Genomic DNA, 57,671 nt, shown 5'->3' on the forward strand with positions numbered 1-57,671 from the left:
AATCACGAACAATTTCCGCATCGGCTGAGTTGTATAGCCACAACTCCTGGTTGTTACCCTGCTCAATAAAGCGATGAACAACGCCACGTTGATTTAACAAGCTGTCTAGCTCATGAAGGCGCGTATCCAGTGGAAACTCGGCAATTTTGTACCAACTCATTTAATGCATTTACTCCGTTAATCTACTCATTTCTCTGGGGTAACTTTTGCTTGGCCGTTTTGCTTGCCCTTCTATTCGCTAGTCGCGTCACTAACTTTCAAGTTGAGGGTTTAGTACTCATAGGCACTAACTAAAATGTAGAGCCTAGTTGTCTGGCTCTACATTTACCCAAACAAACTTACTGTTATCGAGAATCTGTTCGCCATCAAACCGATAACATACCAACTTACCGTATTTGACCGCGCTGTAGTCCAAACAAGCTAGGTTTGGCTTCAATGGCTTAGGGTTTCCTTGTAGCCAATAGTGGCCAACAAACACAGGTTTTTCACTATCGTGATAAGACAGTAAAGCGGCCTTCTGCTGGCGGCTGAGCTGCTTGTGATTTAGGTCGTCGGGTAAAGGGTCTGGCTGAAAAACAACGTCTTTGTAGGTTTCGGGTTCGTCCGCCCAAAATTTAGTACGGAAAAAACTGCGCTCGAGACCATCCCTCCCGGTGATTTTTCGGCCGTCGGGCAAGGAGATATCAGTACCGCGGGTCAGCCGGTCGAGCAGTTTGAACTCTAAGCTTTCTAAATTGAGTGTTTGGTGAACAAAAGCTGTGTCGATACAGCGGCTACGGTAGCGTTGCTCAAACTCCGCAATAAGTTGTGTATCCCAGCAGGCGTGCACAACTCTAAAGAGGGGAAACTCCAAGTACAGGGGTAAGGTTTTGAACCACTCTAGAAACTCACGCCACTCTTCGGGGTAACTGGCAAACTGACTTAAAGTTTCGGCAATTAGCCGGTTGTGCCTGCTGTTGTGGGCCCGTACGTACTCTTCCGGTTTGTTGGGAACAGTGGTGGTATAGGCTATAGCGTTGTACTCGTGATTACCCAAAATACATTGAGCGGACCCTTCGTCGACCATGTTTTTTACGAGGTGTAGCGCTTCGCGAATACGCGGGCCACGATCTACTATATCGCCAACAAAGATCACCGAGCGATCGGAGTGAGCGTAAACAGGCCAGCCATTGCGCTGTCCAAGGCTGGAGTAGCCGAGCTTTAGCAACAGCTTTTCTAAGGTGTTGGCACAACCGTGAACGTCACCAATAAGATCAAAGCTAGATTGCTTCATGGCGTTACTCGTGGCGCGGCGTTAATAACACCGCCGGCCCTGTTGTTCGCTAATTCTTGCACGGTATAAGTCTTATCATCCTAGGTGTCGAACAAGTGTTCGAAGATTAGTAGAGTTCGCTTAAGAGATACTTAAGGAGTCATCTTTAACCAATTTAATCGTCACTTTATTTATGTAGAAACTGACGTCGCACTATACATACGATATCACCAAAAGCACTTTCTAAAGTTTAAGCGAGCCGTCTAACTCATAAGTACCTTCTCAAGCAAATAGCGTTTTAAGTAAGTACCGTCTCTAATTAAAAAGTTCTCAATTTAGATTTTCAAAGCCTGCATTATGCGTTGCCCAGCCTAGTTTCGTGCGGCAGGTTTCATAAAAGTTGTGATCTTCTGGGTGGATTAGGCTAATACGCCGCTCCGACTTGGTAATTTGCACCTCGTCTCCAGGCAGGCAATCGGTTTGCAGCTGACCATCACAAGTCACCAGCGGGTGAAGGTTGTTCTCTTCGCTCACAATCAATTTAATATGGCTATCGCCCGCAACTACAATTGGCCGACTACTTAGCGTGTGTGGGTAAAGAGGCACTAGCACCATGGCATCAAGGTTAGGATGCATTATTGGCCCGCCGCCACTTAAGGCGTAAGCGGTTGACCCTGTAGGTGAAGAAATAATCAAACCGTCGGAACGCTGCCGGCAAACAAACTGACTATCAATATAAAGTTCAAACTCAATCATCCGAATTAACCGGCCAGGGTGGATCACCACGTCATTCAGAGCTAACCCCGTGGCGCGAGTCTCACCATTGCGCATAATCGCGGAATGCAGCAAGAAACGCTCTTCGGTGATGTAGCGGCCCTCGAGCACCTCGCCAACCTTATGTTCAATCTCTTCGGGGCTGATATCGGTTAAGAAGCCCAAGCGCCCCCGGTTGATACCCAATATCTTAACCGTGTGGCCAGCAAACGCGCGTGCAGCAGACAGCAAGCTACCATCGCCGCCAACCACAATTATAAGGTCACACTCTAGTGCCAAACGTGATCTAGCGGCAATTTCCAAGCCCGCCCGAGGAAGTGCGGCCGAGGTTTCTTCGTCTAACAACACTCGTAGATTGTGTTTGGCAAGAAAGCTGACTAAACGCTTTAGGGAGTAGCGGGTACTATCACTATCGAGGCGGCCAATCAGACCAACACAGTTAAAGGCTTGCATAGTTGTCTCTAGGGGTTATTAATGAGTCTTGAAGCGTTAAAATGACAACACAGTTTACCGCAGCCGCACTGGGAGAAGCGAACCATCGACAAACAATTGAACACATATAGTGGGAATAATTCTGTGAGCGACCGCTTAATCAATGGCACAACAGGAAACGACACAGCAGAAAGCAGCATAAACCCAAAACACCAAGCTAAGGTTAGAGCCAATACGGCAGCCTTGCGCAAGGCCCTTCAGTTGGCACTATTGCAGTCTGAACCGCAGTCGTCAAACAGTAAGGAACCACCAAGTGATCAGGGATTCAGCACTTTCGCCGACGACGTTTCAACCGCATGGGTCTCTGACGAAAATCCAACCATCAGAGACCTAGCATGGCTTTTATCCAAACCCTCTTTATTCGTGCCCGAAACACTAGACTACTCTGCGTTTGAATGGCCAGCCTTTGAACGGCTTGCGAGCCTTACCCAAACTCCAGCTACCCAAACTCCAGCTACCCAACGACTGACAGCAACGCGTTTAGACTTGCTTACTGCCACTGTAGCTGCAACAAACGATATACCGTCGCGATCAGACACCAATCGCCTGGGCCAATATTACGAAGCACTAATTGCCTTCTTGCAGCATCACTTCTACCCGCACTACCAATGTTTTCAAAATGTGCAACTTATTGCCGACAAACAGACCCTCGGTGAGGCGGATTTTATTGTCGAAATGGAGCCAGAAAAATGGTGCCACCTCGAGGTAGCAATCAAGTTTTTTCTGCTGCGGGACGACGCCGACGCCGACCCACAAAATCTTAGCCATTGGGTTGGCCCCAACAGCCGTGATCGACTCGATAAAAAACTTCGCCACATGAACCAACAACAGTTAGCACTGCTACAAAATACAGCGAATCTTGCATTGCTGAATCAAACCTTAAGCGAGCGAGGATTAGAAAAGCCCATAGATAAAATCGAGGCTAAACACCTTTTACAAGGTGCGCTTTTTACTCACCTATACACCGTAACGGATAAGAGCAGCGTAACGAACAAGAGCGAAACGATTAACACAAACACCTCGCTGAACAACTCAAAAGCAGCTCACCATCTACCGCTGCCGTTCAACACTGGGGCGCACGCCGGTTATTGGATACGTTACAACGAACTTTGCATACTATTGGATGAAATAGACAATTTAGAGCAGGGCGAATTACGCTGGGTATTACTAAAGAAAACGGAATGGCTCGGTGGGCTCCACCAACTTGAATGGCAAGACCGCGCGATCAGCAACGCAGAATTAATTGCAACGCTCAAGGGTATAAGTTTGCCGCGCTTGGTTTTGTGTCTGTCGCCATCAGGCGGCGAGAATTTGCGCTGGAATGAATTTAAACTAATGATTACAACAGACTACTGGCCGGATACAAGAATACCATCGCGCAATATATAGCTAGAGTCCGTCACCAGCTGGTCGGAGACGCCAGCGCCATGAAAACCGCCTTTAAGCGCGACAACATTGTAGCCCTGCTTCCCCATCAAATAAGCCGCTGCTCGACTACGGCGACCCGTATCACAGTAAAAAACATAGCGTTTTTCCTGCCCCAGCAAACGTTTTTTTATACTTAGCAATCCCAGAGGAATGTTACCGGAATAGGCCAAATGACCGAGGCTATATTCATCGTCAGAGCGAACATCGATTAAAATAGACGCCTCGTAGCCCGCGTCAATCTCGGCCATAGTAATTTCTTCGATCTGTGACTCTTTAAGCAACAACATAAAGTCGTTCTTTTCTAGACGCATAAGTACGCCATCGGTCACCATGGTGATGGTGGCATTACGGGGTGCTTCAAACACAAGTGCGTCTTCGCCAAAACATCGCCCGGGGCCAATATCTGCAACCTTGCGTGCTAGCTTTACGTTATCCTCGTGTAAGGTAACGACGGCATCGCCCTCTTTGATAAAATAACAGCAATCTCCTAACTCTCCCTGGCGAATAATCACATCACCGGTTTCAACAACCATCGGCGTGAGACGGGAGAAAATTTGTTCTGCATTGACCGGCGGCACTTTAAAAAACAGGTTTGAGTTTAAAATGGTTTGCATCCATTCCACGTCCTCATCGAGGTCACGCTCCATGGAAATTTCGGCGAGTAGATACTCGGCGATTTGACTCCAACTTAAAATGCGATCCAGCTCGGCACTATCGATCCGCATTACCACACCGTCAGATTTCGCCACTGCACGACAGGGCCGAGGTTGTTGATGGGCAAGTGGCAACTGCATTTCTCCGCCGGTTACTATTTCGCGGTAACCCGAGTCGTACTGTAATTCCACTTCGCCGTGCTGTAGGTAAATATGCTGATTGTCGTAACCTTTACTTTGAAACAGAACGTCACCGCTAAATATCGCTTGGATTTCGGCACCACTAAATAGCTGCTGCAAATAATTTTTTTTCAGCGCTTTTAACGGCACCAAAGTATCGGCCGTCGCAAACGCCTGTTTCACCAGAGCACCCGCTAACTCATCAATTCCTTGAGAGTCGGACTCACTGTAACTTGAGCTAATTTGCTGCGAAAGTAGCGATGCGTCTGCTTGACTGTAAGCCATTCTTGAATCCATAAAAATAATTGTAAACATCGCGCGTAACCACGCGAGACTCTGTATCGTCTATCCGACGCTAGGCACATCTAAACTATAGCCGCGTCGACCTTGTAACCCGCCAGAATGCAAGGCCAGTACGCCAGTGCCTGGCGGCCAATATCCACGCTCGGCGAGCTTAACTAGGCCCCATAGCAGCTTGGCGGTATAAACTGGATCCGATGGTACACCGGTTTCGGCTTCGAACTCAGCGACAAATTCCCGTAACTCTGGAGGAAATCGCGCATAACCACCGCAGTGGAACTCACCACAGACACGCCAATCGGGCAATTCTTTGGGATCAGTCAATCCAGCGCGGGCCAAACTAGTCTGAACCGTCTGATGAAGTTCGCTCTCGATACCCTTTAGCACCGCAATCGCCACTGCACTCAAATTGCTATCTAAGCCGGCAACAATCCCTGCGAAGGTTGTTGCGGTTCCAGCTGCAACCGCAACACACTGAATATTTAAGCCCGAATCATTTATCTGACTACTGATAACCTCGCCGAGTACACGACACCCCGCTTCGCCAGCAATGCCACTACCACCTTCTGGCACCCAAAACACCTCGCCACAAGAATCGGATACGTCGAGCTGTTGCTGAAGCTGGGACCGCAGAGTAAATGTATCGCGCTGCTGGTAATTTGCTCTTGATATAAAGTGTAGCCGCATTCCCATTTCACGCACGTCTTTCAGCGTAGCGCTGAGTTGTTTTGGCGCCTCTCCGCGAACAATTCCAATGGTGGGGATACCCAGCTCCCGGCCCACAGCCGCCAATGCATAGAGGTGGTTCGACCAGGCACCGCCGAAGCTGGCAATAGGAACCCTTTTCCCATCTTGGCCAGTGCCATACTGTTTTCGGTAATCCGTAATATGGCCCCAGAGCTTATAGAATTTATTGCCGCCCCAGTGTGGGTTTAGCTGATCTTCTCGCTTGATATATAGCTCGACCCCCAGCTGCTGCAGACGCGCGAAAGGCACGAGCTGTAGCGTTGCTCGATTACAGATGTTTTGGGGAGTTTCTTGACTAAAGGCGCTCGCCAGCTCAGTTGCCGAAATAGGCTTAACCGCTGACGAGTTTAAGGCTTTGTGCACCACCGATCTCTTTGTGTGACTCGCAGCGGTCTTCATCGCCCGCATGGAAGTCGGTAGGGTTTTCAATACGAGGAAGATTTTCGCCGCACAAACTACCTTGTTCATCCGTGTGATGACAAACCGGTGTTTGATAATGTTCCAGCCACGCCTTGTAGTGGGATTCAGTTACCCCACACTGGGCCGCAGAATACGCCAGTGGGTTCTCCATGTAGCTGTATGTATCGGCCAAGGGAATAGTAATGTGACCCGCGCCGGGCTGATAGGTTACAAAACTCACACCCTTTTCGGTGAGACGATTCAACAACTGCTCACCACTATTGGAAAGTAATTGCTGGTTCTCTTTACGCAAGCGTGTAATCTCATCGCGCAACTGAGATTCCTGCTCGTTGCGATAAAGTAGCTCCATCTCTCGCATCTGCAACATGTCTTTTAGTTCAGTTGTAGCCGCTTCGATTTTCGCTTCCGACTCAAGCTGAAAATTATCTTTTAGCGCAGAGATATTTTCGATGCCCACACCTTCGGCTTGCTCGATTTTATGTTCAAAATATTCGCGCAAACCTTCTATTTTTTTAGCCTGCCCGTCAATCGTATCTTTTAACTGCTGATTGCGTTCACGTTCGTCAGCCAGAGCGCGATTTTTTTCTTCGATAATGACGCGGTATTCTTCTATACGATGATTATGCTCTAGCTTAAGCGTCGATATTGCCCGCTTACCGTCATTGGCAACAGTCGCGGTTCGCAGGCGCTGATCTTTTAACATTTGCGCCATTTGATCGCGAAATTCTTTGGCGTACTCGCTCCGCAACTCGGTCGAAATCTGCTTTTCCATTCTTTCAGCCGAGGCTGCAGCCTTGACGGCATTTAACTCAGACTCCGGCGCATCTTTAAACTGAATGCCGAGTCGATTGCGCGCCACCAGCTTTTTCAATAGACCCAGTTGATTACTACCGGCACGTAAGTTTGGATCCCAAAGCATCGATTTAAAGTATTGAATTGGACATTGGCTAGCACAGGCTAAGCGGATAGGCCCGGCCCCCAAGTCTGGGCCGCGCATGGCACTGCCGGCGATTTTATCGAGCGGCAGATTCCAGTTGGGGTCGATCAACCCCTGGCGGGTAAAGCCGATTAAAAAGAACACCAAACTACGAATTCGCAACTGGTTATCGATAGAAAGATAAACGACACGGGCCTGCTTTCCCGACCATTCCGGCGTAGGCACATAGTTATCCAGAATCGCTTCGAACTCCGAATAATGCATCTCTCGAGCGACCAACCCATCGTTGCCAAAAAATACAACGGCGGTGGCCAGTTCGTCATGGTCAAATATCATGCAAGCTCTACAACTCTTTGTAAGGAATAAGGATGTCCGAAACAAGCAAAGTTACTTAATAACGCCAACTAGCTCCGTGGATTATGATTATTCATTATCGACCAGCACCTCCAGAGGCGCTGTGACCTGCTCTTCAATATCCATACTAAAGACTAGCTCACCACAGCTAAATACTGGGTATACGAGGCCTTTGTTGTTAAAGCTTGATCAGGTTCGCAAATTTAGACGCCAGTATACGCGGGGCAATTAGGTTATTAATAGCTGGGAGCAATAGTTACTTTCGACACAAAAGCATTACCAACGCCCAAATTTTAAACGCTTAGAACATCTGACAAAACTAGGCAATTTTAAACTGGCACGAGAAAATCACGGCCGCCAACGAAGGCAATAGAGGTTTCCAAACGAAGTTGACGCAGGTCGATGCAAGTCGAAAAAGATCAATTAAGCGAAGCTAGGTGAATATACAGGCAGGATAGAAAAGGTAGGAGTCACGCACGAAGCAAGCAGCAATCTTTCTAAAGATCGCTGCATTCATCTAACATTTCATCGTCATAAAAATCATCGATGATATCACCATCAAAATCGGGCTCTAAAAACCAGCCCCTGGCTACAACGGCTTCTGACACCGTTAAAAGTTCTTCAATATAAAAATCCATAATGGATACTCCTTTCACTCTAAATACTAAGCGCAATAAACTAAGCGCAAATAAATTAAAAACAAACAACATTAAGTTGCCGACACTGAGACCTCATGCCCCTATCGACTGTTCCATTGGACACCAGAAACATGACAATGGTTTGACAATATAGTGCAGAAAACGACGTTTAGAGATTATTCTGATGCTATTTTGTGCTGCTGTTCGCTAAACCACCTCGAAACGCACCAAGACAGGGCCAAAATAAACCTACTGCACAAGCTCCATCACTGAGTTTCGCCAGAACCCCGTCGCTTTTGTCTCTATACAGGTTATAGCAAACCTTGTACCATATATGGAAATTCGCATATACAGATATAAAAGCTACTACGCAATCCAGCCAATCAGCACCAGCTAGAGGCCGAAACACCGTGGACACTATTCAACTATTTAAGTGCCTGTCGGATGAAACCCGACTAACCTCCACCCTTCTTATACAGCTCGAAGGTGAACTTTGCGTTTGTGAACTCATAGTCGCACTGGAGCTAAGCCAACCTAAAATCTCTCGCCACTTGGCTCAGCTGCGGAACTGCGGCTTACTAACAGACCAGCGTCGCGGCCAATGGGTTTACTATTCGCTGCATCCGGACCTGCCCAACTGGGCGGTATCTCTTGTACGCGACACAGCTGATTCGGATCACCAGCGACTCAAACTACCGCTGCAACGTCTTCAGTCAATGAAAGATCGCCCCAATTTTTGCTCCTCGGCGAACTGCAATTAGATCAGCGACTAACCAAGGGATAGGTGACAACCCAAGTAAACGTAATCAAGACAACTGCAGCCAGAGGCTCTCCCCCAACCCTCCATACCTTAGCGAGTACACCATGCAAAACACACCCTTAAAGATATTGTTTATTTGTACCCACAATCGCTGTCGCAGCATCTTAAGCGAAGCCTTAACCAATCATCTGGCAAGCAATGACTTTACAGCCTATAGCGCCGGCAGCGCCCCAGCGGGCGAGGTGCACCCACTGTCACTCCGCTATCTCGCTGAACGGAATATCCCCATCGAAGAACTTCGCAGTCAGTCTTGGGACGAGTTCGAACAGATAGCGCCAGACATAGTCATCACCGTTTGCGACAGTGCAGCAAAGGAAACCTGCCCAGTCTGGTTCGGCAACACGACTCAACTGCACTGGGGCCTACCTGACCCATCCAAACTGCAGGGCTCTGACGCTGAAATAAAAGCGGCTTTTTATAGTGTAATGGCAACGATCGAAGCACGTATTCGCGCTATGCAAGCACTAAATCTACACGATTTAACCCCGCGTGAACGCGTCGAAAAATTACATAATTTAATCGCTAAGGAGATCTAACCATGGGCTTATTCGAACGCTACTTATCGGTCTGGGTGGGCTTGTGTATTGTTGGAGGTGTATTGCTTGGCAACCTCTCACCAGCTTTATTTAATTTTTTCGCGCAGCTGGAAATCGCACGGGTCAACCTACCTGTAGCAATCTTTATTTGGGTAATGATCTACCCAATGATGATTCAAGTGGATTTTGGATCCATTAAAGATATTGGCAAAAAGCCAAAGGGGTTATTGCTAACGCTAGTCATAAACTGGCTGATCAAGCCTTTTACCATGGCGGCATTAGGCTGGCTTTTTTTCCGCGTTATTTTCGCCGACCTGGTTGACCCACAAACCGCCAGTGAATATATCGCGGGTATGATTTTACTTGGTGTGGCCCCGTGCACTGCCATGGTATTTGTCTGGAGCCAACTAACCAAGGGAGATGCCAACTACACCTTGGTGCAGGTATCCGTTAACGACATCATAATGATTTTTGCATTCGCACCGCTTGCAGGATTACTACTGGGTGTTAACGACGTATCTGTACCCTGGGGAACGCTATTACTGTCTGTCGTGCTCTATGTGCTTATTCCTCTGGGCGCAGGTTTTATAACCCGAAAATGGTTAAACCAAAACGGCAGCCAACAGCGCTTAGAAACATTTATAGGCACGCTAAAGCCCTACTCTATTGCCGGATTACTCGCCACCGTTGTATTACTATTTGGATTTCAGGCGGAAACGATAATTAGCAAACCCATTGCGATCGTCTTAATTGCAATACCGTTATTAATTCAAACCTACGGTATTTTTGCGCTGGCCTACGGTGCTGCTAAGGTAATGAAGTTACCACACAATATCGCTGCGCCAGCTTGTATGATCGGTACGTCAAATTTCTTTGAGTTAGCCGTCGCTGTCGCTATATCGCTGTTCGGTCTGCAGTCTGGGGCCGCTTTGGCTACAGTTGTTGGTGTACTTGTCGAAGTACCGGTGATGTTATCGCTGGTGGCTTTTGCCAACCGCACACGGCATTGGTTTTCTTAACTCGTGCCGCAGATTACGCCGAAGACAATATTGGTGGTAAAACGTTAACTGCAAAGCCAAGGTTAGCCGTCAATATTATATAAAAAGGCTGCAGGATAATTTTTAACGGACATAAAAAAACCCCGCTCAAACGAGCGGGGTTTTTTTATAAGTGGCGACCCGGAAGGGACTTGAACCCTCGACCTCCGGCGTGACAGGCCGGCATTCTAACCAACTGAACTACCGGGCCGCAGATTCCCGCTCAAGCATGCTGTTTCCAACTCTTTTCACCCCACGAATGGGACAAAATATTGGTGGGTGGTACAGGGGTCGAACCTGTGACCTACGCCTTGTAAGGGCGCCGCTCTACCAACTGAGCTAACCACCCAGCATTTGCTGTGCTGCGAGAGGGGCGCATTCTACTGGATTTTACGTGGTTGTCAAACACCAATTTCAATAAAATTAAGGACTTGTCTCAGCACAGGTCACAGCGGTATGGTTTGCCGATAAAAATACTCAAGGGTTCTCGTGCATGTATAGCTCTATCCTCGCAACTGTCCACTCTTGGCCGCTCTCAAGCGTTATTACGTTATTGCTACTAGCAGCCGTCATCGTAGCGTTGCTCATTAGCCTGCACCTAAACCTACAGCACGTTAAGCAAAAGACTCGCGCCAAAGTACAAGCCCTCTCGATTGCCAGCGCAGACACTCAAATTGAGCACAAAAGAGAAATTGCCGAACATCAAGCTGCTGAACAGTTATTACAACAAACTCAGGAGTATCTCCACTGTATGATAAATTCGATGCCAAACATCCTTATTGGCATTACTCCTACTGGCTGTATTACCCACTGGAATACAGCTGCCGAACGCGCCACAAATGTTATGCACTCGGAGGCACTCGGCAACCTTTTGCCCGACATCTACCCACAACTACCCATTACCCTCGAAGAGATACAGCAAATTATTAAGGATTACGTGCCATTCGAGAAAAAGAACATAAAACAGGGTAGTGGATCGCAAGCGACCTATCTAAATGTCACGCTCTACCCATTAATGTCTGAAGACCTATCCGGCGCAGTTGTCTTAGCTGAAGATGTTACTCAGCGAGTAAGAATGGAAAACATGCTGGTACAAAATGAAAAAATGATGAGCCTTGGAGAGCTAGCCGCCGGCGTCGCCCACGAAATCAATAACCCGCTAGCGGCCATCCTAAATAACACCCAAAACATTGAACGGCGCACCTCGCCTACCCTGCAGGCAAATCATCAAACCGCCGAAAGTTTAGGTATCGACATCCAACGCGTAGCGGCCTATATGGAACAACGGGAAATTCTGACATTTGTAGCGAGTATTCGTGAAGCCGGAGAACGTGCAGCTAAAATTGTTACCAACCTATTAGAATTTTCCCGTGGCAATGATCGTTCACACGCAGAGATCTGCCTGCAAGAATTGGTGGAACACGCGCTACAACTGGCGACCAACACATTCGAGCTAGGCACAGCTGACGGCATCGAAATGCCCACGATTCGAAAAATCTACGATAGTGATGTTCCCGCAGTACGCTGTTCAGCATCGGAAATTCAGCAGGTACTACTCAACCTACTACGTAATGCCGCACAGGCGCTGCAATCAGAAGAATATGGTGTACCCCTAGAGCCCGAAATTTGTATTCACATTAGCCGCAGCGATGAGTACGCGATTATTGAAGTTAGCGACAACGGCCCCGGCATTACCGAGCCGGTCATCAAACATATCTTCGAACCGTTTTACACCACTAAAGATGTTGGTGTTGGCACAGGCCTTGGGTTGAGTGTTTCGTATTTCATTATCACTGAACACCACGGCGGTGTTATTGAAGTCGATAGCCGTCCAGGGGAAGGAACAACCTTTACCATTAAACTGCCATTACATGGCGAGCTAAGATAGCGCAGATTGCCCGACTATTGAGGAGCAGTTAAGTAGTTGCCATCAAGATAACCCAAGACATTAACCTCCCCTTTTGCAACTCTCGTCTCGATCACATCACCAATATAAATATTGTGCGTTCCGTAGGCGGTAGAGCGTTGTTTTTTACAAATGAAGGTCGCTTGTGCATCACCCAAATAATATAAACCTGTTTCGGCGTGACGTAACCAATGGCCATGATCAAAACGACTGGCTGACATTTCTGGCGTGGCACAATTAATCGACATCTGCTTATGCTTCGGCGACAAAACATTCACCGTAAAATAGTCGCTGGAGGCCATAGCCGCATCGATTGATGCCGTGGTATTGATACAGACCAACAGCGCAGGTGGTTCACCGGATACAGAGGTGACGGAAGATGCCGTCATCGCGAACCGATCACCAGCGCGATTAGTGGCCGTGATAATGCTCACCCCAGAGAGAAGACGGCGCATACCATCAAACATCGTGACGGCAGAGGGATTCTGGGTGTTTGTCATGAGTGTATCTTCCTACTCCTATGGCTGACTGGCCATTATAGCTAAAGCCCTAATGAAAGCCACCGCAGTGAATGGGGCCGCGTCTAGCGCTCGGTTGACTTAGGTCAACGCGCTAAATTTGTAACCACTTAGACTGACCCAACAATGCATTGAAACCTATTTGCGAGAGCCACTACGCCATGAACCCTGTCGTCACCAAGCCTTCGACTACCGCCACATCTGCCTCCGACACGCCTGTTACCACAGCGCCTAGCGCGGGGGCCGCTCTAGAAGGCAACAACCTAAGTGCCGCGGTGGCAAGCACGCTATGGGATGACAAACTAATTCAAAAACACGATCTTAGCGGCCCGCGCTACACATCTTACCCAACAGCCCCACAATTCTCCGATATGATCAGCAGCGATACATGGCAGCGTGCCGCACATCGCAGCAATGCCAGCGACCGTCCTTTATCACTCTATTTTCATATCCCTTTTTGCGGAACCGTTTGCTACTACTGCGGCTGTAACCGCATCGTTACCGCGAACCACAAACGTACCGTTCCCTACGTTGAAGCACTAAAAAAAGAAATTAGATTACAGGCAGAACACATTGACTGCTCTCGTCCGGTACAGCAATTACACTTCGGCGGCGGCACGCCAACTTATCTGGACAACGAGCAGCTCAGCGACATCATGCAAACCGTCGAAAAATATTTTCGATTGGAAGCCGATCAAGAAGGCGATTACTCTATCGAAATTCACCCAAAGGGTGTCACTAGCGAGCGCCTCGCCCACTTGCGCGCAATCGGTTTTAATCGACTCAGTATGGGGGTTCAAGACTTTGACCCAGGCGTTCAAAAAGCCGTGAACAGGTTCAATAGTTTCGACGAAGTAAAAGAATTAATCGATACGGCTCGAAGCCTGCAATTTCGCTCGCTAAATATCGACCTAATCTATGGTTTACCACAGCAAACGCCAGCGTCATTCGCCAATACGCTCGAAAAAATAATCGAGCTTAGGCCTGACCGATTAAGTGTATTTAACTATGCTCACATGCCTGAGCTATTCAAAACACAAGCACAAATAAATGAAAGCGATCTACCGAGTGGCCGCGATAAGCTAATAATCTTGCAGCAAACCATCCAACAGTTAATTGGCGCAGGTTACGTTTACGTAGGGATGGACCATTTTGCACTACCCAATGACGAGCTCGCTATAGCGCAACAGCAGGGAAATTTACACCGTAATTTTCAGGGCTACACTACTCGCGGGAACTGCGATTTATTCGCGTTCGGCGTTTCATCAATAGCCGCATTTGGTGACAGCTATATTCAAAACCTAAAAACCTTGGACGCCTACTACACAGCCCTAGAGCACGACCAACTGCCGCTCGCAAAAGGTATTACTCTCAGAGATGACGATAAAATACGGCGCTACATAATCGGCCAACTAATGTGTCATTTCGAATTGGACTTTGCCAGCGTTGGCAAACACACAGGCATCAAGTTCCGCCAATACTTTAAACACGAACTGATAGCGATACAGCAACTGGTAGACGATGGTTTGATTCTCTTGAACAGCGAGCGATTAAAAGTGCTGCCGCAAGGCCGACTACTGATCAGACGCGTCTGTATGATGTTCGATGCCTACTTGAACGCGAACCCTAATCAACGAAGTGATACTTTAGTCCCCGTAAAACAACTAACCGGCGAAACACCAAATAACGCGCAGGCAAACAGCGCACTAGGCAAGAGTTTTTCAAAAATAATCTAGGACGTAGAAACAGGTTAGCGAAACAGGATTTAGCTAGATAACGACAGAAGATACAACGCGAGATTAGAACTTACAGAAGGGGAAATGGGGTGACTGATGGGGCTCGAACCCACGACAACCGGAATCACAATCCGGGGCTCTACCAACTGAGCTACAATCACCATAAAAAGCGGCTTAGAAACCTACATCTCAAACGCATGGCGCGCCCGACAGGATTTGAACCTGTGACCCACGGCTTAGAAGGCCGTTGCTCTATCCAACTGAGCTACGGGCGCGTATTACCATTCAATTACAGCGTTAACAAGGTTACAGCAAACTTGACAAAATTACTCACTAGATGAGAAGCCAAACTGCTGAGATAACGTGAATTAGAACGAAAGACCCGGTGCTAGTAACTTGATACAGGCTCGATATGGTCGGAGTGGAGGGATTCGAACCCCCGACATTCTGCTCCCAAAGCAGACGCGCTACCAGGCTGCGCTACACTCCGACAACAAAGGCTGTTAACCCGTGTTTCGAGAGGCGTGCATAATACCTACGAGCCACCCCGTCGTCAACGCCTAATCTGTGTTTTTTCACGTCGCAATCAAACTGTTTTAAATTCGCACAAAACCAAAACAATTTGGCGAGACGCAGTAGCTATGGGAGAATGCACCCGCTCGCCAATCCTGAACCATTGGCCCCGTTACCTCCCCCTTGCACTAAGGATTCCACATGTCTGCATTGTTACTCGACGGCAAAGCCCTGGCCCAAAAAACCGAAGCCGAACTTTCCCAGCGCGTAGCCGCCTTAAAAGAAAAAACAGGCCGCACCCCTATTCTTGCCACCATTTTAGTCGGCGCCGATCCAGCATCGGCAACCTACGTGCGGATGAAAGGCAATGCCTGTACCCGTATAGGCATGGACTCCCTTAAAGTAGAACTGCCAGACACCACCACTACCGAAGAGTTACTGGCGAAAATTACTGAATTGAACGACAACCCCGATGTGCACGGCATACTCTTACAGCACCCGGTACCAGAGCAAATAGACGAACGCGCCTGCTTCGATGCCATTGCCCTAAGTAAAGATGTCGATGGCGTGACCTGCCTTGGCTTCGGCCGTATGGCAATGGGCGAAGATGCCTATGGTTGCGCCACACCAAAAGGCATTATGCGCTTGCTCGAAGCCTACGATGTCCCCCTGCAAGGCAAGCACGCTGTAGTCGTTGGCCGCAGCCCAATCCTAGGCAAACCCATGGCCTTAATGCTGCTAAACGCTAATGCCACAGTCACCATTTGCCATTCACGCACCGAGAACCTACAAGACCATATTCGTCAGGCCGATATTGTTGTTGGCGCCGTAGGTCGACCCGAGTTTATTAAAGCTGATTGGATTAAAGATGGCGCCGTTGTGGTCGATGCGGGATATCACCCCGGCGGCGTTGGCGACATCGAACTGGCCCCACTGCACGACCGTGCCAGCGCGATCACCCCGGTACCCGGAGGCGTCGGGCCAATGACGATAAACACCCTAATCTACCAGTCGGTAGATTCTGGAGAAAAAAAGCTAGCAGACACATAGACGATGCGTATAGATAAATTCTTAAGCGACAACACGCGTTTCAGCCGCACCGATATTCGTGCCATTATGCACAAGGGGCGCGTACGTCGTAATCAAGATGTTGTCCTGCGCGGCGCCGAGCATATGTCACCCGACGCCGACACCATTTATCTCGACGATGTTGCCGTCGTGGTTCAAGGGGCGGTCTATTTGATGCTCCATAAACCAAGCGGCTATGTGTGCGCAACTGAAGATAGCGATCACCCTACGGTTATCGACCTCTTGCCCGAACAACTTCGCGACCTAAAAGACCCGTTACAAATTGTCGGTCGCCTCGATATTGATACCACCGGCCTGGTATTGCTGACCAACGACGGCAAATGGAATCACCGAGTATCCTCTCCCAACACTGGCTGCGAGAAGTGCTATCGCGTTCAAACTGAACAGCCGATAGACCCATCTTCAGTAGACCTGTTCGCTGCAGGCATAGTGCTTCGCGGCGAAAGCAAAGCAACGCTACCGGCGAAATTAGAACTCGTGGCACCGCAAGAAGCTTGTATCTACCTGCAAGAAGGTAAATACCACCAAGTAAAACGGATGTTTGCCGCCACCGGCAACAAAGTTAGCCGCCTGCACCGCGAGGCAATCGGCGTCGTCACCCTACCCGCGGACCTCGCCCCTGGCGACTATCGCGTACTTACCGACAATGAAGTAGCGAGCTTGGCTTAATTAAATGATCGACCCCTGCTTTCAGTTGTTGATTAACGCCGCAGCTCGGCTCTCTAGCGTTAGCAGCTCCAGCATTAGTGCGAGCACTGATGCCAGCAGCACTGAGGCAGAGGTGCGGCAGTTGTGGGTTGTCGATGAGAATGGGGCGGGCGCAGAGGTTGACATTGCCCACGCGTTAACCCCCAACAGCGCGCCTCACCAGTGTCTTACCAACCGCTACGATATCTATCAGCAACTCTGTGCAGCTGGCGCCGACAAACAATGCCTTACCCTATCCGATTTTGACTTCAGCTCATGGCTCGGTGACCAACACAAGGTTAACTCCCCTAGCTCAACGGCAGCCAAGCCCAATATTGCGCTGTATCGCGTATCGAAAGAGCGGCCAAGCAGCCACTGGGTAATCAACCACTTGGCTCAGATACTGCCGGAAAACGGTGTTTTAATTCTATCGGGCAAGAAGACCGAGGGCATAAAGTCCTACGTAGAAAAAACAACCAAGCAGCTGCACTTCACCGGCCGCGCCGAAAAGCACGGCGACAACTACCTCGCAATACTGCATAAATCGAAGCCCCTAGATAACACCAGCAAGTGGTTGGAACATAAAAATTACAACCAGCTTCGGCCGATCGGCGCAGCGTTTTCACGAGAATTAATGAGTAAGCCGGGGGTTTACGGCTGGGACAAAATTGATAGCGGAAGCGAACTGCTCGCCACCAGCTTTTTAGAGATAGAGGCGGAGCAGGCAAGCGCAGACAAAGAGAATAATGATCTTGGAATAGATCTTGGCTGTGGTTACGGCTATTTATCGATTGCATTGCAAACGGCGGGCTATAAAACCATTTATAGTACCGACAACAATCCAGCCGCACTGACTGCGGCAGAAGTAAACCTGCGCTCAGCAACCGGCTATACGGGAAGACAAAACCTGATTCTTGGCGACGCCGGCGATACCATAGAAACAAAAGCGCAGGTTGTATTGTGTAACCCACCTTTCCACCAAGGCTTTAATGTTGACGCAGCGCTTACCCAAAAGTTTATCCGCAACGCAGCACGCTTGACGGCAAGAAATGGATACAGCTTATTTGTGGTAAACAGTTTTATCCCACTGGAAAAAATTGCTAAACACAGCTTCCAACACTGTAAATTACGGGTTAATAACGGCAAATTCAAAGTAATCGAACTGCGTCATCAACCCGTAAAATAAATTGCGTTAAAACCATCGTGCTATTTTTTTGAGTTGCTTGGTAAGGCTTACTTAGCTAACAACTTCTGTACATCATCGTAACCACCTTCATTCGTTACGTCGGTATAACCCAGGGCTTGTACTGTCTCCATCGCAAAACCAGAGCGGCGACCGGAGCGGCAATACATGCGAATATCAGCATCTTTATCTTCAGTTACGCTAGCAATGTGTTCCGCGATCGTTTCGTAGGGAATATTCACTGCATCAGGGTGGTGGCCACCAGCGAATTCTTCTGCTGTGCGCACATCAATCCAATATACTTTTTTCTCGGTCATACTTTTCGATCTCTCTGTTAGTTTTTGTGTTTCTTGTTGTATCGCCATCGCGGGCTCAGATGGCGCCATCATTTCTGTAAGCCCTACGCCTAACTCCGCGTGGTCGTCAGCAAATACTGTAGTGGAGGCAAGCATAGCTGAAACAACCGCCACCACATATATATAGGTTTTATGAGTATTTACGGTCATGATTTTTCCTAAAAAAAGGGTTAGATAAAGTATTTAATGACAGTCTAGACCAACTTGACTTAGATCGGAGCGCGCTTTGAAACTAACCTCCGAACCTACAATCAAGCCTGCTGCTAAAGTTGTTTGCGCCGCAATCCAATTGGACAACAGGTCTTGCTTGCAGCCCTCCGACATAATCACACTATGGCCGACACCCTTGGCTTCTATCAGCAATGATTGAGGTAACTGCAACGCCAGAGATTGCGCCCAACTCAAAGGCGTAACAGGATCGAGTTCACCGGCGAGTAATAGCGTAGGAAGATTGGCATAAGCGGCATTCAAGGGCTGATACTTATTACTAAAGACAGGCAAAGCGCATACATCATATTGCCTTGCCAGTCGTAATTCATTACGCCACTCGGGGTAAGGCGCGATTGCCGTCTCGAATATTTCACTCGGCTCGACGCCGTTATCGATACACTCCGTCGCAAAAAAAACTAAAGAATTAAAGTAGGGGTCAAAGCTCGACGCAATAAAAATCTCCAGCACCAATACCAGCCGGTCCAGCTGCTGGTTTCGCCAGCTGGCAAAATGAACAGCGTCCCCTTTCCATTCCTGCGCCAACGTTGCCAAGGGTATTTTGTGACTAACGTCAGTATCGCTTGCACCACTCTTAGATATTGGACTTGTTAATGCCGAGGCTGTTATTTCAAAACCGGAACTTAACCTTGCCGTCATTTCAACAAGCTGCTCTAAACCCTGCTGAAAAATCTTTGCGGTGTCCGGGTCGTAAAGAGAAAAAGTAAGTAAAGCTAATAAACGATTACGATTCAACCTAAGCGGAATGCGCGGATCTTCAACGCTCGCAGTATTTTTAAAACCCGATAAATGACGCGCTAGCGGCGGCGACAGTTTGTGTAGCGGCGCACGCTGGGCATTCAGAACCCAGCTGTCATCTTGAGCCTGTAAATTCCAATTTTCGATGCGAAAATCCAAACTAGAATTTAATTCTCGAAACTTTAATTCATTAGACTTTAATTCATTAGACTTTAATTCATTAGACTTTAATTCATTAGACTTTAATTCATTGGAATTTAATTCACTAGAAGCAGCCCCACCGCTGCGTTTACCTGGCCGTTCGAGTTCATCGATTGCAGCTTCAGCATAACGATAAAGTTCTGCAAAGCTCGTAAAGCGTCGCTCATCGTCTTTAGTATAAAGCGTCTCGTGGAGTTCCATAGAGTGCTGCAATATCGCCCCCCACTCACTCTGTTTGCCAAACTCAAACGGATAGATGGAATCCAATATTAACGATGTAATGTTAAACGGCGGGGTATCTGGCTGAAGCTTAACGGCCAGCTGGGTATCTGTTGTAGAATTTAGCTTTAACTTCGACTCAAATTCGGCAGCCGCCTGCAACACCACTCGACTACCGTATGATACACCCCAAAGATGATAATCTCGAAAGCGCAGCGCCGCCATTAGTGCCAACAAATCTCCCGACTGCTGGGCAGTAGCAAAAACGCTGAGTCCCTTGTTTGTCTCAACCGTATCCGTTTCGGGATTAGTACTTGGTAAATTCTCGTATTGCGAATTATTAATGGCAGTAGTAGTTGCATCTACATCTATAGGTATGGCGAATACGTGATTTGAAGTCGTATTAAACGGTGCTGCGGCAAGCATACGATCGAAGGACGCTAGACATTTATTTAAAATGGGTAAACTTTGGCGCAACTCCTCGGCATAGCTTAAATTTAATCCAATCATCCGCAGTGACGCTAACTCGTATTCATCACAACGCCACGACGGCAAGCTACCTTTGGTACCGCGACTACCGTAAAGCACCATAGCCTGATTCAATTCCGAAGCTTGATACCAATCCAACCACGATTGCACGCTCGCCGATGAAAATAAACCGCCCTCACCCGGCCCGCCCGTAACCAGCACTAACGCAGAATCGGTCACCGCAGCCTCAAACTCAAAAGTCATCACCGGCAGTAAAAAACCTTCATGACTTAACCAATAACACTTAACAACGAGGTCTCGTGGTATTGCCAAATCTCGCGTTTGGCAATCGTCTGTCAACAAAGAAAAATGAGCGCTTGATAGTGAATTCTCTTGAGGAACCGAAGACTCGAGTGCGTTAGTGTTTACAAATTTGAACGAGATAATTACAACGAAACAAGCCGTGACTACAACACACGCAACAATGAGAAACGTGCGGGGAACTGACCTTAACACAGCCTGGCATAGGCTTGAAAAACCCATTAAACCTGCGGCCAAGGCTGCGTTTCAGGAACCGCTAATTGCTCTAGTAATTGACTGCAAGCACCGGATTTAAAATGTTCGCCAAGATCTGGGTCACAGCGAAACTGGTAGCTCTTCCCGTCCAGTTCGAAAGCAAGCTGCCAAGCGTGGAGGTAGGCGCGATCAGATTTATCGGCGCCATAGCGCGTATCGCCCAGTAGAGGTACACCCAGGGATTTAAGTGCAACTCGCAGTTGGTGCGTCTTACCTGTATGGGGTTTTAGTAGGTAAAGCCTAAGCCCCGGGGTTAGCCCAAAACTAAAAAACTGCGTAACCGCTGGGTTTTCAACACTGCGCAACAACTTCCAACTACCATTGCGCGCTGCCCCCATATCACCGCGCACCAAGCCTTGTTTGCGCAAAGGCTTCTGAGCGGCAATAGCCAAATAATATTTTTGGATCTGACGCTGGCGAAACGCCTCGGACAAACGCTTATTGGCGCTAGAACCTCGTGCAATAAGCATAAGACCAGAGGTTATCCTATCCAACCTATGACAAAGATACAGCTCAGGCTCCGCTAACTGTTCTCTTAAGCGAGAAAGCAACCCTGGCTCACGCTCGCCAGCCTCGCCCTGCTGATCGTGTACAGCGACGCCCACAGGCTTGTCGATCACCCAAAACTGTGCTGTTTCGGCGACGATTGGAATTTGTAACTCAGGCATAGAGAGGCTCGCTAGGTAATTCATTGAATGGTATTAGGCGTTGTTTAGACGAGATTAAATGGGCTCGTTGTCGGTCTCTTTGCCAGATTCACCGCCCGGCTTCTGATTAGAATCAAGATCGTCATCAAAGCCTTGCTCTAACTCCTGCTCGAACTTCTCGCCCAACTTTTCCATCTCGCCCTGAAATTGCTCAATTAAAGCCCCCCAGGTATTGCGTAGTGTCTTTTGGGAATGGTCAATGATACCGTCGACTGTTTGCTCTTTAAGGGCCAGCTTCTCCTGCTCTAGAGCAACTACCTGCTGCTCTAGTGTTTGAGCATGAGTTTGCATCCGCTCTAAATCCGCTTGAACTTGTGCTAGCTCGGCATATGCGCGGTAATATTGAACGCCTGCAACTAGCGCAATCCCCGCGACTAACACTAGTGCGTAACTCTTTAGTTTTTCCATGTTTTTATCCTCTTGTGTGGGCTCTTGTGTACTTTACCGTATATTCACGCGCCAGCTCCTGACTCCAGCTCCTGACTCCAGCTCCTGACTACAGCCGAGCATCACCTCAAAAGCCTGTTATTTGTCTTGCTAGCCACTCGTTTAGCCACGGTAAGTGTTTGATCTTCAGGCCGGCAAGATATCCTATTCCCAAAAACAACGCACCCGCTGAACTATACAATTCAACTGCTTCTGCCCTAACATAGACAACCGCTTTTTGATTGACCAAGGTATAGTTATGAAATTCCGCGTTTTAACACTACTCGCGATTACGTCCTTCACCCTGCTTTCCACAATCACCACACTGGCGATTGCCGAGGACGATATATTGGGCAAGACGCTTGCACAACACGAATCTGGGCCAACGGTGCGCGAGCTAAATTGGTTAAACAAAAACTATTTAATGAAACAGCGTAATAGTGTCGACGCACTTACCCGCGCGCACTTCGGCTCCCAAATATATGGCAACCGATCAGACTTGGCACTATTACAGCGCATAGTTGATGAAAACCTGATTGAAGCTAGCGATACCAGCCAACTACAAGCACTAGGCGTAGTGCTTGGCGATGTGTTAGCGAAAGAAAATAAAGAATTAGTATGGATGGTCTACGAAGACGAACTCGGCCCAACGCAGTCTATTTGTGTCGCCAAAACTAAACACTGTTTATTTCCGGTTACGATGTTATCGCGACGTATGGAAGTGGGCATAAAGCCAAACGTAAATAAAGTTTTTAACGATGCATTAGCAGAAATGAAACCCTTCCTACCCAAACTTCCTTATTCGGTTAACTAGACAATCATAGGGCGAGCTTTCCCCTTTTTTGTCACGCAAAATAAAATTCTTGTCCGCTCTACTAAAAATCGCTTTAAATTTGGTCAAATTTTTAGCGATTTGCCATATTTCTGTATTGTGTTCGTCATAGAACGGGCCTAGAATCGGCCGTGGGATTTAAGAAAACGCTACGCGGTTGCTGTTATTCACGCTTACCTCTAGCGCAGTCTTAGTTACTCATTAAACAAAAGTTTCAACATTACGTTGTATTTTCGAAAGGTTAAAGCAAGACAATGTCAGACAAATTAAATGGAACCGTTAAGTGGTTCAACGAAAGTAAGGGTTATGGGTTTATCAGCCGTGAAGGTGGAGCAGACCTATTTGTTCATTTCAGCAATATTCAGGGCAACGGTTTCAAAACTCTGAAAGAAGGTCAAGCAGTTACCTTCACAGAAGGCACTGGTCAAAAAGGCCCGCAAGCCGAAAATGTAGAAGCTATTTAAACCATAGCTTTCCGCGCCCTGCTCCAATACGGGGCGCGCTTTACATTCTAAAATTTAACCTAGTCTTTTTTAAGAATAGTTGATTTCGTTTTTCTTTAATGCCTGTTAAAGAAAATTCGATCGCCGTTTTTAGTTTGATTTAGTTCCGCTCGTTTATCGGCAGCATTGCAACACAGCTGTTGACCAACAGTATCCCCCCTCCCTTACCGTCAGCAATACTTCTAATAGCAATTTCTAATAGCTATGATAGTGAGCGCACTCTTTGTCGCCACTCTGGCGAACTCCCCAGTAAATCTACAACCGCAATAACCATCAGTTATAAACCAACTATCATGCTTAATGCCGCCGGTATCACTCACGCGACAAACACCCGTCAACGACTCCTCAACAACGTCATTAAGGTTCCCTTAAGATTCGCCGACTAATCTAGCATCCACTCTACCTTATCTTGGATGAAAAGATGCAATTCAAACACCTACTCCTCGCTCTCGTGCTCAGCCTAAGTCCTTTAGCTAAAGCGCAGGATTTTGCAATAACCTCAACAGAATTCAACGGCAACCTATCAGACCTCAAGGGCAAAGTTGTTTACCTAGACTTCTGGGCGTCTTGGTGCACCCCATGCCGCAAGTCTTTCCCTTGGATGAACAGTATGGTTTCACGCTACGGAAAAGATGGCTTTGTAGTCATAACCGTAAACGTGGACAAGGAACCCGAACTCGCACAGCAATTTTTAAAGGATGTACCCGCCGATTTTGCCGTGGTCTTCGATCCGGAAGGCAATATCGCTAAGCAATACGACATTCTCGGCATGCCCTCCAGCTTTTTAATTGATAGAAGTGGAAAAATTCGCATTGCTCATACCGGCTTTTTTAGTCAAAAAATCCCCGCCTACGAGCAGGAAATTATTCAACTGCTAAACCCAAATACACTGAAGGTGAAACTATGATTTACCTGCGCACAGCGTCCTTAACAGCCGCTCTACTAATACCTTTACTCGCGGGATGCAGCCATCTTGGTGTCTCCCCATGGGAGCGTGACCTCCTGGCAAAATCAGAAATGAATCTAGATGCCGAGGGAGTAGATTTAACCCTCGACGATCACGTCTACTTCAGCAAAGAAGGTACTAGCGGCGGCCGCGCGTTTGCGGGTGGAGGTTGTGGATGCAACTAGGTAAACACAAAAAAATCAGCCACTTGCTTTCCGCCGCTGCCTGCACTCTCGTGGGCGGCGGTGTACAGGCTGAAGAAATGCTGAAAGACTGGGATATTGATACCGCCGTGCTGATCTACAACGAAACCGATCGTGTATCCGCGATGGAAGGTGTTGTTCAAGCCACAAAAGATTTCGGCGAGGGTCACATCTTCAGCGGCAAATTGGTGGTAGACAGTTTAAGCGGCGCATCCGCGAACGGCGCGCTACCGCAACCAGAAGCACAAACCATGAGCCGTCCTTCCGGCAAGGGGCAATTTGAAACCGCCGCAGCTGAAACACCGCTGGATGATACCTTTAAAGACACACGAGTCCAGATTAACGGACAGTGGACGCAACCGCTTATGACTGACTTGCGCGCAAGTGGTGGATTACATTTATCGAAGGAATTCGATTACCAATCAATTGCCATCAATGGCTCACTAGCAAAAGATTTTAACCGCAAAAACACCACGCTATCTGTTGGCTTCTCGCAAGCGTTCGACCAGATAAGCCCTCATGGCGGCCGCCCAGTCGCGCTATCGGATATGGTAATCGATAGCGGACAATTCGCTACAGATCAAGATTATTGGGACGCGTTCGATGCAACCCGCCAGACAGCTGGCGAAGACACCAAAAACACCACCGACCTTGTGCTAGGACTTACACAGATTATAAATCGCCGATGGATTACCCAATTTAATGTGGGTATTTCCGATGTTAGCGGCTACATGACCGATCCATTTAAGGTTGTTACCCAAGTTGACGATCAAGGCAACGCAGTGGCGCAAACTTATGAAAACCGTCCGGATTCGCGTAGCAAAGCGTTTTTCTTTGCCCAATCAAAAGTGCATCTGGACAAAAATATTCTCGACCTATCATACCGATACAGTCAAGATGACTGGGGAATCGATAGCCATACCCTTGAATTACGCGATCGTTTCTCGCTCGGCGGCAAAAGCTATCTTCAACCGCACCTGCGTTACTACCAGCAAACTGCGGCAGACTTTTATCAACGCTATCAACTCTCAAGTACCGCGCTGCCAGATTACATGAGTGCCGACTATAGGATTGGCGAAATGAGCGCTTACACAATGGGATTAAAGTACGGACGTGAGCTCGAAAATGGCCATGAATTCAGCCTCCGTTTCGAGTACTATCAACAAAGTTCTAGCGGCCCAAGCTCCGATCTACCGGCGCTAAATGGCTTAGAGTTATACCCAGAAGTAAAAGCCGCCTTCTTGCAGCTAGGGTATAGTTTTTAAGTCGCAATACACTTTAATCCATAAGAAATGATGACTGGGACTTTTACGCTTCATTCGCAGGGACAAGGCACAAGCATTAAATTCAATGCTATGGCCAGCCCCTGCGAGCTGTTAATCGACACTAAAGATCCCTCACTCGTGCAGCAACTAGCGACCCTTGCCACCAACCAAGTTCGCCGAATCGAGAATACCTACAGCCGCTATCGCGACGACAATCTTTGCCACCGTATCAATACCAGCCAAGGTCACCCCGTCACCATCGACAACGAGTGTTTCCAATTACTCTGCTACGCCGATCAGTGTTTTCAACTTTCCGATGGAATGTTCGATATTAGCTCCGGCATATTGCGACGCGCTTGGCGATTTGACGGCAGCGACAAGATCCCAAGCCAAACCGATATCGATACGCTATTGCCGTATATTGGCTGGCAAAAAGTAGAGTTCGGCGAGAGTTTTATCAAGCTGCCATTGGGTATGGAGATCGACTTTGGCGGCATAGGCAAAGAATTTGCGGTAAGCCTAGTCGCGCAAAAATGTCGTGAAAGCGCGCCTGAAACTTCAGTAGTGGTAAACTTTGGCGGCGATATAGAAATATCTCGCCCGAAGCACGACCTCTCTCCTTGGATGATCGGCATCGAAAAACCCGACAGTGAAAATGAAGCCGAACAGCTAATAAAAATTGCCGCCGGAGCACTGGCCACGAGCGGCGACGCGCGCCGTTTTCTTCTGTATAAAGGCGTACGCTATAGCCATGTACTCAACCCAAAAACAGGTTGGCCGATAATCGATGCGCCGCGCTCAGTCACCGTTGCCGCTAGCCAATGTATTCAGGCCGGTAGCTTAGCAACAATTGCACTGCTCCACGGCAACCGCGCAGAGGAATTCCTCAAAGCGCAAAATGTTCCCTACTGGTGTTCTCATGCGAATTCTATTAATTGAAGATGACCAACTGCTCGGCGAAGGTATTTGCAGCAGCTTAAAGTATTTTAGCTATACCGTAGACTGGCTTACACAAGGCAAGCCCGCGCTCGCAGTACTAACATCACAAAACAGCGAATCGTTTGATCTCGTGATTCTTGATCTAGGCTTACCCGATATTGATGGTATCGAGCTATTGAAGAAAATACGAAGCAGCCAAAATACCGTGCCGGTTCTAGTGCTAACCGCACGCGATCAAATTGAAGATAAGCTCGACGGGCTTAATACCGGTGCCGACGATTACATGGTAAAACCCTTTGACGTGCGCGAACTCGACGCCAGAATTAAAGCACTGGTGCGGCGTAAAAGTGGCAATAGTTCGGAACAGATTGTAATAGGTAAAACCACCCTTGACTGCAGCGCGCGCAAACTAAACTGTGCTGACAAAAACTTTGATTTAACTCGACGCGAATACCCCATTATTCGCGCATTCTTCGAAAATCCCGACAAAATATTTTCGCGTGAAAAATTAGAGTCGCAATCTTACGGTTGGAGCGATGAGGTCGAAAGCAATGCTTTAGAGGTTCACATCCACAACATTCGAAAAAAGCTCGGCAACAACGCCATCAAAACCATTCGCGGCGTTGGCTATATGCTAGTTTCAAACAGTCTCGGCTAACTCTTTATGCGCTCAATAAAACTACGGATAACGCTGAGTATCGTAATCTGCTTAATCGCCGCTAACTTTGCTGCCGGCTACTACATAGTTGTGGATACAAAAGAAGAGCTTACCGAGCTATTCAATGCCGAACAGGCACAGCTTGCGCGCATTATTGACAGCATCATTGCCCGCGGAATATCTTCACCAGAAGATATCGCCTCTATTGCCGATGTCGCCAACATCAATGAAGACCGCTATTCAAACAGCGGCCACCACTACGAGAAAAAGCTCGCGTTTCAAGTTTGGGACAAGGAAGGCAATCTATGGATGATGTCGCGTAATGCACCTCTCTATCCGCTCTCAGCCCAAACGCCGGGATTCAGCAAAATACAATACGGCGATGCTGTATGGCATATTTTTTCGCTCTACTCATCGGCAAGCAGCTCGTGGATTTACACCGCGCAACGTGCTGAAGTTCGCGACGAGCTCATAGGCCTGATAATTTTAGACCTTCTCATCCCACTATTATTTATCACGTTAATCGTTATCGCTGTTGTCACTATCTGTGTACATCTTGGCACCCTACCAATCAAACGCTTTACCGCCGCCTTACAGGAGCGCGATGACACTAATCTAGCCAGCCTAGACACCCAACTTCCCGCAGAACTGGAACCTATTCGCCACGCAGTTAACAATCTTTTACGACAAGTGAATGAAGCTTTGAATCGCGAACGCAGTTTTAATGCCGACGCCGCGCACGAACTACGCACTCCACTCGCAGCGCTGCGAGTACACGCGCAAAACCTTCAGCTTGGCCAGCAAGTTTCCGGCGAAACCGCAAATGCAGTAAACAAAATTATTTTAAGTATCGACAAAATGGTTCACACCGTAGAGCAGCTACTACTCTTAAACCGCCTAGACGCGCACCGACTGTACGATCTTGCCGATTCAGTAAACCTTGCCAGTCTCACGCGTGAAACAATTGCCGAACTACCCGCAGCAGCCCTTTCAGATTACGATTTCGAATTGCAAACACCAACCTCAACCACAACTAGCCGCGACGAAGCTAGCGACGAAGCTAGCGACGAAGCTAGCGAAGAAGAGTGGAACGAAGCGGTGCTTTCTATTCGCGGCAACCACAACTTATTGCGCAACCTCGTACGCAACCTCATAGAAAACGCCTACAAATACAGCGCTCACAACACGGCCATTAAAATTGCGATTGAAATATCAGATAAGTATTTAACCCTGACCGTAATCGACCAAGGTCCGGGCATGACCGATGAACAAAAAGCGAACGCGACCGATCGCTTTTACCGCGTTTCTGATCGACAACAATATGGAACAGGCTTAGGGCTTTCTATTGTGATGAGAATTGTCACACTGCATAAGGCCGAACTCTCGTTTAACGATAATCCAGATGGACATGGTTTAGCGTGCAGCGTAAAGTTTTTACGGTAAGCGCAAATCTAAACACCTAAATTAACGAGATACGCGAAGAAGAAAACGGTCCATCCAACGAACCGGCAAGACAATATTCAGTAGCGCCATTAGATAGGTGGGAAAGGTAACAAAGTAACGTGCTTTTGGCCGTTTAGACTCCAACGCGTGAATCAGCTTATCAACCACTGCCGATGCGGGAAGCGTAAATTTAGACGCAGGACCAACTTTATTTAAGCGTTCTAGAGCATAGCTATAGAGTTCTTCATGACGACTTTTTGAAAAATCGATATGCTCTTGCATCGCCGCCAACGCATTTTTACGGAAATTTGAGGTTATTGGGCCGGGTTCGATTAACACGACTTTTACATTAGTATCGGTAAGTTCAATACGCAACGTATCGGTTAAACCCTCAAGTGCAAATTTACTGGCATTGTAGGCACCACGCATTGGCATCGCGGTAAAACCCAACACTGAGCTATTTTGAATAATACGAGCGTCGTCGAGTTTTAGAAAATAAGGCAACAGCTTTACGGTAAGTTCATGGGTACCAAACAGATTAGACTCGAACTGATGTCGCAACGCATCGCGAGTTAAATCTTCCACCGCACCTGGCAAGCCATAGGCCGCATTGTTAAACAACGCGAACAACTTACCGTTGGTAATGGCGACAACCTCGCTCACAACCCGCTCAATATCAGAACTGGAACGCATCTCCAATAGTAAGACATGCTCAATACCGGCATCGACTAGAGGCGACCGATCCTCATCACGGCGTACCGTCGCTATCACCCTATAACCACGTTGGTGCAACGTCAGTGCCGCACAAAGACCTATTCCGCTGGAACAGCCGGTAATTAAAATTGCTTTCTGGCCCTGATTGTTCGCCATGAGCTAGTCAAAACACTCCATTAAAAAAATTGAGGGTGAATGGATATATCGTCAATTGCTTAGACAACTTTTGCCAACCAAAGTCTCAACTACTTTTTTCTTTGCTTACGAATAAGTTCGTAGGCCGCTTGTATTTCCTGTGCCCGCTCGGTGGCTACTTTCACCATATCTTCTGGCACACCTCGGCCGGTAAGTTTATCGGGGTGGTATTCGCTCATCAGTTTACGATAGGCTTTTTTCAGTTCGGGATCAGTCACGCTAGACTCTACGCCTAACGCTTTATAGGCAAGTTCAAGTTCGGAGGCACTGTTGTAGCTACCTTGCTGACCGCTGCTGGAACCACCGCCACTTCGATAAAAATGCGTTTGTGCCCGTACCATTCCCATTAAGTGGTTAAATGCAAAGCGCGAGTAACCTAGGCCGCGAGCAATATCAAATAGCAACCGCTCTTCTTCTTGGTGCAACTCTCCATCGGCGTAAGCAAGGGTGATTAAATATACCAACAGGATTTGTTTTAGATCCCCGTAAGGGCCGCACACCTTGGCAAAATTTGCTATGCATTCCTCTACCGAGAAGTCTGCCGACGAGCCTTTTTTGAATAGCTCTATCGCTAACTTCCGTCCTTCTGCACTCAAGCCCATTTTGGTCATCATGGCTTCGGTGCCACTAATTTCTTCTTGTGAAATTCGACCGTCGGCTTTCGCTATTTGGCCTAACAAGGGAAATACCGTTTCGAATAGAGCGCGTTCAACCTGGGCACGCTTTTCTGGATTAAAACTACCCTCCAGACTTGCCCGCCCCTTGTCGAACATGTGCCCGACTAAAACACCGGCTATCGCCCCGAATGGCCCAAGCGTATAAAAACCTATGGCTCCGGCTATAATCTTTCCTATCACGTGCAATAACTCCCAAATCTCTAGGCTTTCGCCCCATAACGTGTTTTTAATACTTCGTACGCGGAGGTTACCGCAACAAACTGGTCAGCATCACCACCGCGATCGGGGTGATGTTGGTGCGCCAAGGCTCTGTATCGCGTTTGAATAATCTGCCAGTCGACGGTTGTTTCTGGCAGTTCAAATACTTTCAGCGCCTCGTCAATGTCATCTTGCGATTCAAACCTACGCCAGAAACTGGCCATAAGCTCTGCGACATTTTCGGCGTTAGCTTCGCGGTAATGCTTAAAGTCTGTGTAGAAGCGTCGTAATTCAGCGCTACTATCACTACTATCTATGGCTTTGCTAGTCGCGCAGTCTAAACCGCTCGGCTCGCCAGAAACCACTTCTACAGTTTCAAACGAAGCATGCAATTCCACACCAAACGCCGTCGGCCTGAGCCGATAGCGTAAATCATCAAGCTCCTGCAACATAAAAAAACTATTACGTAATAAATAATGTTTTTGGAACAATGCCAGCAATACGTCTTCTGCGAATACTATTGGCAAATGTTTGAACACGAAAACCATCAGATCGTGCTCGCGAATTAATACTGGCGACGATACTTTTATATCTCGCTGCTGCCAACCTTCGTCCAAGAATTTCTGTACAAGCAACCTGATCTCTACGACGGGAAGCGTTGCGGGTATCTCACCGCTTGAATCAAGCGTCGGCACTACAACCTACTCAGTGCCGGAATCATCAAGTGCAGGGACGACTAACTTGACGTCTTCAGTTGAATCACTGGCTGGGCCAGGGTCAACCTGCGAAGGAATGACCATAGGCTTTTCGATATGGCTTGCATCAACCTCTAGACAGTCACGAGAAAAGGTTTGCATATCTTTTTCTGTCCACTCGGGATTGGGCTTGTCTAGCATAAGGTCACACTCGTCTTGACTGAGTGTTGGTTCGCTACAGGCGACAAGCAGACTCAAAAAAAACAAGGTTATAGGTAACGAAAATCGTTTCGCCCAAGCACCATCAAATAGGGTTGTCTTCATATACTTCTCAATCGTTTTAAAATACTGACGCACGGTAATAGCGCTACTCGCGACGCCATTTAGTGCCTTCGCGCGAATCCTCTAGGACAATACCTTTAGCTTTGAGTTCTTGGCGAATTTCATCGGCTCGAGCATATTGCTTGTCGAGTTTAGCCTGTTGTCGAGCGGCGATAGCGTCTTCTATCCAAGTGCTGTCTTCGTCGGTATCCCCCTGAAACCAAGCTTCTGGCTCGGCTTGCAACAATCCCATCAAGCTCCCTAACTGCAGCATGGTGGCTTTAGTTTCAAACAATTGCTGTTCGCTATACTCTTCTGGCTTATTTAGAATTTTGGCCAATTGATGTAGCTCACTAATCGCGAGCGGCGTATTTAAATCGTCAAGCAAAGCGATGTAACCGGGATTATCATTTAGCTCGACAGCACCGGCTATGACGGTATTCGTTTTACGCAACGCGCTGTAAAGTGAATCTAAACTCGACTTCGATTGCTCAAGCAATTCGTAAGAGAAATCCAACCCCGAACGGTATTGGGCGGAAAGCAGCGCAAAGCGAATCACCTCGCCTGGGTAACGTTCCAGCAGTTCACGTACGGTGCGAAAATTGCCGAGCGACTTTGACATTTTTTCGCCATCGATATTGATGTAACCATTGTGCATCCAGTAGCGAACATATTGTTCTCCGTCATGTGCGCACTGGCTTTGAGCCAGTTCATTTTCATGATGAGGAAAAATAAGATCGCGGCCACCGCCATGAATATCAATGGTATTGCCAAGATGTTTTTCGATCATCGCCGAACATTCCAAATGCCAGCCGGGACGACCGCGCCCCCAAGCACTGCTCCAGCCCGGCTCGTCATCATTACTGGGCTTCCACAAAACAAAATCCCCGCCGTAGCGCTTATAGCTTGCGACTTCAACCCGGGCGCCTTCTAACATATCTTCCAATGCGCGATTGGAAAGCTTGCCGTAATCACTCATAGATTTCACATCAAACAATACATGCCCTTCAGCTTCATACGCGTGTCCGCGCTCTATCAAGGCCTGAATCATGGCTAACATTTCGTCAATATGATCGGTTGCATAGGGAACAATTGTTGGCTCGAGTGTATTTAACTCTGCCATGTCCAAACCGTATTGCTCTGCGAAATAGCTTGAGAGTTCGCCGATTGAGCGCCCTTGCTCAACCGCAGCCTTCATAATTTTATCGTCGATATCGGTAATATTGCGGGCGTAAATCACCTGCGGATAAAGTGAATTCAACAAACGGAATAAAGTATCGAATACCACCACCGGGCGAGCATTACCTATGTGTACAAGGTTGTAGACCGTCGGGCCGCAGACATACATTTTGATGCAGTCTGGATCGATGGGCTGAAACAGTTCTTTTTTGCGCGTCGCGGTGTTATAAATTTTGAGCGTCATGTGATTCCGGATTTGGTCGGCCGGTACACGCTGTGTACCGGAAAATGAATTATTGTTTTAAGCTAATCTCTGTCGCCCATGTTTAATTGAGCGTAATTTAAACTGCGGCTATCCCTAGCCGAGAACCGTTGTTTAAACGCAGTGGCATCCGTAACCCGTGCCTTAACCCACGTCATTAACCTACAAAAGTATCGCGTAAACTAATAGTGCGATTGAAGACAAGTTTACTATCGTCTAAATCGCGACAGAAATAGCCCTCGCGTTCAAACTGAAAGCCCTGCCCTGGCGTCGTTGCGCTTAAACCAACTTCACCCTTACAGTTGGTTTTTACAACTAAGCTATCGGGGTTAATACAACTGAGAAAATCTTTGCCTCCCGCATCTGGGGCAACATCATTAAAGAGGCGATCATAAAGGTTAACGGTAAAGTTGGCGCACTCGTGAGCAGCTACCCACTGGATAACACCTTTTGGTTTAACGCCATCTTCTGGATCATTGCCGACTGTGCCCTCAATAATTCGAGCACGAACTTCAACAATTTCACCCGCGGCATTTTTAATTGCCTCGTCGGCTTCGATTACATAGGCACTGCGTAAACGCACGCGCTTACCAATCACTAGGCGCTTATATTTTTTGTTGGCCTCTTCGCGAAAATCGTCAGCTTCAATATACACTTCTCGACCAAACGGCAGCTCACGTGCAGGCAAATCATCACGATTAGGATGCCCCGGCGCCGTCAGTCGCTCAGTTTTATCTTCTGGATAATTGGTCAGCACAACTTTGAGCGGGTTGATGACACACATCGCTCGCGGTGCATTTTTATCGAGGTCATCGCGAATGGCATGCTCCAACATGGCAACATCGACCACGCCATCTGACTTGGTAACACCAATCATTTCACAGAACTTACGCAAAGCGGCTGGGCTGTAACCGCGACGGCGATAACCGGCGATAGTCGGCATACGTGGATCGTCCCAACCATCAACATGGCCTTCGTCTACCAACTGCTTAAGTTTGCGCTTAGAGGTAACAGTGTAATTTAGATTCAAACGACCAAATTCATACTGCTTAGGTTTCGCGGGTACAGGTAAGTTTTCGATCAACCACTCGTAGAGTGGACGGTGATCGGCAAACTCGAGGGTACAAATAGAGTGAGTAATGCCTTCGATGGCGTCTTCCTGGCCGTGGGCGAAATCATAGGTGGGATAAATACACCACTTGTCACCGGTTTGATGGTGATGCTGCTTGCGAATACGATACAAGATTGGGTCGCGCAAATTAATATTGCCGCTGCTCATATCAATTTTTGCACGCAGTACGCGGCTACCTTCGTCAAACTCGCCGCACTTCATTCCTTCCAGCAGACTAAGGTTTTCTGCTGCCGAACGCTCACGATAGGGGGAGTTTTTGCCGGGTTCCGTTAGTGTACCGCGGTATTCGCGCGCTTCATCCGCAGATAAATCGCAAACATAGGCCTTACCCGTTTCGACAAGATGCTGAGCCCAGCTATACAGAGTATCAAAATAACTCGATGCATAACGCACCTCACCAGCCCAGCGATAACCAAGCCACTCGACATCTTTCTTTATTGCTTCAACATACTCCATTTCCTCTTTTGCTGGATTGGTGTCGTCAAAACGCAAATTACATTCGCCGCCAAAGGTTTCGGCTAGACCGAAATTTAAACAAATCGATTTGGCGTGGCCGATATGTAAATAGCCATTCGGCTCTGGGGGGAAACGCGTTACTAGCTTTTTACACGCACCTTCGGCCAAGTCTTTTTTAATGATTTGCTCTAAAAAATTTAACGGCTTTTCTTCAACACTCATATTCGTGTAACTCGCTTCTCTGAAATCTGTTTATGCACCCTGTACAATTCCCGTACAACGTATAGGCGACCGGCCCAATGCATGTTATTCCCACACTCTACGCGGTTTATATCGACCGGCAAAGCGCGTATTATAGCCGCCTTCCCGCACCTTACGCAGGCGAAATTTGCCAATTCCCGTCGCATAAGGCTGATAGGCGAGACTAATTTCAACACAGGACTCCAAAATGATTACATTGCACACAAACTTCGGTGATATTCAAATTGAATTGGATTTTGAAAAGGCGCCTAAAACTGCCGCCAATTTCAAACAATACGCCGAAGATGGTTTTTACAGCGGTACCATTTTTCACCGTGTAATCAACGGTTTTATGGTTCAAGGCGGTGGCTTTGACGAAGATATGAACCAAAAGCCCGTGAAAGACCCCATTAAAAATGAGGCCGACAACGGCTTAAAAAATGATACTGGCACGCTAGCCATGGCCCGCACTATGGACCCACACAGCGCAACCGCACAGTTTTTCATCAACATTAAAGACAACGACTTCCTTAACCATAAATCAAAAGATAGCCAAGGCTGGGGTTATTGTGTGTTCGGCAAGGTGGTTGATGGCATGAGTGTTGTCGACAAGATTAAGGGCGTTAGTACTGGTCGCCACGGCGGTCACCAAGATGTCCCCAACGAACCTGTTGTAATTGAATCAGTCACTGTAGCGGAATAAGTTAAGCGATCCTTTCTATGCCCTCTTACCTTATTTCAGACTTACATCTCAGCCCCGAGCGCCCGGCGATTGCCGCGGCGCTTGAGCGGTTTTTAACCAAAATAGCATTCGACGCGAAAACAATTTATATATTGGGTGACTTTTTTGACGCCTGGATTGGCGATGATGAAGACGAGGCGTTTTACCTAGAGATACAAACACGGCTACGCGCAGTGGTTGATCGTGGCGTAGATGTCTACTTTCAGCACGGAAATCGCGACTTCTTAGTAGCGGAGGCCTTCGCAACAGCAACCGGCACCAAGCTTTTAGATGAAGAAACGGTCGTTACCTTGGCCGGCCAGCGGGTGCTGTTAATGCACGGCGATAGTCTGTGTACGGACGATCAGGAATATCAGCAGTTTCGCCAGCAGGTTCGCAGCCCCGCTTGGCAAGCACAAATCCTGCAGCTGCCACTCGCTCAACGGCGCATGATGGCACAACAACTTCGCGCCCAAAGTAGCTCGATGAATGCAATGAAAGCCGAAGATATTATGGATGTGAATGCCGAGGCCGTCGCTGCAGCGCTCAGTCGCAATGACGTTAAGACCCTTATTCACGGTCACACCCACCGCCCAGCGATACACCGGCCCGCGTGTGATTCTAGCAACCTACCAACCGCCAGCTGCCGATATGTGTTGGGTGACTGGGAACAGAAAGGTTGGTATCTCAAAGCGGATAATGAGCGATTAGAGCTAGTCGATTTCGAGATTGAGATTGAGATGTAACGAACAAGTATTTAATTGGGTTTCATCTCTCACTACAAGATAGCGGTCTATTCCTGGTTGGAGGCCGCAACCACGTTATCTTGGTTTACCGCTGAACCTTTGAAGCTAAAGGGAATCGTTAAAACAAACTGACTACCGCTGCCAAGCTCACTCTCTACGTATATGCTCGCACCGAGTAGGTGAGCAAGGTTTGACGCAATAGACAAGCCTAAACCCGTACCTTTCCCCACCTTAAACCGAGAATTATCGTCAAACTGTTCAAAGCGTTTAAATAAGCGTTTTTGATCAGCGGGAGAGATACCTACCCCCGTATCCACCACCTGGATTTCCGCAGCTGTGCCATCCGAAGTTGTACTGACCTCGACAGAAACAGAACCACACTCGGTGTATTTAATAGCGTTAGAAATTAAATTTAGCAGTATTTGGGTTATACGAGCAGGGTCAGTCTCGACCGGCGCTAAGCTCTCAACAGCGATACCCATCCGCAACCCTTTATCCTCTGCGGCGGGGGCCAGCTGACTAACCAAATCTCTGCACAACGCCACCAAGTCAGTCTCTACAATCTGTAGATCTAACTTGTTAGCCTCTATTTTACTGAGGTCAAGAATATCGTTAATCATGACTAAGAGGTGGCGTCCATTGCGCTCGATAGCTTCTAAGGCTTTCACCTGACGCGACTCAAAGCTAGGTTGTTTTAACAATCTTACCGTAAAGCCAATAATGGAGTTTAGTGGTGTACGTAACTCGTGGGACATATTAGCCAAGAACTCGGTCTTAATCGAAAGCGCTTGCTCAGCTCGTTGTTTCTCTCGGGTCAGCGCGTCATTTAGATCGCGCTGCTCATCGACCATTTCTCGAGTTTTACTCAACAGTTGTGTGGTTTGCTCATTTTTCTGTTTGAAAACGTTGGCGGCAAGTGCCAACATACCAATCTCATCGCGACGGGAAAGCTCTGGAATATCGCCAACCTTCTGACCATCTGCCAAGCTAATAAACACTTTAGTGATGCTTTCAATCGGGCGAGTAATCCGCAGAAAAAAGTAACCCGCAACGAATGCACCAACAAGAATACCTACAACCGAAAGTAAAATACTCCAAAATCGCTGTTTCTGTAGAGCCATAGCTACGTGTTCACGCGCTTCTTTGGCGCGGCTTCGATATATTTCGTCTAAGTTTTCCGCGTGGTATAAAACCTCATTAGCGGAACCTGCCATTACTACATTAATCACGTAAACATAATGGCGTGTAATCGAGACTACTCTCAAAAAATTGTCTCTATACTCATCAAACTGTTGGCCGCGTTTCGTCTTTTCCTCATCTGAAATGTGTTCCCTCTGCAGCTGTATTGACGCCAAGTTTATGTAGTTTTTGAAATTCTCGATATGGGACAGATCATATGACGTCAAATAGGAAAGAGACGAATTATGCGCGGACAATATGGCATTTTCTAACTTTAACTCTGTCTCCACATCGCCAGCTACCAGCGGCTCATCGGAGGAAAACCAACTGCGTTCAAACGACAAATGCCGTTCGATATGCGACTTACGCTCCCTGCGCATCCCTACGACTAAATCGAAATTACTGCGATACTCAAATAAATGAGTCCCCATAATATCGAGTAGGTCTGCGTGCTCTGCAAAGGTACTCATCTGCGCTAAGCGCTTAATCCCTGCATCAATCTGATCGTAAAAGTGCTCAACATTATCAACCGAACTTTGGCTCGCGGTTTCTTTAAACACTAATACGTTGCGCTGCAGGTCTACCACATTGCGCTCAACAACACCTATTAATCCGGCGACCTCTTCCTGTTCAATAAGGTTAGTCAGCGAGGCATTAAAAAGTGTGTGGGAAAGTGAATAGAAATAACTCAAGCTGACCAAAGGTAATACTAATAGCGAAAACGCAAAGAGTATCTGCACTTTGATTGAATAGAGTTTGTTTTTTTTCATCGGTTTGGCTCAGCAGCTCGCCATAGTAAAAGAGACGTTAATTGGTAATAAATTCATACCATTTCTGCAAACTGTAATCATAGGTTGGCATAACCGTATTCCACACGGCAACGTTACTAAAACGCTTTAGGTAAGACCCGCCAGTACGGATATCGCCCGCTCTCACAGCTATATTACCGTCTGTACCGCGCAACTCTTTTTTGCTTTCCTTACCGTCGTACCAGTAGGCCCACTCATCTGCGCTTAGCAACTCACGGGAACGCTCTGCATTTGAAATGTAGTAACCTTGACGTGCGATAAACGCACCAGGCCAACCCGATTGCCACCAATTCATATAATCGTAAGCCGCGTCGGCAACATGGCCCTCGGCTTTCGAGGACAAACACATAACACCATGCCAGCCGCGATACCCTTCTTTGGGTGCCGCGTAGACTACAGGTACATTTAAGCCGTTAAGTGCCGATACCGCAGGGGAAAACATACTTTCCAGCACCACTCGACCGGTTTTCATATAGTTTACGGATTCGGGAACCGAGTTCCAAAAGCCCGCAAAATGGCCGCGCTGCTTCTTCTCGGCCAATACTGAGAACAGCTGATCCAGCTCCACTCTAGACATTGCGCCAATATCGTTAAACTTAACCAAGCCTTGCGCTTGTGCTGCAAGCGCCAGATCAAATAGGCCAATTGTAGGCGCATTCACGATACCGACCTTGCCACGATAGCGATCGTCTAACAGCCAACCCCAGCTTTCGGTAGTATAGGGAACACCGCGTGGAATTTCGTTTAAGTTGTAGCCGAAGGAGTCAACGTTATGGACGTAGGGAAGAAAACTAAGGTTATCAGTCGAGTTAGAACCTAACCGCCCATCCGGCTGCACGTAAAGTAATTTGTAGGGCGCATCACCCGCACCCAATTTTGCCTCGGGTGTTAGCTTTCCGGTTTTCGTCAATGGGTTTACCTCACCCCAATGATTCAAGCGCGTTTTGTCGATTGGCTGAATGGTTCCCGCCTGCCAAAGAATGTTAATGCTGTTGGACCACTGCTCGTACAAATCAAAGCTGCTGGGCATTAATGACGCTTTTTGGAGTACCGCTGCGCTTCCCTTGGCTTCATAGATAATATTAATACCTAAATCTGCCATAGCACGCTGACGCAACTCTTCTTGCAGGGTCACGTGAGTACCCAGTACGCGGAGTGTTACCTGTTTTTTTGCATAGACAAAGGGGGCTTTAGACGCGGCGAGAGCTACGCCAACACAGGCTCCAGCCTGCTTGAGAAAACTACGCCGACTCGGCTCAGCGACAATGTCGGACGAACCGCATGCTACATCGCTCGGTGCTTTTAACGAAACAGGCAATGAATCAGCGAATGAATCAACTAATGGGTCAACCGGCTTGAGTGAACGACTGACTGCGGCGTTAAGCAAGATATCCTTCGGCATATAAATCTACACTCCAATTAAGTAGGCGGCTCCCGAGGGCTGCACGATACGTAAAAGTGTAGTCGATATCCGAGATGTCAGCTTGGAACACCCGAATGAAACCTAAATTCAATATCAGCAGATTCCACTAACTGCTTTTCTCGGACCAAGAATAGATTGACCCGATCGTTGATATCGGCGTCACCAGCAGCTTTTTTAGCGAGGGTTAAATAATCCCGGAAATGACGTGACTCTGACTTCAACAAGGAGAGATAAAACGTCTTTAATTCTTCATCTAAATGAGGAGCAAGTTTTTCAAAGCGTTCGCAAGATCGGGCCTCGATGATAGCGCCAACAATAAGCGTATCGATTAGCCTGCCGGGTTCGGAGGTGCGTACCGGTTTGCGCAGTTCCGCCGCATAGCGCGCGGCAGTCTCTTGGCTATAGGCTATACCACGCTTTTCCATAAACGCAATTACCTGTTCGAAATGCCGTAACTCCTCTCGAGCGAGGCGTGACATTTTGTTTAGCAATTCAAAGTTATCAACGTAACGATACATCAAATTTAACGCCGTGCTCGCGGCTTTCTTTTCGCAATTGGCGTGATCAATAAGCAGCAAGTCTGGGTGCTTTAAGGCGCTGCTAATCCAGTCGTCTGGTGTTTCGCACAAGAGAAAGTCATGGATAGTTTGCATAGATTTACCTTTGCACCAAAAATTAAAAGTTTAGCGTGAATTAGCGGCTTTGATGAAACAAGAAATAGCGTTCGTAATGTGCGCACGAGAGGGTAAAAAAATCGGCATCAATGGCATCGCGCAATTCGACTAAGGGACGATCGCGCCATTCCGGCATCAACTTGCAACCGTAATCGGAAAGGTCTCTAATTTGCCCAGCGCCCTCTTTCAACAAATCAAATACCCAGGTGTAAGGATTTTTTTTGCCACCGGTACGTACCTGCTGGAGCTCTACACCTTGCTTTAATAGTTGCTCATCCAAAATCAATAACTTGGCCGCTACCACCTGCGCCAACAAGGCTTCAATGCGACCCATAACGGCTAGCTTTTGATCTTCGCTATAACCATTCCAGTCGATCACCTCTTTGGTGAAACGCTTACATCCACGGCATACCGAATCACCGATACCCGTGGAGCATACGCCAATACAGGGCGTTTTTACTGTCGAGAGTGTGTTAATCACGGTTACTACTTTTACCTGTGAATTAAATTAGAAAACGACTACTTTTTTAGGATCAAACGACCAAATACACTTGCGTCAATCCAGCCGCGATTGCGGTCGCCGTTGACCGGAGCAATATCTTCGGAACCGAAGAAGTTCTCGCGCGCTGGGCCGCCGTCGTTATCGCAATAGGCCATCATAAAGCCAAGCTCTTTACCGGCAACAAGCTTAACCGGCTTGGCTTTTTTATCGCCGTCGATAAAGCTATCGGCAAACACCTTGATCTCGACTTCCCAGGTAGTGGTAGTGCCAGAACGCTTCCAAATACTAGTGACATGATCGTTGTAGAGGTGCGCTTTTTTGTCTGGCCCGGAATCCACAACTTGATTGTCCAAAGCAATATGGTATGCAAAAGCATTGTGAGTATATTGATGATCACCGCCTGAGGCGTCCTCATCGACGAAAATTTCTAGCGCTTCATCATCCCAATAATGCACTAACGGATCGGCATGACTATCGGACATGACGTCGTCGGTAATTTCAGCGAGAAGGTATAGTGCCTTGGCCGTCCAAACGACCTTAAAGCGACCACTAAAATCGGCTGCACTCGTCTTTTCACCTAGAATGGTTTGATCTATCGCTCGCCACTCGGCCTGTTGCCATAATGGTTCATCTGATTGCCCGTCGATAACCGGTGCTCGCTTTGCGTGCGGTGCCAGATATTGCGATTGTTCGCCCGCATAGGCGCTACCCGCGACGCCTAGCTGGAGAAAAATAGCACTTAATAAAATACGGTAGAAGCCGCGTTTAGCCGCGCATAAAAACTGTTTCATAACTGTACTCCCTCGTTAGCATCGAATTAGCAAGCTCGTCGCGAGTCGCCAACGGCAAACGCCGCCAATAATGCGAATCTATTCCTCTGACTTACCCCTAATGAGCGCCGCAATATAGACCACCTAGCGTCAAAAATGCCAGTTTTTAGCGCCAAGGTGGAAGAATTGCTATCAGTTCTAAGCCAGACCTACCGAACAATTTACAATTTGCGGTAGAATAGCGGGCCCAAATATCGACCTTTATCTGCTATTGACGAGATATGTGGCTGCGCGGCACCGGTTTTGCACTCAAATGCGATAATCACCGCTACACTTTCTCGAGTTACAGTAGCTTGCGCAAAACGCAGCGATAAGGGATCCCGATCCGCTAGTTTTGACAGGAATAGTGTGAATTTATCTAGCTTAGTAAATAAAATGCTCAATGAATCAATCCATCGATTAACCTGCCAGCAACCGCTAAGCCCTGAGGGCTAAACGATTACTCACTAGAATCAGTACTCACTAAAATTGTCATTTGATAGCCTCGTGCAACAGAATTTGTTGGCCGCGAGTTAACCCATAAGAGGACACATATTGTGCTTGAAGCCTACCGCAACCATGTAGCAGAACGCGAAGCCCTTGGCATTCCCCCTAAGCCGCTCACTCCAGAGCAGGTTTCCGACCTAGTCGCACTACTCAAAAACCCACCTGCGGGCGAAGAAGAGTACCTGCTAGATCTCATAACCAACCGCGTTCCGCCCGGTGTGGATGAAGCCGCCTATGTCAAAGCGGGCTTTCTTTCCGCTATTGCTCGTGGCGACGACAAATGCCCATTAATCGACACAACTAAGGCAATAGAGCTGCTGGGCAACATGCATGGCGGTTATAACATTGTCACACTTGTAGACCTTCTCGATAATACTGAGTATGCCGCGCTTGCCGCCACTGAGCTCAAGCACACCTTGCTGATGTTCGATGCATTTCACGACGTTGAAGAAAAAGCCAAAGCGGGCAACTCATTTGCACAAGACGTAATGCAAAGCTGGGCCGATGCCGAGTGGTTCACACGCCGTGAACCTGTAGCCGAGTCAATCAAGCTTGCCGTATTTAAGGTTACCGGTGAAACCAATACCGATGACTTGTCACCCGCACAAGATGCTTGGTCCCGCCCTGACATTCCACTGCACGCGCTTGCCATGTACAAAATGGAGCGCGACGGTATTACCCCTGAAGAGCCCGGTGTTAAAGGCCCTCTTGCCCAAATCAAAGCACTGCAAGACACCGGTATTCCGGTTGCCTTTGTCGGCGATGTTGTCGGTACCGGCTCATCACGTAAATCTGCCACAAACTCGGTACTTTGGTACTTTGGCGACGACGTTAGCGGTGTTCCAAACAAGCGCGCTGGCGGTATTTGTATCGGCAGTAAAGTTGCCCCTATCTTCTACAACACCATGGAAGACGCTGGCGCCTTAGTATTTGAAGCCCCCGTCGATGACTTAAACATGGGCGACATTATTGAAGTACGCCCCTATGACGGCAAAATTCTGAGTGAATCAGGTGCGGTACTGTCTGAATTTGAATTGCGTTCGGATGTACTCCTAGACGAAGTTCGTGCCGGCGGCCGTATCAACTTGATCATCGGTCGCGGTTTAACCACGAAGGCGCGTGAAAGCCTTGGCCTACCCGCTTCCGATCTATTTCGTCAGCCAACAGCACCCATTGATTCCGGCAAGGGCTTTACTCTGGCTCAAAAAATGGTCGGCCGCGCCTGTGGTTTACCCGAAGGCCAAGGGATACGCGCCGGCACCTACTGCGAACCCCGTATGACGACGGTTGGCTCACAAGATACCACCGGCCCGATGACCCGCGACGAACTGAAAGATTTGGCCTGTTTGGGTTTCTCTGCCGACCTAACCATGCAATCGTTCTGTCACACTGCGGCCTATCCGAAGCCTGTCGATATTGAAACCCAGCACACTCTGCCAGACTTTATTCAAAATCGCGGCGGTGTTTCACTACGTCCCGGCGACGGCATTATCCACAGCTGGCTAAACCGTATGTTACTACCCGACACCGTCGGTACAGGTGGCGATTCTCACACCCGTTTCCCTATGGGCATTTCCTTCCCTGCGGGCTCCGGCTTAGTCGCTTTCGCCGCGGCAACTGGTGTTATGCCACTGGATATGCCCGAATCTGTACTAGTTCGCTTCAAAGGTAAGATGCAACCGGGTATAACCTTGCGCGATCTTGTTCACGCCATCCCCTACTACGCCATTAAAGAAGGCTTGCTGACCGTTGATAAGAAGGGTAAGAAAAACATCTTCTCTGGCCGCATCCTTGAGATTGAAGGCCTGCAAGACCTCACCGTCGAGCAAGCTTTCGAACTATCTGACGCGTCCGCCGAACGCTCGGCTGCTGGCTGTACGATCAAAATGCCGGAAGAGTCTATTGCCGAATACCTGCGTTCCAACGTTGTTCTGTTGCGCTGGATGGTCAGTGAAGGCTACGGCGACAAGCGCACACTAGAACGCCGTGCCAAGAAGATGGAAGAATGGTTGGCCAACCCTGAATTAATGCAAGCCGACGCCGATGCCGAATACACCGCCGTTATTGAAATTGACCTAGCCGACGTTAAAGAGCCTGTTGTTTGTTGTCCAAATGACCCAGACGATGCGCGCTTACTATCTGAAGTGGCTGGCGACAAGGTTGACGAAGTCTTTATCGGTTCTTGTATGACCAACATCGGCCACTTCCGCGCCGCAGGTAAGTTGCTAGAGAAGAACAAAGCGGGTTTAAAAACCCGCTTCTGGATGTCGCCACCGACCAAGATGGATCAGCACACCCTAATGGAAGAAGGCTACTACAACATCTTTGGCGCTAACGGTGTACGTATGGAAATGCCAGGCTGTTCGCTGTGCATGGGTAACCAAGCCCGCGTTGCCGATGGCGCAACCGTGCTTTCTACCTCGACTCGTAACTTCCCTAACCGCTTGGGCGCAGGTGCGAATGTTTACCTAACCTCGGCGGAGTTAGCGGCTGTTGGCGGTATTCTTGGGCGTCTTCCTGAGCCTGCGGAGTATTTGGAATATGCTAAAACCATCGATTCCATGTCTGCAGAAATTTTCCGCTACATGAACTTCGATCAAATCTCTGAATTTGTTAAGGGTGCTGATGAAGGCAAGCGCATTGCTGCCGTTCAGATTGAAGACGTTGTGATGTAAATGGCGTGATTGATTATGTCCGTGGCAGTGCCGCGGACAATTCATAACCTAAAGCCCAGAGGTCTCGGCCACTGGGCTTTTTTATGCGTTTTTTTACCTCTTTCCAAATACCATCTGTTAGCCACCGGCAAACACAGATCAACAATCAATCATTGACTTGCGGCCGGCAAATTTGCAGCATGACATGCGATATTTACCTCAATAATGCAGGACACTTCGCGCCTTAATTCATCAAGCGCGGTATATTAACGTCCAACTGTCGCCAGAACACTGCTAGCGCCAAGAATAAGAGGCTACTAGCCTAACAATAAACGGGGAGTGCTACGTTGAAATATTTTGCTCGCATACACTTGAGCTCCGCTCTACTGGGAGCCACATTCGCCCTGCTGATATCGCCACTGTCGATTGCCGCAAAAGACATGCAGGCTAAAATCGCCGAGCTTCAAGTAGTGGACTGCCTACTGCCAGGACAAACTCGCATGATCGGCGGGCGCGCCTATATAACACCGCGTCGCCCCACTAAAACCACCGCCGCCGACTGCCAGATTCGCGGCGGTGAATATGTTGCCTATGACCGTGCCGACTACAAAACCGCGCTGAATGTTTGGATCGCAGCTGCCGAGGCCGGCGATGCCACCGCACAGGTGAATGTCGGCGAGATTTTTGAACAGGGTGCCGGTGGTGAAGCCAACTACCCCGCCGCCGTGATCTGGTATAAAAAGGCCGCAGAACAAGGCAACGCGCGGGCGCAATTTAATCTTGGCACCCTCTACGAACAGGGTAAGGGCGTCGAGAAAAATCAACTAGAAGCACTCAACCTTTATCGCAAAGCCTGGGGGCTGCCAGAAGATAGCGTTATGTTTCAGTCTGCTGCCGCGACCGAAAGCGAAGCGCAACGTAAAGCCCTCGAAAAAACGATTAAGCGGAAAGATACACAGATCAAAGCGCTTAATTCACAGATTGACACGCTTGCAAAAGAGCTGAGCGCATCGGCAAACGGAACTGAGCTAAGCGACGAACTGGCATCGCTACGCGAGCTGGTAAAAGAACTGCAAGACGATAAAAAAAGCAGTGAAACCAGTATGCAAAAAATTGCCAAATACCGATCGGTCGCGACAGATCCAAAAGCAGGCCTACCGCTCACCGCTCAAAATTTATCGGCTGAAGGTATAACCTTTGGCAAATACTACGCCTTGGTTATCGCCAATCAACACTATTCACTACTCGACGATTTGATTTCGCCAATTAACGATGCACAAAAAATTGCCGACGTGCTCAGCAAAAAATACGGGTTTTCTGTACAAACCTTATTTAATGCCGACAACATAGAGATCATGCAGGCAATCAACAACCTGAATGAGAAGCTAACCGACAATGACAACCTCGTTATCTATTACGCTGGCCACGGCAACCGTATCGCCGCTGGCGACTATACCAGCGGCTACTGGTTACCCTCGAACGCAGAGCCACCACCTAAAGATACTTTCTGGGTAGCAAATGAATTTGTAACTCGCCACTTATCTCGTTTGAATGCGAAACGCGTATTGGTCATTTCCGATTCCTGCTACGCCGGATTATTATCCGATGCCCCTGGCTATTTATTCACCAGCAACAATGCCAATTTCGACTTTGATTACGTACGCTATAAATTGCCTAAAGCATCGCGACTGTTACTCTCTTCCGGCGGTGATCAACCTATTCTCGACAACGCAGGAAACGGTCAGTCAGTATTTTCTAACGCTTTATTAGCCGAGCTGGACGCCAACGATTCGGTATTATCCAGCCCTGAACTATTCTTACGTTTGCGCAATAAAGTCGCCATCGCCTCACAAAAACTTGGCCTCGACCAAACCCCAGAATTTAAAGCCATTAAAGGTGCCGGCCACGAAGTAGGCGATTTCTTTTTCGTTCCCAAAGCCATCTGGAAACAATAATTTAAAACATTTAAAAATAAACAGACGAAGCTCAAAAAATGATGACGAAACCGGCCAACAGAAAAACACTTAAACGCTGTATTAACATTATCCTACTCGCAGGTTTTGCAGGGTTCGGCAACGCCAGCTTTGCCGACCTCGCTAGCTTAGAGGCCAGCGCAAACAACGAAATTGAACGGCAAATGCTACGCGCCTTCTCAAGCCTGTATAGCAACCTGCAAGAAGTTGGCTGTCAAACACGTGCAGACCTCGATGCCGAAGGCCTAATTGTTGACGGCCAACTGATTAGCGACTTGCAAACAGATCCAAACGGCGACACCTTTTTTGCAGATGCCTTGGCGAGCTGCACCACCGAGGTCTATCAGGTATATCGCAATGCTGAAGCCTTTGCTCACACTGCAAACGCACTCTCTGGGGGCGATGGCCCAACCGACCGCAGCTTAGGTTTAACCCGCGAACAGTTTAACGATGCGCTGCGCTGGACGGCGGCGGAAGAGTTCGCCAGCCAAGGCGCTGTTGCCTCATCTTTTTCATCAACTCAAACACAAACCTTAGGTAATCGCCTAGGTGCTCTTCGCAACGGCGCAGCCGGCTTTGGCTTAAGTCTGTTCGATGGTATGGGAAGTTTTGTAACAGGACACAGTGGCGACTTCGGCGGCGGCGCTAGTGCAGATACTGGCTGGTCACCTTGGGGAGGCTTTTTAAATGCGTCTTATCTTCGTGGCGATCGAGATGGAACAGCACTGGAAGATGGCTATAAATACCGCGGCTATGAATTGAATGGCGGTGTCGATTACCGTTTAGACTACAATTGGGTGGCTGGAGTTACCGTTGCACTTCAAGAGCAAGATGTTAACTTCAACGAAGCGGAAAGCATTGTTCGCGGCGGTGTCGACTCCAGCGCTATTTCACTTACGCCATTCGCACTCTATCAAGCGGACCGCTGGTTTCTAAGTGGGTCCCTCGGTTGGCAGCAGATTAAGTTTGATAACTCGCGCAGTATTATGATTGGCACTGGCACAAGTAGTGCAATCAGTACCGTCGCCATCAGTTCCACCAATGCCGATATTATTTCACCGAGCTTTACCGCGGGCTTTACCTTCGATCGCGGTAATGGTGACGTGTTCGAACCCTACATAAGTATTGAATACCAAAACATTACTATCGATGCCTTTGAAGAAGTCGACACGAGCTCGCTTGGTTTTAATGTGGCCGTGCCTGCGCAAACATTTTCATCACTAGAAACTATAGCCGGAATAAAACTACAGCATATTTATTCCGGCAACTGGGGGATGGTAGTGCCCTATATGGATATTCAATGGCGCCACCAAGCTAAGACCGGTTCACGCGGCGTCAAAACAAACTTTAGCGCTACGTCTGTACTTGGCGAGGCGAGCGTCAATCTGCCCACCGATGAACTTGCCGAAAACTATGCTTACTTAAGCTTTGGGCTTACCAGTGTAATTCGCGGCGCCAGCCAAAAAAAACTTGGTGTAGCGGCCACGGGAGGAATTCAAGTTTTTGCTAATTTCCAGCAGGCAATGTTTTTACGCAATTACAACGAATCAATATTTTCCGCTGGGTTTAGATTTGAATTTTAATCGACTAAAAAAACAGGTTTAAAACCTGCGGCCTAAAGTTTTTGCAGTATCTCGGTTAAATCAGCATTATCTGTAAACGCCTTGTAAGTTTGTAGCTGCTTAATTTGTTCGCGCCAAAAGGCTTTTTCTGCATCTGCGGTTAAGCCTTTAGTCGCTTGTGCTACCTGAGCCACAATCGCCGCTATCGCGGTTTCCATATCCTTATTGCGCGCGTGTATCTGAAACGCTTTATCGTAGTAGAGCACCGCGCCTTGCAAATCGTTAAAACGAAGCGCTCTGTCGCCCTCATCAATCAAGTCTCTAAAGATCACCTGCGCCCCCTCCGGAAGCGTGGAAAATGCAGGGGAATCATCCATCTCAATACTGCTTAGGTAACCAAAGTTTACCGTTAGTAGTACCAGTATGGCTAAACTACCGTACACAATTCGGCGCACGGCTTTAGTCGCAAAGTGAAAACGCCGTAAGAAATGACTAGCATTCGCTATGCGCGACTCTCTTGGCAAGGCAACCGTTGCCGCTAATAAACGCTGCAGTAAAAGGTTTCGAAATCGCGGTAAATTTGGTTTGAGTTGCTGCGCATAGGCGTCACTCGCCTCTAGATCGTTATAGGGGTGTTGATTATTGAAAATCTCACAAATAATAACCCCTAGGGCATAAATATCGTCACTTGGAGCTGGCGCGACATGATTCAGCATTTCTAGGCTCGCATAACGTGGTGTTAGCGCACCCAACTCACCGGCATCAAACGAATCTGGCACTTCATCGTTCACCGCTCGGGCGATACCAAAATCCAGAATTTTCACTTTATTGTCGCGGGTAACAAAGACATTCGCCGGCTTCAAGTCGGCATGAACAAACCCTTTGCTATGCGCATAGGCTAGACCTTCGGCCATTTGCTGAACCCACTGCCACTTTTCTTTGTCTGACATTTTCAGATGCCGACCACTGCGCAGGCATTTATCTAAAGGCTCTCCTTGAAGAGCCTCCATGGTAAGAAAGACACGGTCTCCGTCGCGATCAAAGTCGTAAACCGTAACGATATTGGGGTGTGCCAGAGACTGGGTCTTACGTGCCTCTCGCTGTAAGGTAACAAAGGCTTTGGGATGACGCTGAAATCCATCGCCAAGAATTTTGATGGCCACCGAGCTATCGGTATCGCGAGCCTCTTCTTTGCGGCGATCGGTGGCGAGAAAGACGACACCCATCCCCCCTTCCCCCAGCTGTTCGCGAAGAATAAAGCGATCTTTAATGACCATGCCAGGTTGTGGCGGTAACGATGCAAGCTGACGTTGATCAATTTCGGTCGGAGCCGTAGGTTCGGCCTGCTGATGGTTGGAGACCTGGGTATGAGCGGTAGCAATTGTGATATCGCCGCCATTCCCCGGTTCAGATACCTGTGACTGTAAAGCCCGAGACGGCGCTAAGCGCGTAGCATCTGTGGCCTTAACGATAGTTGCATCTGCACTCGGCCTCTCGTTAGTATGTGAAACGCGTGGTTTTATTATGGTTTTATCGTCGTTGGACATAGCGCAGCCCCAATATATGTGTAACCCACATTCTACTGTATATGGCAGTACCGGCGGCACCCTATATCAACTATGATGTCTTTGATAAACACTAAAAGGTTGTAAGAAGGAGTTGAGTAACAATGATGAATGGCCCAAATGACGACGATTTTATACTCGAAGTACTGGTAGAGCGCCTGAATAAGCAGCGCCTGCCACACGCCCTGTCGTTGCAGAAAAAAGTCGATGACGGACATAGCTTGAATGATTTTGATATCGAGTTTTTAGACGAAGTGCTAACCGACTTACGCGAAGCAAAACCGATTTACGACCGCCATCCAGATCATCATGAGTTGTGCACAAAACTTATGAGTTTATACACAGATATTATTAATAAAGGCGCTAAAAATGCGGCTGAAACACCCGAATAAACCTAACAATCGCACATCAGCCGGCGAATGTCGTGGCCCCATAAGAATTGTCCCAGTAACCCTTAATCGTAAAATTCTAAACCTAGAAGTGACAGCGGCTTGTGCGTAATCGCCAAGCAAGGCCTTTATCTTAACTTTTCAGTTGTTGCCGGTTGAGCGCGCAGCGACTCTAAAACAGCCGCACAGATCACTAGCACACACCCCAACCATTCAATCGTAGATAGGCGTTCACCGGCCAGCAGCATGGCTGAAATAACCGCCGCAACTAATTCCATAATGATGATAATTGAAGACTGCCCTGCTTCCATTTGGGTTACTGCCCATTGCGAGCCAAGGTTAGCAAACAACAACCAAGTAACCGAATAGAGCCCCAACCAAAGCCAAGGCTCAGGCTCATATGACGAGGGAAATGACTGTACCCCGGCAAGCAGTAACAACCCAGCAATAACCGCACAACCATAAAACATTACCACCAGCTTAGTGGTAAGCGGCAGGCGCTCGACACCGCGAAACATTAAATTATTGGCCGCAAAAAATAGTCCCGACGCCAATGCCAGCAAGTCGATCCAGCCTGGTGGCGACTCAAATATTTTCAGGCCGCCGAGAATAAAAAACGCGCCCCCCAAGGCCAATACAACCCCTAAAGTGCGACGCCAATCTAGACGCTCCTCCAAGAAGAAACAGCCCCCCAGTACACCCCATACCGGCAGCAAGTAAAACAACACCATCACCCTAATCACATCGCCGTAAATCAAGGCACAGGTAAAACACAGAATGGCACTACCGCCACAAATAAAGATTCCGACTAAGGGTCGCCAATGCCGAATAAGCTTTACGCCAATTAACCCCTTTGGAGTGAACAGTAGCGCCAGTAGGCCTTGCCCCACCAAAAGTAGCGGCACAGCCTCAATACCAGACTGATTAAGGAGTCGCAATGGATACCAAGAGCAACCCCAAAGCACACTAGCGCCAAGCAGAACCATGACTGAAGGAGAAAAAAAAGCGCCCATACGTTTCAACTAGCTAGGGGAAATATTGAGCGGATCAATTAAAAACTCGCCCGAGAAAAGCCTGCATTGCCGCCCAAGAGGCTTGGTCGGCGTCGGCGTTATAGGCCAATGGTAAATTAAAATCGCGCCCAGCTTGATCAGCGGCGGGATTGGTAAATGCGTGTTTCGCATCGGGGTAATCAACAAATTCAAACTCAAAGCCACTGGCACTCATCTCAGCTTGAAAACTTTGCTTCGCGTCGTCCGGTACAAACGGGTCTGCCGCACCGTTTAAAACCAACAGTGGAACTTGGTTTGAGCGCTGCTCCACTATGGGGGCCAAACCACTCAGGCCACCGTGAAAACTGACAACGCCCTTCAAGGGCTTATCACTACGAGCCATACTGATAACCACCGCGCCGCCAAAACAATAGCCAACCGCTGCAATATTATTGGATTGGGTTGTCGGCTCCTGTTTCAGCAGATCAACTGCGGCATCAAAGCGCGCTGCGGCCACGCCAGCTTGCGAGATGGTTTCCATCATAAACGCTTGCGCTTGCTTTGGATGGGTCGCAATTTTTCCATCGCCATACATATCCAGCGCAAAAGCATTGTAGCCAAGCTCGGCGAGCATATCGGCACGTTTGCGTGCGTAGTCGTTTGCTCCCCACCATTCATGAACGACGATAACCCCAGGTCGCTTACCCTCGCCAGCAGGCTTAGCCAAGTAACCTGTCAGTGTTGTATCGCCTACTTTGTAGGTTACGACTTTGCTAGAGATTTTCGGTAAGGCGTTTATTAATTTCTCGAGCTTCTGCAAACCAGCTTCGTAATCCGCACCCACCCAGCTGTCCATCATTAGACCGCTGTAACGGCTCAACAGCCCCGTATGAACCATATCAAACGACCAGGTCACCAAGGTGCCCGCACCGCTGGGTTCCAGAGTAATGGTGCCGGTGCCGCCTGTGCTCATATTATCGAAAACCAAGCGCATGCTAACTCGGCGATCTGCTACATATTCAATGACTTCAGAGGTGCCGGAACCAACTTCAGGGACATCGCTCTGCCACTTAAGCTTTGAACCTAGGCCTCGGTTGGGGCCACTTAGGCTGCGGCTCATCTCTGGGTCGCGAGCAAGCCAAGGCGACCAGCGAGACTGGGCTTGGTGATCGGCAACAAACTCAAACGTACGCTCTGGGGTTGCGGCCACGGTGGTGCTGCGCTCAACATGGCTGTTGCTGGGTAGCAAGTAAGCGATGCCGTAGACAACCGCACCAGCAACGACAGCAATTAAGACTAAATATTTTAAAACTTTCACAGCAATCTCCCCAGACGTGATTTAGAAACCGGAATGGTATGTAGGCTAAACCGCTAGCAAGATCACTAGCGGTTAAAGTGAAATTAAGGCTTGGGCTTTTCGCCCGCAAAGAAGTCTTCAATACTGGCACGCTCCCACATTGCATCTTGGTAGCCCAGCTCGAGTAGTTCGTTACAATACTCTTTTGCAAACAACAAATAGCTAGCAGCTGCCGAGCCACCACCATGCGCGGTAGCGCCGATATTCCGCATAAAAAACCGCAAGCTTTGCGGTAGATTCCGAACCCGGCGACCAGCGATTTTATCCAAAGCCTTGCTTGGCGAAATAATAAGGGTATCAACTGGCCGCAAAAACTGTGTGCTACCGGTACGATTTGGATCGGCGTGCTTCAGCAACTCGTTGACGCGCTCCAAATGTTCAATGTCGCCCTCTAGCGAATCGATAAACGCACTATTTAACATGTGCCCTAAAATTTGTGCCATTGAGGGCGAATGTTTCGTTCGGACGACTTTCTTGCCGCGAAAACTATTCGGGCTGCGGTTGCCGCTGACACCAATAATAAAAACACGATCGGCGCCCAAGTGTAACGCCGAGCTAATCGGCGCCATCTGTCTCATCGCGCCATCTCCGAAATACTCTTGGTTCAGATGTACGGTTGGAAACACGGTTGGGATCGCAGACGACGCCATTAAATGATCAACTGTGATCTGGGTCGGCGTACCTACACGACGATAACGACGCCAACCTCGCAAACGCTGGTTACCCTGAAAGAAACTCACTGAATCGCCCGACGAATAGCCTAGCGCGGTAATACAAAGTGCGTCCAAATCACCGGCATCGATACGATGCTGAATATTATCGAACGAAATAATGCCAGACAGAAAGTCGCGCAGAGGTGAGTTATCAAGAAGCGCTAACGGCTTTTCCTTACCAATCCCCTCATTAAACAGTGAAGCAACAATCTTACTTGCACCACCAATTAACGGCAGCCATCCAGCCTTAAACACATTCTCGATTTCGAGTGTACTCCAAGTACTGGCCAAGTCTCGCACCGAAGCGCCAAACGAACCTCGGTGGGCAGCCAAGGCCGCCGCATTAATGGCCCCGGCCGAAGTACCGCAAATAATGGGAAATGGGTTGTGTAGATCGGGAAGAATATCTGATAACGCCATTAGCACCCCAACCTGGTAGGATGCGCGCGCGCCGCCACCAGATAGAATCAGTGCATTGCTGGACATGTAGTGACTTCCCCTAGAGCTAAAAGCTTAACAAGTGTTACCTGATATAAGCTAAGTCGATTTGGTTGAGCTAAGAATCGCGCAACTCTTTTCGCAGGATTTTACCCACGTTAGATTTTGGTAGAGCATCTCGAAACTCCACATACTTCGGTGCTTTGTAGCCGGTGAGATTCTGCCTGCAAAAAGCTTTGACCGCCTCTTCGGTAAGTGTAGAGTCGACCCGAACAACAAACAGCTTAACCACTTCGCCGCTGCACTCATCCGCGACCCCAACAGCTGCGGCTTCTAGAATTTCGGGCATTTGCGTAGCAATCTCTTCCACTTCATTTGGATATACATTAAAACCCGACACCAAAATCATATCTTTTTTACGATCGACAATTTTTACATATCCGTCATCGTTTATCACCGCTATATCGCCGGTTTTTAGCCAGCCATCCACCGATAAAACCTTGGCCGTTTCAACCGGGTTATTCCAGTAGCCTTGCATAACCTGTGGACCCCGCACGCATAGCTCTCCGGCTTCGCCATTGGGCAAACGATTGCCATCGTCGTCAATAACCTTAAGTTCCGTCTCCGGTACCGGCAAGCCGATAGTCCCACGCTGTATTCCACCCGCCTGATTACCACACACAACAGGTGAGGTCTCAGTTAACCCGTAGCCTTCACAAATATCATTTCCGGTAACCGCTATCCAGCTTTTTGCCGCATCTTCGGTTAATGCCATACCGCCGGAAGTGGTGAGTTTCAAGCTGCTAAAATCCATTTTCTGGAAGGCGGAGAAGCGACAAAGTGCGTTAAACAAAGTATTGATGCCGATAAAAATCGTCATGCGATGCCGTTTGATCTCCTTCACCAACGCGGCGAGATCTCTTGGATTGGGAATCAGAATATTGTGAGCACCACGCGAGAATGCCCCTAGTGCATGTAAATTTAAAGCATAAATATGGTAGAGCGGCAAACAGGCAACAAATGTTTCTTTACCTTCGTCAAACGCCGACTCCATGTGAGACACAACTTGCCAAACGTTTTCGGCTAAGTTTCGATGAGTCAGCACCGCTCCCTTGGAAACACCGGTAGTGCCGCCGGTATATTGCAATACCGCAAGGTCATAAGGAGATACATCGGCTAGCGCGACTTCGGGATAGGTGTTTGCCAAAGCATCACGCAAAGAAACGGTGTTAGGAAAACTATACGCCGGCACCATTTTTTTAAGATGCTTAACCACCGCATTGATAATCAATCGCTTAGGTTGTGGATGTAAATCGGCAATATCAGTAACGATAACGGTTTCGACCTGCGTGTCGCGAATAATTTCAGAGGCATTCGCGGCAATATTCGACAACACGACCAACGCCTTTGCCCCGCTGTCGCACAACTGATACTTAATTTCGCGCGATGTATAGAGTGGGTTTGCATTTACAACAACTAACCCCGCACGCATTGCGCCGTAAAGCACAACAGGAAATTGCAGAATGTTCGGCAGCTGTACGGCAATTCTGTCACCGGCCTGCAAACCCAAACCGTGCTGTAGATAGCGGGCGAATAACGCACTTAAACGATCGACGTCAGCAAAGGTTAGCGTGTGCCCCATACAACTGTATGCCGATAAAGCAGCGTACTTATCGAAGGTAGTCTCGATCAATTCCAGCAGTGTTTTATAGCGTGTAATCAAAGGTGAAACTCCATCGTTGTGTGGTTCCATAATAAAACCAACCCCCATGTAAAATCGGCAATGGGGGTTGAGTCGTAAAATACCGTTTTAAAACTCAGCTTCTTCCAAGTCCATCAAATTCGCAGCACCCGACTTAATACTGGGCACTAAGCCTCGAGTGCGTGGCAACAGACGCTGAAAATAGAAACGCGCCATTTTAATTTTACTTTGATAAAACGACTTGTCCTCAGCCTCGGCCTGCATGGCCACGGCGGCGGCACGCGCCCAGAAATAAGCCAGCGTAACGTAGCCAGAGTACATCAAATAATCTACTGATGCCGCGCCCACTTCGTCGGGATTCTCCATCGCCATTAAACCAATATGCATGGTTAGCTCCCCCCACTCTTTATTGAGCTCTACTAGCGGCTGGGTGAATTCATTCATTTCGGTATTCTCGGCTTCAGCTTGGCAAAATTTATGAACAATTTTTGTAAAGCGTTTGAGCGATTCCCCTTGAGTCATCAGCACTTTGCGTCCGAGTAAATCTAGCGCTTGGATACCGGTCGTACCTTCATACAGCGTTGAGATGCGACAATCGCGCACATTTTGTTCCATACCCCACTCGGCGATATAACCGTGACCACCAAAACACTGCATACCCAAGTTAGCCGACTCGAACGCGGTCTCGGTGCAAAAAGCCTTGGCGATAGGCGTTAGAAATGCGAGCAATTCTGACGTTTCATTTCTCACCGCTTCATCTTCGCTATGGTGCTCAACGTCGACTAACAACGACGCATAATAAATGAGCATTCTCGCTCCTTCCGCAAAGGCACGCTGAGTCATCAGCATACGCCGAACATCTGGATGAACAATAATAGGGTCTGCAGGGCCGTTAGGGTTTTTCGAGCCCGATAACGAGCGCATTTGAAGCCGGTCTTTAGCGTAGGCTAATGATTTTTGATAACCAAGTTCGGCGTGAGCCAAGCCCTGAGTTGCGGTACCAAGACGGGCGGTATTCATAAAAGTAAACATGCAATTAAGGCCGCGATTAGCGGGGCCTATTAAATAGCCTGTGGCGCCATCGAAGTTCATTACGCAGGTAGCATTCCCGTGAATGCCCATTTTATGCTCGAGTGAACCGCAACTAACGTTATTGCGCTCACCGATATTGCCGTCGGTATCAGGTAAAAATTTCGGCACAATAAATAACGAAATGCCTTTTGTTCCCTCGGGAGCATCAGGTAATCGCGCCAGCACGATATGCACGATATTTTCGGCCATATCGTGTTCACCCGCCGAGATAAAAATTTTGGTGCCGCTCAGCTTATAGCTGCCGTCTGCTGCTGGATCAGCCTTGGTGCGCAACATCCCGAGGTCAGTCCCGCAATGCGCTTCGGTCAAACACATGGTTCCAGTCCAAACACCTTCAACCAATTTGGTTAAATAGGTTTGTTTTTGTTCGTCTGTACCGTGCTGATCTAAGGTTTTCATGGCGCCGTGTGACAAGCCTGGGTACATTCCCCACGCCCAGTTCGCACTACCTAGCATCTCGCTCATCACCGAGCCAAGCGATTCCGGCAGTCCTTGTCCACCAAATTCTGGGTCGTGGGACATCGACGCCCAACCGGCCTCCACATATTGGTCGTAAGCCTCTTTAAAGCCAGTAGGCGTGGTAACCACACCATCATCCCAGCTGCAGCCTTCACGGTCACCAACAGCGTTTAGAGGTGCTATCACCTTCTCACAAAACTTCGCACCTTCTTCTAGCACGGCATTCACCAGTTCTGGACCAGCTTCGTCACCACCAGGCAGAGACTCGCAGTGACGCTGGTAATCGAACATCTCGTAAAGCACAAACTGAATATCGCGCAATGGCACTTTGTAATCTGACATAACCTCTTATCTCCTTTAGGCGCACTGAGCGCTGGGTTATCCGTTATACAAACAGTCTAGCAGGCGATTAACGTTATTTCTGTTGC

General features: G+C 48.3%; 52 protein-coding genes and 5 tRNA genes. 23 read left to right on the forward strand and 34 right to left on the reverse strand.

The features are described from left to right. The 3 genes from IDZ20_RS16515 to IDZ20_RS11085 all read right to left on the reverse strand — a co-directional run. A partial coding sequence (locus tag IDZ20_RS16515) for a rhomboid protease N-terminal domain-containing protein (RefSeq protein WP_425443427.1) occupies positions 1 to 160 on the reverse strand: 160 nt, incomplete at its 3' end. A gap of 144 nt (positions 161 to 304) precedes the next feature. Next, positions 305 to 1,273, reverse strand: coding sequence for a metallophosphoesterase (locus tag IDZ20_RS11080; RefSeq protein ID WP_188151500.1), 969 nt, complete (start codon positions 1,271 to 1,273; stop codon positions 305 to 307). 309 nt (positions 1,274 to 1,582) lie between these two features. Beyond that, positions 1,583 to 2,479 carry an NAD(+) kinase gene (locus IDZ20_RS11085; protein WP_188151501.1) on the reverse strand — a complete coding sequence of 299 codons (897 nt, stop codon included), beginning with the start codon at positions 2,477 to 2,479 and terminating at the stop codon, positions 1,583 to 1,585. A 123-nt stretch (positions 2,480 to 2,602) separates the two neighbouring features. Here IDZ20_RS11085 and IDZ20_RS11090 point away from each other — a divergent pair, with 123 nt between their 5' ends. Continuing rightward, complete coding sequence (locus IDZ20_RS11090; protein ID WP_188151502.1) at positions 2,603 to 3,907, forward strand: DUF1853 family protein; 1,305 nt, start codon at positions 2,603 to 2,605, stop codon at positions 3,905 to 3,907. Here the strand turns inward: IDZ20_RS11090 and IDZ20_RS11095 are convergent. The 4 genes from IDZ20_RS11095 to IDZ20_RS11110 form a co-directional block, all read right to left on the reverse strand. After that, complete coding sequence (locus IDZ20_RS11095; RefSeq protein WP_188151503.1) at positions 3,868 to 5,064, reverse strand: cyclic nucleotide-binding domain-containing protein; 1,197 nt, start codon at positions 5,062 to 5,064, stop codon at positions 3,868 to 3,870. The genes IDZ20_RS11090 and IDZ20_RS11095 overlap by 40 nt on opposite strands. Positions 5,065 to 5,124: 60 nt before the next feature. Further along, entirely contained in the window at positions 5,125 to 6,189 is a 1,065-nt protein-coding gene (locus IDZ20_RS11100) for a 1-aminocyclopropane-1-carboxylate deaminase/D-cysteine desulfhydrase (protein ID WP_188151504.1), read from the reverse strand. Further along, positions 6,158 to 7,519, reverse strand: coding sequence for a sodium:proton antiporter (locus IDZ20_RS11105; protein WP_188151505.1), 1,362 nt, complete (start codon positions 7,517 to 7,519; stop codon positions 6,158 to 6,160). Before IDZ20_RS11105 ends, IDZ20_RS11100 begins: the two co-directional genes overlap by 32 nt. A gap of 515 nt (positions 7,520 to 8,034) precedes the next feature. Further along, the gene (locus tag IDZ20_RS11110) at positions 8,035 to 8,175 is read right to left on the reverse strand and encodes a hypothetical protein (protein WP_188151506.1); all 141 of its coding nucleotides are present in this window, start codon (positions 8,173 to 8,175) and stop codon (positions 8,035 to 8,037) included. Between the two features lie 410 nt (positions 8,176 to 8,585). On the opposite strand from IDZ20_RS11110, the gene IDZ20_RS11115 reads away from it, so the two are divergent. From IDZ20_RS11115 to arsB, 3 genes are all read left to right on the forward strand, one after another. Further along, a complete protein-coding gene (locus tag IDZ20_RS11115) occupies positions 8,586 to 8,936 on the forward strand; it encodes a metalloregulator ArsR/SmtB family transcription factor (protein ID WP_188151507.1) in 351 nt (116 codons plus the stop codon). 103 nt (positions 8,937 to 9,039) lie between these two features. Next, positions 9,040 to 9,531 carry an arsenate reductase ArsC gene (locus IDZ20_RS11120; protein ID WP_188151508.1) on the forward strand — a complete coding sequence of 164 codons (492 nt, stop codon included), beginning with the start codon at positions 9,040 to 9,042 and terminating at the stop codon, positions 9,529 to 9,531. Between the two features lie 2 nt (positions 9,532 to 9,533). After that, positions 9,534 to 10,550 carry an ACR3 family arsenite efflux transporter gene (arsB, locus tag IDZ20_RS11125; protein ID WP_188151509.1) on the forward strand — a complete coding sequence of 339 codons (1,017 nt, stop codon included), beginning with the start codon at positions 9,534 to 9,536 and terminating at the stop codon, positions 10,548 to 10,550. A gap of 152 nt (positions 10,551 to 10,702) precedes the next feature. Here arsB and IDZ20_RS11130 read toward each other — a convergent pair. Continuing rightward, a tRNA-Asp gene (locus tag IDZ20_RS11130) sits at positions 10,703 to 10,779 on the reverse strand. A gap of 62 nt (positions 10,780 to 10,841) precedes the next feature. After that, positions 10,842 to 10,917, reverse strand: a tRNA-Val gene (locus tag IDZ20_RS11135). A gap of 144 nt (positions 10,918 to 11,061) precedes the next feature. Here IDZ20_RS11135 and IDZ20_RS11140 point away from each other — a divergent pair. Next, positions 11,062 to 12,456 (forward strand): two-component system sensor histidine kinase NtrB, encoded by a 1,395-nt coding sequence (locus IDZ20_RS11140; protein WP_188151510.1) that lies wholly within the window; start codon positions 11,062 to 11,064, stop codon positions 12,454 to 12,456. Positions 12,457 to 12,470: 14 nt separating this feature from the next. Here the strand turns inward: IDZ20_RS11140 and IDZ20_RS11145 are convergent, their stop codons facing one another. Further along, positions 12,471 to 12,974, reverse strand: coding sequence for a flavin reductase family protein (locus IDZ20_RS11145; RefSeq protein ID WP_188151511.1), 504 nt, complete (start codon positions 12,972 to 12,974; stop codon positions 12,471 to 12,473). A gap of 179 nt (positions 12,975 to 13,153) precedes the next feature. Between IDZ20_RS11145 and hemN the strand changes: the two genes are divergently transcribed. Continuing rightward, positions 13,154 to 14,728: an oxygen-independent coproporphyrinogen III oxidase gene (hemN, locus tag IDZ20_RS11150; RefSeq protein ID WP_188151512.1), complete on the forward strand. Its 1,575-nt coding sequence runs from the start codon at positions 13,154 to 13,156 to the stop codon at positions 14,726 to 14,728. A gap of 85 nt (positions 14,729 to 14,813) precedes the next feature. On the opposite strand, the gene IDZ20_RS11155 is transcribed toward hemN, so the two are convergent. The 3 genes from IDZ20_RS11155 to IDZ20_RS11165 all read right to left on the reverse strand — a co-directional run bounded on the left by IDZ20_RS11155 (position 14,814) and on the right by IDZ20_RS11165 (position 15,218). Then, positions 14,814 to 14,889: transfer RNA gene (locus IDZ20_RS11155), tRNA-His, on the reverse strand. A 37-nt stretch (positions 14,890 to 14,926) separates the two neighbouring features. Beyond that, positions 14,927 to 15,003, reverse strand: a tRNA-Arg gene (locus IDZ20_RS11160). Positions 15,004 to 15,141: 138 nt separating this feature from the next. Beyond that, a tRNA-Pro gene (locus tag IDZ20_RS11165) sits at positions 15,142 to 15,218 on the reverse strand. 224 nt (positions 15,219 to 15,442) lie between these two features. On the opposite strand from IDZ20_RS11165, the gene folD reads away from it, so the two are divergent. Genes folD through IDZ20_RS11180 form a run of 3 tightly spaced genes read left to right on the forward strand, consistent with a single transcriptional unit; the run spans position 15,443 to position 18,203 of the window. Further along, entirely contained in the window at positions 15,443 to 16,291 is an 849-nt protein-coding gene (gene folD, locus IDZ20_RS11170; RefSeq protein WP_188151513.1) for a bifunctional methylenetetrahydrofolate dehydrogenase/methenyltetrahydrofolate cyclohydrolase FolD, read from the forward strand. Positions 16,292 to 16,294: 3 nt separating this feature from the next. Continuing rightward, on the forward strand, positions 16,295 to 16,999 hold the full coding sequence (locus IDZ20_RS11175; protein ID WP_188151514.1) for a 16S rRNA pseudouridine(516) synthase: 705 nt from the start codon (positions 16,295 to 16,297) through the stop codon (positions 16,997 to 16,999). 4 nt (positions 17,000 to 17,003) lie between these two features. Next, positions 17,004 to 18,203, forward strand: a complete 1,200-nt coding sequence (locus tag IDZ20_RS11180) for a class I SAM-dependent methyltransferase (protein ID WP_188151515.1) — start codon at positions 17,004 to 17,006, stop codon at positions 18,201 to 18,203. Between the two features lie 47 nt (positions 18,204 to 18,250). Here the strand turns inward: IDZ20_RS11180 and IDZ20_RS16360 are convergent, their stop codons facing one another. The 4 genes from IDZ20_RS16360 to IDZ20_RS11200 all read right to left on the reverse strand — a co-directional run bounded on the left by IDZ20_RS16360 (position 18,251) and on the right by IDZ20_RS11200 (position 22,101). After that, the gene (locus IDZ20_RS16360; protein ID WP_245792268.1) at positions 18,251 to 18,706 is read right to left on the reverse strand and encodes a rhodanese-like domain-containing protein; all 456 of its coding nucleotides are present in this window, start codon (positions 18,704 to 18,706) and stop codon (positions 18,251 to 18,253) included. Between the two features lie 33 nt (positions 18,707 to 18,739). Then, entirely contained in the window at positions 18,740 to 20,773 is a 2,034-nt protein-coding gene (locus tag IDZ20_RS11190; RefSeq protein ID WP_188151516.1) for an alpha/beta hydrolase, read from the reverse strand. A 179-nt stretch (positions 20,774 to 20,952) separates the two neighbouring features. Then, positions 20,953 to 21,654: a TIGR01621 family pseudouridine synthase gene (locus IDZ20_RS11195; RefSeq protein WP_188151517.1), complete on the reverse strand. Its 702-nt coding sequence runs from the start codon at positions 21,652 to 21,654 to the stop codon at positions 20,953 to 20,955. 54 nt (positions 21,655 to 21,708) lie between these two features. Beyond that, positions 21,709 to 22,101: a hypothetical protein gene (locus IDZ20_RS11200; protein ID WP_188151518.1), complete on the reverse strand. Its 393-nt coding sequence runs from the start codon at positions 22,099 to 22,101 to the stop codon at positions 21,709 to 21,711. Positions 22,102 to 22,378: 277 nt separating this feature from the next. On the opposite strand from IDZ20_RS11200, the gene IDZ20_RS11205 reads away from it, so the two are divergent. The 8 genes from IDZ20_RS11205 to IDZ20_RS11240 all read left to right on the forward strand — a co-directional run bounded on the left by IDZ20_RS11205 (position 22,379) and on the right by IDZ20_RS11240 (position 28,908). Beyond that, on the forward strand, positions 22,379 to 22,933 hold the full coding sequence (locus IDZ20_RS11205) for a DUF3806 domain-containing protein (protein ID WP_188151519.1): 555 nt from the start codon (positions 22,379 to 22,381) through the stop codon (positions 22,931 to 22,933). 272 nt (positions 22,934 to 23,205) lie between these two features. After that, positions 23,206 to 23,415: a cold-shock protein gene (locus tag IDZ20_RS11210; RefSeq protein ID WP_188151520.1), complete on the forward strand. Its 210-nt coding sequence runs from the start codon at positions 23,206 to 23,208 to the stop codon at positions 23,413 to 23,415. Positions 23,416 to 23,875: 460 nt separating this feature from the next. Then, a complete protein-coding gene (locus tag IDZ20_RS11215; protein WP_188151521.1) occupies positions 23,876 to 24,361 on the forward strand; it encodes a TlpA disulfide reductase family protein in 486 nt (161 codons plus the stop codon). Then, positions 24,358 to 24,585 (forward strand): DUF4266 domain-containing protein, encoded by a 228-nt coding sequence (locus IDZ20_RS11220; RefSeq protein WP_188151522.1) that lies wholly within the window; start codon positions 24,358 to 24,360, stop codon positions 24,583 to 24,585. Before IDZ20_RS11215 ends, IDZ20_RS11220 begins: the two co-directional genes overlap by 4 nt. Continuing rightward, a complete protein-coding gene (locus tag IDZ20_RS11225) occupies positions 24,576 to 25,868 on the forward strand; it encodes a DUF3570 domain-containing protein (RefSeq protein ID WP_188151523.1) in 1,293 nt (430 codons plus the stop codon). The genes IDZ20_RS11220 and IDZ20_RS11225 overlap by 10 nt, the downstream gene beginning before the upstream one ends. Before the next feature lie 27 nt (positions 25,869 to 25,895). Beyond that, positions 25,896 to 26,807: an FAD:protein FMN transferase gene (locus tag IDZ20_RS11230; protein WP_223144952.1), complete on the forward strand. Its 912-nt coding sequence runs from the start codon at positions 25,896 to 25,898 to the stop codon at positions 26,805 to 26,807. Then, the gene (locus IDZ20_RS11235; protein ID WP_188151524.1) at positions 26,788 to 27,465 is read left to right on the forward strand and encodes a response regulator; all 678 of its coding nucleotides are present in this window, start codon (positions 26,788 to 26,790) and stop codon (positions 27,463 to 27,465) included. The genes IDZ20_RS11230 and IDZ20_RS11235 overlap by 20 nt, the downstream gene beginning before the upstream one ends. A 6-nt stretch (positions 27,466 to 27,471) precedes the next feature. Then, positions 27,472 to 28,908, forward strand: a complete 1,437-nt coding sequence (locus IDZ20_RS11240) for an ATP-binding protein (protein WP_188151525.1) — start codon at positions 27,472 to 27,474, stop codon at positions 28,906 to 28,908. Between the two features lie 21 nt (positions 28,909 to 28,929). Here the strand turns inward: IDZ20_RS11240 and IDZ20_RS11245 are convergent, their stop codons facing one another. The 6 genes from IDZ20_RS11245 to IDZ20_RS11270 form a co-directional block, all read right to left on the reverse strand. After that, a complete protein-coding gene (locus IDZ20_RS11245) occupies positions 28,930 to 29,778 on the reverse strand; it encodes an SDR family NAD(P)-dependent oxidoreductase (RefSeq protein ID WP_188151526.1) in 849 nt (282 codons plus the stop codon). A gap of 89 nt (positions 29,779 to 29,867) precedes the next feature. Next, the gene (djlA, locus tag IDZ20_RS11250; protein ID WP_188151527.1) at positions 29,868 to 30,674 is read right to left on the reverse strand and encodes a co-chaperone DjlA; all 807 of its coding nucleotides are present in this window, start codon (positions 30,672 to 30,674) and stop codon (positions 29,868 to 29,870) included. A gap of 20 nt (positions 30,675 to 30,694) precedes the next feature. After that, the gene (locus IDZ20_RS11255; protein WP_188151528.1) at positions 30,695 to 31,387 is read right to left on the reverse strand and encodes a DNA-J related domain-containing protein; all 693 of its coding nucleotides are present in this window, start codon (positions 31,385 to 31,387) and stop codon (positions 30,695 to 30,697) included. Between the two features lie 6 nt (positions 31,388 to 31,393). Next, on the reverse strand, positions 31,394 to 31,711 hold the full coding sequence (locus tag IDZ20_RS11260) for a hypothetical protein (RefSeq protein ID WP_188151529.1): 318 nt from the start codon (positions 31,709 to 31,711) through the stop codon (positions 31,394 to 31,396). Between the two features lie 43 nt (positions 31,712 to 31,754). Next, positions 31,755 to 33,131, reverse strand: coding sequence for a cysteine--tRNA ligase (gene cysS, locus IDZ20_RS11265; protein WP_188151530.1), 1,377 nt, complete (start codon positions 33,129 to 33,131; stop codon positions 31,755 to 31,757). A 175-nt stretch (positions 33,132 to 33,306) separates the two neighbouring features. Next, positions 33,307 to 34,959 carry a glutamine--tRNA ligase/YqeY domain fusion protein gene (locus IDZ20_RS11270; RefSeq protein ID WP_188151531.1) on the reverse strand — a complete coding sequence of 551 codons (1,653 nt, stop codon included), beginning with the start codon at positions 34,957 to 34,959 and terminating at the stop codon, positions 33,307 to 33,309. A gap of 226 nt (positions 34,960 to 35,185) precedes the next feature. Here IDZ20_RS11270 and IDZ20_RS11275 point away from each other — a divergent pair, with 226 nt between their 5' ends. Further along, positions 35,186 to 35,680 (forward strand): peptidylprolyl isomerase, encoded by a 495-nt coding sequence (locus IDZ20_RS11275; RefSeq protein WP_188151532.1) that lies wholly within the window; start codon positions 35,186 to 35,188, stop codon positions 35,678 to 35,680. A gap of 17 nt (positions 35,681 to 35,697) precedes the next feature. Further along, a complete protein-coding gene (locus IDZ20_RS11280) occupies positions 35,698 to 36,444 on the forward strand; it encodes a UDP-2,3-diacylglucosamine diphosphatase (protein ID WP_188151533.1) in 747 nt (248 codons plus the stop codon). 47 nt (positions 36,445 to 36,491) lie between these two features. Here IDZ20_RS11280 and IDZ20_RS11285 read toward each other — a convergent pair whose 3' ends face one another. From IDZ20_RS11285 to IDZ20_RS11305, 5 genes are all read right to left on the reverse strand, one after another. Beyond that, positions 36,492 to 38,393, reverse strand: a complete 1,902-nt coding sequence (locus IDZ20_RS11285) for a sensor histidine kinase (protein WP_188151534.1) — start codon at positions 38,391 to 38,393, stop codon at positions 36,492 to 36,494. Between the two features lie 37 nt (positions 38,394 to 38,430). Continuing rightward, positions 38,431 to 39,834, reverse strand: coding sequence for an ABC transporter substrate-binding protein (locus IDZ20_RS11290; protein WP_188151535.1), 1,404 nt, complete (start codon positions 39,832 to 39,834; stop codon positions 38,431 to 38,433). Positions 39,835 to 39,911: 77 nt separating this feature from the next. Next, positions 39,912 to 40,508 (reverse strand): MiaE family protein, encoded by a 597-nt coding sequence (locus IDZ20_RS11295; RefSeq protein WP_188151536.1) that lies wholly within the window; start codon positions 40,506 to 40,508, stop codon positions 39,912 to 39,914. 40 nt (positions 40,509 to 40,548) lie between these two features. Next, positions 40,549 to 41,007: a DUF1289 domain-containing protein gene (locus IDZ20_RS11300; RefSeq protein WP_425443428.1), complete on the reverse strand. Its 459-nt coding sequence runs from the start codon at positions 41,005 to 41,007 to the stop codon at positions 40,549 to 40,551. Positions 41,008 to 41,048: 41 nt separating this feature from the next. Then, positions 41,049 to 41,822, reverse strand: coding sequence for a CBM9 family sugar-binding protein (locus IDZ20_RS11305; RefSeq protein WP_188151538.1), 774 nt, complete (start codon positions 41,820 to 41,822; stop codon positions 41,049 to 41,051). A gap of 575 nt (positions 41,823 to 42,397) precedes the next feature. Here IDZ20_RS11305 and acnB point away from each other — a divergent pair. The 3 genes from acnB (at position 42,398) to IDZ20_RS11320 (ending at position 48,557) form a co-directional block, all read left to right on the forward strand. Continuing rightward, positions 42,398 to 45,022, forward strand: coding sequence for a bifunctional aconitate hydratase 2/2-methylisocitrate dehydratase (gene acnB / locus IDZ20_RS11310; protein ID WP_188151539.1), 2,625 nt, complete (start codon positions 42,398 to 42,400; stop codon positions 45,020 to 45,022). A 326-nt stretch (positions 45,023 to 45,348) separates the two neighbouring features. Next, positions 45,349 to 46,956, forward strand: coding sequence for a caspase family protein (locus IDZ20_RS11315; RefSeq protein ID WP_245792270.1), 1,608 nt, complete (start codon positions 45,349 to 45,351; stop codon positions 46,954 to 46,956). A 38-nt stretch (positions 46,957 to 46,994) separates the two neighbouring features. After that, the gene (locus tag IDZ20_RS11320; RefSeq protein WP_188151540.1) at positions 46,995 to 48,557 is read left to right on the forward strand and encodes an autotransporter outer membrane beta-barrel domain-containing protein; all 1,563 of its coding nucleotides are present in this window, start codon (positions 46,995 to 46,997) and stop codon (positions 48,555 to 48,557) included. Positions 48,558 to 48,589: 32 nt separating this feature from the next. Here IDZ20_RS11320 and IDZ20_RS11325 read toward each other — a convergent pair whose 3' ends face one another. Further along, entirely contained in the window at positions 48,590 to 50,083 is a 1,494-nt protein-coding gene (locus IDZ20_RS11325) for a serine/threonine-protein kinase (protein WP_188151541.1), read from the reverse strand. A gap of 122 nt (positions 50,084 to 50,205) precedes the next feature. On the opposite strand from IDZ20_RS11325, the gene IDZ20_RS11330 reads away from it, so the two are divergent. Further along, on the forward strand, positions 50,206 to 50,493 hold the full coding sequence (locus IDZ20_RS11330; RefSeq protein ID WP_245792272.1) for a hypothetical protein: 288 nt from the start codon (positions 50,206 to 50,208) through the stop codon (positions 50,491 to 50,493). 125 nt (positions 50,494 to 50,618) lie between these two features. Here the strand turns inward: IDZ20_RS11330 and IDZ20_RS11335 are convergent, their stop codons facing one another. The 5 genes from IDZ20_RS11335 to IDZ20_RS11355 all read right to left on the reverse strand — a co-directional run bounded on the left by IDZ20_RS11335 (position 50,619) and on the right by IDZ20_RS11355 (position 57,585). Then, complete coding sequence (locus IDZ20_RS11335; protein WP_188151542.1) at positions 50,619 to 51,503, reverse strand: DMT family transporter; 885 nt, start codon at positions 51,501 to 51,503, stop codon at positions 50,619 to 50,621. Positions 51,504 to 51,537: 34 nt separating this feature from the next. Then, entirely contained in the window at positions 51,538 to 52,800 is a 1,263-nt protein-coding gene (locus tag IDZ20_RS16240) for a dienelactone hydrolase family protein (RefSeq protein ID WP_223144953.1), read from the reverse strand. Positions 52,801 to 52,883: 83 nt separating this feature from the next. Further along, a complete protein-coding gene (locus tag IDZ20_RS11345; protein ID WP_188151543.1) occupies positions 52,884 to 54,038 on the reverse strand; it encodes a patatin-like phospholipase family protein in 1,155 nt (384 codons plus the stop codon). A gap of 70 nt (positions 54,039 to 54,108) precedes the next feature. Beyond that, the gene (locus IDZ20_RS11350; RefSeq protein ID WP_188151544.1) at positions 54,109 to 55,743 is read right to left on the reverse strand and encodes an AMP-binding protein; all 1,635 of its coding nucleotides are present in this window, start codon (positions 55,741 to 55,743) and stop codon (positions 54,109 to 54,111) included. Between the two features lie 57 nt (positions 55,744 to 55,800). Next, positions 55,801 to 57,585: an acyl-CoA dehydrogenase C-terminal domain-containing protein gene (locus tag IDZ20_RS11355; RefSeq protein WP_188151545.1), complete on the reverse strand. Its 1,785-nt coding sequence runs from the start codon at positions 57,583 to 57,585 to the stop codon at positions 55,801 to 55,803. Positions 57,586 to 57,671 lie beyond the last annotated feature (86 nt).

Origin of the sequence: Teredinibacter waterburyi (assembly GCF_001922985.1) — a bacterium.
GTDB classification, from domain to species: Bacteria; Pseudomonadota; Gammaproteobacteria; order Pseudomonadales; family Cellvibrionaceae; genus Teredinibacter; species Teredinibacter waterburyi.

Excerpts from the sequence above, each read along its gene's own strand:
- IDZ20_RS11080 (WP_188151500.1), bottom strand. The coding sequence starts at position 1,273 with ATGAAGCAATCTAGCTTTGATCTTATTGGTGACGTTCACGGTTGTGCC.
- IDZ20_RS11085 (WP_188151501.1), bottom strand. The coding sequence starts at position 2,479 with ATGCAAGCCTTTAACTGTGTTGGTCTGATTGGCCGCCTCGATAGTGAT.
- IDZ20_RS11095 (WP_188151503.1), bottom strand. The coding sequence starts at position 5,064 with ATGGCTTACAGTCAAGCAGACGCATCGCTACTTTCGCAGCAAATTAGC.
- IDZ20_RS11105 (WP_188151505.1), bottom strand. The coding sequence starts at position 7,519 with ATGATATTTGACCATGACGAACTGGCCACCGCCGTTGTATTTTTTGGC.
- IDZ20_RS11110 (WP_188151506.1), bottom strand. The coding sequence starts at position 8,175 with ATGGATTTTTATATTGAAGAACTTTTAACGGTGTCAGAAGCCGTTGTA.
- IDZ20_RS11120 (WP_188151508.1), top strand. The coding sequence starts at position 9,040 with ATGCAAAACACACCCTTAAAGATATTGTTTATTTGTACCCACAATCGC.
- arsB (WP_188151509.1), top strand. The coding sequence starts at position 9,534 with ATGGGCTTATTCGAACGCTACTTATCGGTCTGGGTGGGCTTGTGTATT.
- IDZ20_RS11140 (WP_188151510.1), top strand. The coding sequence starts at position 11,062 with ATGTATAGCTCTATCCTCGCAACTGTCCACTCTTGGCCGCTCTCAAGC.
- IDZ20_RS11145 (WP_188151511.1), bottom strand. The coding sequence starts at position 12,974 with ATGACAAACACCCAGAATCCCTCTGCCGTCACGATGTTTGATGGTATG.
- hemN (WP_188151512.1), top strand. The coding sequence starts at position 13,154 with ATGAACCCTGTCGTCACCAAGCCTTCGACTACCGCCACATCTGCCTCC.
- folD (WP_188151513.1), top strand. The coding sequence starts at position 15,443 with ATGTCTGCATTGTTACTCGACGGCAAAGCCCTGGCCCAAAAAACCGAA.
- IDZ20_RS11175 (WP_188151514.1), top strand. The coding sequence starts at position 16,295 with ATGCGTATAGATAAATTCTTAAGCGACAACACGCGTTTCAGCCGCACC.
- IDZ20_RS11180 (WP_188151515.1), top strand. The coding sequence starts at position 17,004 with ATGATCGACCCCTGCTTTCAGTTGTTGATTAACGCCGCAGCTCGGCTC.
- IDZ20_RS16360 (WP_245792268.1), bottom strand. The coding sequence starts at position 18,706 with ATGACCGTAAATACTCATAAAACCTATATATATGTGGTGGCGGTTGTT.
- IDZ20_RS11195 (WP_188151517.1), bottom strand. The coding sequence starts at position 21,654 with ATGCCTGAGTTACAAATTCCAATCGTCGCCGAAACAGCACAGTTTTGG.
- IDZ20_RS11200 (WP_188151518.1), bottom strand. The coding sequence starts at position 22,101 with ATGGAAAAACTAAAGAGTTACGCACTAGTGTTAGTCGCGGGGATTGCG.
- IDZ20_RS11205 (WP_188151519.1), top strand. The coding sequence starts at position 22,379 with ATGAAATTCCGCGTTTTAACACTACTCGCGATTACGTCCTTCACCCTG.
- IDZ20_RS11210 (WP_188151520.1), top strand. The coding sequence starts at position 23,206 with ATGTCAGACAAATTAAATGGAACCGTTAAGTGGTTCAACGAAAGTAAG.
- IDZ20_RS11215 (WP_188151521.1), top strand. The coding sequence starts at position 23,876 with ATGCAATTCAAACACCTACTCCTCGCTCTCGTGCTCAGCCTAAGTCCT.
- IDZ20_RS11220 (WP_188151522.1), top strand. The coding sequence starts at position 24,358 with ATGATTTACCTGCGCACAGCGTCCTTAACAGCCGCTCTACTAATACCT.
- IDZ20_RS11225 (WP_188151523.1), top strand. The coding sequence starts at position 24,576 with ATGCAACTAGGTAAACACAAAAAAATCAGCCACTTGCTTTCCGCCGCT.
- IDZ20_RS11230 (WP_223144952.1), top strand. The coding sequence starts at position 25,896 with ATGATGACTGGGACTTTTACGCTTCATTCGCAGGGACAAGGCACAAGC.
- IDZ20_RS11235 (WP_188151524.1), top strand. The coding sequence starts at position 26,788 with ATGCGAATTCTATTAATTGAAGATGACCAACTGCTCGGCGAAGGTATT.
- IDZ20_RS11240 (WP_188151525.1), top strand. The coding sequence starts at position 27,472 with ATGCGCTCAATAAAACTACGGATAACGCTGAGTATCGTAATCTGCTTA.
- IDZ20_RS11245 (WP_188151526.1), bottom strand. The coding sequence starts at position 29,778 with ATGGCGAACAATCAGGGCCAGAAAGCAATTTTAATTACCGGCTGTTCC.
- IDZ20_RS11260 (WP_188151529.1), bottom strand. The coding sequence starts at position 31,711 with ATGAAGACAACCCTATTTGATGGTGCTTGGGCGAAACGATTTTCGTTA.
- cysS (WP_188151530.1), bottom strand. The coding sequence starts at position 33,131 with ATGACGCTCAAAATTTATAACACCGCGACGCGCAAAAAAGAACTGTTT.
- IDZ20_RS11270 (WP_188151531.1), bottom strand. The coding sequence starts at position 34,959 with ATGAGTGTTGAAGAAAAGCCGTTAAATTTTTTAGAGCAAATCATTAAA.
- IDZ20_RS11275 (WP_188151532.1), top strand. The coding sequence starts at position 35,186 with ATGATTACATTGCACACAAACTTCGGTGATATTCAAATTGAATTGGAT.
- IDZ20_RS11280 (WP_188151533.1), top strand. The coding sequence starts at position 35,698 with ATGCCCTCTTACCTTATTTCAGACTTACATCTCAGCCCCGAGCGCCCG.
- IDZ20_RS11285 (WP_188151534.1), bottom strand. The coding sequence starts at position 38,393 with ATGAAAAAAAACAAACTCTATTCAATCAAAGTGCAGATACTCTTTGCG.
- IDZ20_RS11290 (WP_188151535.1), bottom strand. The coding sequence starts at position 39,834 with ATGCCGAAGGATATCTTGCTTAACGCCGCAGTCAGTCGTTCACTCAAG.
- IDZ20_RS11295 (WP_188151536.1), bottom strand. The coding sequence starts at position 40,508 with ATGCAAACTATCCATGACTTTCTCTTGTGCGAAACACCAGACGACTGG.
- IDZ20_RS11305 (WP_188151538.1), bottom strand. The coding sequence starts at position 41,822 with ATGAAACAGTTTTTATGCGCGGCTAAACGCGGCTTCTACCGTATTTTA.
- IDZ20_RS11320 (WP_188151540.1), top strand. The coding sequence starts at position 46,995 with ATGATGACGAAACCGGCCAACAGAAAAACACTTAAACGCTGTATTAAC.
- IDZ20_RS11325 (WP_188151541.1), bottom strand. The coding sequence starts at position 50,083 with ATGTCCAACGACGATAAAACCATAATAAAACCACGCGTTTCACATACT.
- IDZ20_RS11330 (WP_245792272.1), top strand. The coding sequence starts at position 50,206 with ATGATGAATGGCCCAAATGACGACGATTTTATACTCGAAGTACTGGTA.
- IDZ20_RS11335 (WP_188151542.1), bottom strand. The coding sequence starts at position 51,503 with ATGGGCGCTTTTTTTTCTCCTTCAGTCATGGTTCTGCTTGGCGCTAGT.
- IDZ20_RS11345 (WP_188151543.1), bottom strand. The coding sequence starts at position 54,038 with ATGTCCAGCAATGCACTGATTCTATCTGGTGGCGGCGCGCGCGCATCC.
- IDZ20_RS11350 (WP_188151544.1), bottom strand. The coding sequence starts at position 55,743 with ATGGAACCACACAACGATGGAGTTTCACCTTTGATTACACGCTATAAA.
- IDZ20_RS11355 (WP_188151545.1), bottom strand. The coding sequence starts at position 57,585 with ATGTCAGATTACAAAGTGCCATTGCGCGATATTCAGTTTGTGCTTTAC.